The sequence below is a fragment of the Streptomyces griseoruber genome (assembly GCF_001514205.1).
Lineage (GTDB): Bacteria > Actinomycetota > Actinomycetes > Streptomycetales > Streptomycetaceae > Streptomyces > Streptomyces griseoruber.
In genome coordinates this window covers 270,167-327,837 of record NZ_KQ948774.1, presented here as the reverse complement: position 1 = coordinate 327,837, position 57,671 = coordinate 270,167, and the positions used below count along the sequence as shown (strand labels likewise).

The window sequence follows — 57,671 nt, the reverse complement described above, 5'->3', positions numbered from 1 at the left end:
CCTTCCCATCACATCTGCGGTTCGCGCCCACTCTACGGGGCGCCCGGGACCGTACCCGGTCTGGTTGTTTTCCTCGTGTTTTCTGCAAGAAGGGCACCTTTTGCGCTCCTCGTGCGTCTGTACTGACGGAAACCATCCGTACGACGCTTCGAAGGACGCGGTAGCCCTGTTCAGCAGCAATGTCACTCCCCCACCCCGTGAGCGGGCCTCGCTCGGGCAGACGGCCGGGCGCTGGCTGCTGGGGCTCACGATCGTGGCCGCGCTCGTGGGGTCGGTGGTCGTCGGGAGACCGGCGCTGACCGTGGACCACTCCTCTCCGACACAGCAGTCACAGCCGTCACAGCAGCCGCAGGCCTCCCAGGGGCACTGACGCGATAGCCTCACCGGGCACAGCCCACGCACGAACGAGTGAGGACCAGTCGTGCCCCTGCCCTTCCTGACGGCCGACCGCCCGTTCGAGACAGCGGACGATGTCGCGCTGCCCTTCGAGGACCGTGAGCGCTGGCGGCGCCCCTACCGACCCGGCCCCTGGCGCGTCGCTGCCGCCGCGCTGGCGCTGCTCCTCGCCTCGTACGTGCTGCTCGCGGCAGTCGCCATCGCACTGACCGGGAAGGTCTCCGACGCCGGCGTGGTCCTCGGGATCTCGCTGCTGGTGATCGCCGCCGCGCTGCGGCTGCTGCGCGTGGGCGTGTGGGTGAGCGCGCGCGGGCTGCGGCAGGTGCGGTTCCTGCTCACGCGGACGGTGCCGTGGGACCGGGTCGCGGTCGTACGGACGGTGCAGCAGCCGGTGCGCTGGCTGGGCCTGCCGCGCACCGTCCAGGGGCAGGCGCTGCTCCTCGTACGACGGGACCGGCCGGCGGAGGAGACGGCGATGCTGCTGACCACGCACGGGGCGGACTTCCTGGGGCGCTCCGAGGCCTTCGACCGGGCCTCCGACCTCGTCGAGGCGTGGGCGTCGGAGAACGGGCGCGGCTGACCGCACGGCACGACATCGACCCGGCATGCCGAAGGGGCCGGTCCGCACGTGACGCGGGCCGGCCCCGTCGCTGTACGGCGGCTGTGCGGTCAGGCCGGTTCGGCGCTCCTGCCGTCGTGGAGGCTGATCGCGCGTTGCATCGCCTTGCGGGCGCGCGGGGTGTCGCGGGCGTCGTGGTAGGCCACGGCCAGCCGGAACCAGGTGCGCCAGTCGTCGGGGGCCGCCTCGGTCTCGGCCTTGCGCCGGGCGAAGACCTCGTCGGCCGAGTCGCGGTCGATCCGGCCGCCCGGGGTGCGCCTGAGCTCGTCGACGGGGAGGCCGCCCTCGGCGTCGAGCGCGGCGGCGAGGGCGTTGGCCCGGCGGACGAACTGGGTGTTCTTCCACAGGAACCAGACGCCGATGACCGGCAGGATCAGCACCGCGATCCCGAAGGTGACGGTGATGACCGTGCCGGACTGGATGAGCATGACGCCGCGGCTGCCGACCAGGACGAAGTAGAAGACCAGGACGGCGGCCGTGACCGCGTAGGAGAGCTTGGCGCGCATGTCGGAAGGGATCTCTGGTTCAGGTCTGGTTCAGGTCTGGTTCAGGTCCAGGAAGTGCTCCAGGCCGAAGGTGAGGCCCGGAGTCGTCACCACCCGGCGGACGCCCAGCAGGATGCCCGGCATGAAGCTGCTGTGGTGGAGGGAGTCGTGGCGGACGGTCAGGGTCTCGCCCTCACCGCCCAGCAGGACCTCCTGGTGGGCCAGCAGGCCCCTCAGACGGACGGCGTGCACGGGGACGCCGTCCACGTCCGCGCCGCGCGCGCCGTCCAGGCCCGTCGCCGTGGCGTCCGGGGCCGGGGCGGTGCCGGCCGCCCGGCGGGCCTCGGCGATGAGCTGGGCGGTGCGGGTGGCGGTGCCGGAGGGGGCGTCCACCTTGTTGGGGTGGTGCAGCTCGACGACCTCGACGGACTCGAAGTACGGCGCCGCGATCTGCGCGAACTTCATGGTGAGGACCGCGCCGATGGAGAAGTTCGGCGCGATGAGCACACCGGTCTCCGGAGCGGCGGCCAGCCAGCCGTTCAGCTGCGCGAGGCGCTCCTCGGTCCAGCCCGTCGTCCCGACGACGGCGTGGATGCCGTGGCCGACGCAGTACTCGAGGTTCTCCATCACGGAGGCGGGCGTGGTGAGTTCCACGGCGACCTGGGCGCCGGTCTCGGCCAGCGTCTCCAGCTTGTCGCCGCGGCCCAGCGCGGCCACCAGCTCCATGTCCTCGGCGGCTTCGACGGCCCGTACCGCCTCGGAACCGATCCGGCCCCTGGCTCCGAGGACCGCCACACGCAGCTTGCTCATCTGTTGTGCTTCCTTACGGGAGTGGATTAGGCGACCGCGTCGTGCAGCCGGGCGGCCTGCTTGTCCTTGAGCGGGCCGATGACCGACAGCGACGGGCGCTGTCCCAGGATGTCGCGGGCGACCGCGCGGACCTCGTCCGGGGTCACGGCCGCTATCCGGGTCAGCATGTCGTCGACGGACATCTGCTCGCCCCAGCACAGCTCGCTCTTGCCGATGCGGTTCATGAGCGCACCGGTGTCCTCCAGGCCGAGCACCGTGGAGCCCCTGAGCTGGCCGATGGCACGCCCGATCTCGTCGTCGGACAGGCCGTTATCGGCGACGTGGTCGAGCTCGTCGCGGCAGATCTTGAGCACGTCGTGGACCTGCGAGGGGCGGCAGCCGGCGTAGACGCCGAAGAGGCCGCAGTCGGCGAAGCCTGAGGTGTACGAGTACACGCTGTAGGCCAGGCCGCGCTTCTCGCGGACCTCCTGGAAGAGCCTTGAGGACATGCCGCCGCCGAGGGCGGTGTTGAGGACGCCGAGCGCCCAGCGGCGGTCGTCGGTGCGGGCGAGGCCGGGCATGCCGAGGACGACATGGGCCTGCTCGGTCTTGCGGCCGAGGAGTTCGACGCGGCCCGAGGTGCGGATGGTGCGCCGGCCGTCGCGCGGGGCGATGGGGGCGGCGTCCTGGTTCCCGAGGGCGCCCGCCTTCTCGAAGGCCGCGCGGACCTGTCGTACGACCTTCTGGTGGTCGATGTTGCCGGCGGCGGCCACGACCAGGTGCGTCGGGTCGTAGTGCTTCTTGTAGAAGCGGCGGATGCGGTCGGCGGTGAGGGCGTTGACCGTGTCGACGGTGCCGAGGACCGGGCGGCCGAGGGCGTTGTCGCCGAACATGGTGTGCGCGAACAGGTCGTGCACACAGTCGCCGGGGTCGTCCTCGGTCATGGCGATCTCTTCGAGGATCGCGCCGCGTTCGACGTTGACGTCGTCCTCGAGGATGAGCGAGCCGGTCAGCATGTCGCAGACGACGTCGATGGCGAGCGGCAGGTCGGTGTCGAGCACGCGCGCGTAGTAGCACGTGTACTCCTTGGCGGTAAACGCGTTCATCTCGCCGCCGACCGCGTCGATCGCGGAGGAGATGTCCAGCGCCGACCTGCGGGTGGTGCCCTTGAAGAGCAGGTGTTCCAGGTAGTGCGTGGCGCCGTTCAGCGCGGGGGTCTCGTCGCGGGAGCCGACATGGGCCCAGATGCCGAAGGTCGCGGAGCGGACCGAGGGGAGGGTTTCGGTGACGATGCGCAGGCCGCCCGGGAGGGTGGTCTTGCGGACCGTGCCGATGCCGTTCTCGCCCTTGATCAGGGTTTGGGTACGGGCGACGGCCCGCGCCTCCGAGGAGGTGCGGGCCGTCGTCCTGGAGCTACTCGACGTCACTTGTCGGAGTCGTCCTTCTTGTCTTCGGCGGACTCGTCCTCGCCCTCGATCACGGGGATGAGGGAGAGCTTGCCGCGGGAGTCGATCTCGGCGATCTCGACCTGGACCTTCTGGCCCACACCGACGACGTCCTCGACGTTCTCCACGCGCTTGCCGCCGGCCAGCTTGCGGATCTGCGAGATGTGCAGCAGGCCGTCCTTGCCGGGGAGCAGGGAGACGAACGCACCGAAGGTGGTGGTCTTGACGACCGTACCCAGGTAGCGCTCGCCGACCTCCGGCATGGTCGGGTTGGCGATGCCGTTGATCGTGGCGCGGGCGGCCTCGGCGGCCGGGCCGTCGGCGGCACCGATGTAGATGGTGCCGTCGTCCTCGATCGTGATCTCGGCGCCGGTGTCCTCCTGGATCTGGTTGATCATCTTGCCCTTCGGGCCGATGACCTCGCCGATCTTGTCGACCGGGATCTTCACGGTGATGATCCGCGGCGCGTTGGGGGACATCTCGTCCGGCGTGTCGATCGCTTCCATCATCACGTCGAGGATGTGGAGGCGGGCGTCACGGGCCTGCTTGAGGGCGGCGGCCAGGACGGAGGCCGGGATGCCGTCCAGCTTGGTGTCGAGCTGGAGGGCGGTGACGAACTCCTTGGTGCCGGCGACCTTGAAGTCCATGTCGCCGAAGGCGTCCTCCGCACCGAGGATGTCGGTGAGGGCGACGTAGTGCGTCTCGCCGTTGATCTCCTGGGAGATCAGACCCATGGCGATACCGGCGACCGGGGCCTTGAGGGGCACACCGGCGTTCAGCAGCGACATGGTGGAGGCGCAGACCGAGCCCATGGACGTCGAGCCGTTGGAGCCGAGGGCCTCGGACACCTGACGGATCGCGTAGGGGAACTCCTCGCGGGTCGGCAGGACCGGCACGATGGCGCGCTCGGCGAGGGCGCCGTGGCCGATCTCGCGGCGCTTCGGGGAGCCGACGCGGCCGGTCTCGCCGACGGAGTACGGCGGGAAGTTGTAGTTGTGCATGTAGCGCTTGCGGGTCACCGGGGAGAGGGTGTCCAGCTGCTGCTCCATCCGGAGCATGTTGAGGGTGGTGACGCCCAGGATCTGGGTCTCGCCACGCTCGAACAGCGCGGAGCCGTGCACCCGCGGGATCGCCTCGACCTCGGCGGCGAGCGTACGGATGTCCGTGACGCCGCGGCCGTCGATGCGCTTCTTCTCCTTGATGACGCGCTCACGGACCAGGGCCTTGGTCAGCGAGCGGTACGCGGCGGAGATCTCCTTCTCGCGGCCCTCGAACTCCGGGAGCAGCTTCTCGGCGGCCAGACCCTTGACGCGGTCCAGCTCGGCCTCGCGCTCCTGCTTGCCCGCGATGGTCAGCGCGGAGGCCAGCTCCGGCTTGACGGCGGCGGTCAGCGCCTCCAGGACGTCGTCCTGGTAGTCGAGGAAGATCGGGAACTCGCCGGTCGGCTTGGCGGCCTTCGACGCGAGGTCGGCCTGGGCCTTGCACAGCACCTTGATGAAGGGCTTCGCGGCGTCCAGACCGGCCGCGACGACCTCCTCGGTGGGGGCCTCGGCGCCGCCCTTGACCAGCTGGATCGTCTTCTCGGTGGCCTCGGCCTCGACCATCATGATCGCGACGTCGCCGTCCTCCAGGACGCGGCCGGCGACGACCATGTCGAAGACGGCGTCCTCGAGCTCGGTGTGCGTCGGGAACGCGACCCACTGGCCGTTGATCAGCGCGACGCGGACGCCGCCGACCGGGCCGGAGAAGGGCAGACCGGCCAGCTGCGTGGACGCGGAGGCGGCGTTGATCGCCACGACGTCGTACAGGTGGTCGGGGTTGAGCGCCATGATCGTGGCGACGACCTGGATCTCGTTGCGCAGGCCCTTCTTGAAGGACGGGCGCAGCGGGCGGTCGATCAGGCGGCAGGTGAGGATGGCGTCCTCGGAGGGGCGGCCCTCACGGCGGAAGAAGCTGCCGGGGATCTTGCCGGCGGCGTACATCCGCTCCTCGACGTCCACCGTCAGGGGGAAGAAGTCGAGCTGGTCCTTGGGGTTCTTGGAGGCGGTGGTGGCCGACAGCACCATGGTGTCGTCGTCCAGGTAGGCCACGGCCGAGCCGGCGGCCTGGCGGGCCAGGCGGCCCGTCTCGAAGCGGATGGTGCGGGTGCCGAAGGCGCCGTTGTCGATGACGGCCTCGGCGTAGTGGGTCTCGTTCTCCACTAGCGTTTTCTCCGTTACTTGTCGTCTTTTCGTCCCGTGCTGCCCGTGTGGCGGAGGGACGGTGGCGGAGATGCGCGCCGTGCGGTGCGGGCCGGTCTTCGATCGAAGCCCCCGGGCTCGCTTCCCCCGGGGGCCACTACCGAGGACCGGCGGCGGCTAGGTGCGCTTCTCCTCGTTCGGTGTGTGATGCGTCGGGTGTGACGCGTTGGGTGTGACGCGTTGGGTGTCATCACCCTGTGTCGTGCGTCATGCGTTGTGCTACCACACTACAAAGGGGCGGTCACACTCCGCACGTTTCCGTACGTACAGCAAAAGGGAGCGGCCCCCAAGAACGGGAACCGCTCCCTCCATGGCGTCTTACTTGGCGCCGGCCGCACCGCGGCGGATGCCGAGGCGGTCGACCAGCGCACGGAAGCGCTGGATGTCCTTCTTGGCCAGGTACTGCAGCAGGCGACGACGCTGGCCGACCAGGATCAGCAGACCCCGGCGGGAGTGGTGGTCGTGCTTGTGGGTCTTGAGGTGCTCGGTCAGGTCGGAGATCCGACGCGAGAGCATGGCGACCTGGACCTCGGGGGAGCCGGTGTCGCCCTCCTTCTGGCCGAACTCGGCGATGATCTGCTTCTTCGTAGCGGCGTCGAGCGACACGCGTACTCCTCATGGTCTGTGTGTGGCCACCGAGTGCCCCCGGTCTGCTTCTCGGGGTGGCTTCCGTAACTCGGGAGGCGGAGATCCGCTGGGCGCGGCCTCCAGTGCCTCGATACGGAGGGCTCCGGGGGCGCGTACACAAACGGCCGACAGCCAGGGTACCAGGAGGTGGCGGGCACCTTCGCCCGGGTATCCGAACCACCTCGGCGACGGGCAGGGGGCCACTAGGGTGACGCTCGGATCGTAGACAGGTGATCGTAGACGGAGCGAAGCCGGGAAGCCGGCACGTGGGGAAGGGGACGCTGCGCCATGGCGGAGACGGAAGCGGAGATGAAGGCGCGCAAGGAGCGCGAGCGGGACGAGCTGTACGCGCTCGACATCTCCGGCGTCGAGTGGAAGTGCGCGCCGGGCACCGAGGAGCACGAGGAACGCGTCGAGATCGCGGACCTGCCCGGCGGCGCGGTGGCGATGCGGTCCTCACTGGATCCGGACACGGTGCTGCGCTACACGGAGGGGGAATGGCGGGCGTTCGTGCTGGGGGCACGGGACGGGGAGTTCGATCTGGAGCGGGGGGAGCGGGCGGGGGGGTAGGGCAGGAGCGCTGGGGTGGGGTGGCGCTGGGCCGGGCGGGTGGTGCCGGGCGGAGTGGAGTGGAGGCTGGGACGGGGCGCGGGGCCGAGGCGTGGTGGGGGCGGAGCGTGGTGGGGGCCGAGGCGTGGTGGGGGCGGGGCCGGGCGTGCGGGCGCGGGCGGAGCCGGGCAGGGCCAGGAGTCGGGGGTGGGAGGCGACGGAATGGGACCAGGTCCTGGGAGGCGGGAAAATGGGACCAGGTCCTGGGAGGCGGGAAACGAGGGCAGGGGCCCGGTCCCGAGGGTGGTGAGGCCATGGCCCGGGGGGTGCTGAGGCCAAGGCCCGGGGTGGTGGGGCCGGGGCCCGGGGGCACGGGGTGGTGGGGCCGGGGCCCGGGGCGGTGGAGCCGGGCCCCAGGCGGTGGAGCCGGGCCCCAGGCGGTGGAGCCGGGCCCCAGGCGGTGGAGCCGGGCCCCAGGCGGTGGAGCCGGGCCCCAGGGGCACGGGGTGGCGGAGGCAAGGAGCCGAGGGCGAAGCCGACGGAATGGGACCGTGCGCTGGGAGACGGGGGCGGAAGCCGACCGCGAGGGACTCGGGGCGGGAGCTCCCGGCTCCCGGCTCCCACGCCCGTATCCGCGGCGGCGAGCGGGATGCCGTAGAGGCGCCCGATCCGGCCGGCCGTCCAGTCGAGGACCGGGCGCAGCAGCGACACCAGACCTCCGGGCAGGCACAGTGCCACGACGAGGACGCCGGTCGTGGTGGCGGTGCTCGCCAGGCCGGAGGACGGCAGAAGCAGGGGGTCCTGCCTCCTTGCCGTCGATTTCCGCCCCGGCTCCCGCTCCTGGGGCCAGGCGCCCGGTGGCGGTGGGGTGGCGGTCGGTGGGGGGGGTGGTTGCCGTTCGTTCGTGGTTGGGATGTCTTCCGGCCGTGCCTGTTCAGGAGTTCTTCAGCGTGCTGCTCCCGATGCCGAGCACCGCGTAGACCCAGCGCGGCTGGCCCTTGGCGGGGCCGGTGACGGACTTGGCGCCGAAGTAGAGGCGGCCGTCCTCGACGAGGACGTCGGTGAAGTCGATCGAGGTGAAGTTCTCCGCCTCGGGCGGCAGGCCGAAGGAGAAGAAGGGCTTCTCCTCGCCCGTCCTCGGGTCGAGCGCGACGAGCGCGTTGGGTGAGATGCGGTCCTGGCTCTCCCGCAGGGCGAGCAGCCGGTCGCCGCTCACCTCGACGGGGATCAGCAGGGAGTCGGGGCCGGACTCGAACTTCTGGGTGGTGTTCCCGGTGGCCAGGTCGAAGCCGATGACCCAGTTGGTGGTGTGCTTCGCGAGGTCGTCCTTGCTGCGCAGGAAGACCTGGCCGGCGCCGACCGCGACGGTCGGGCAGTAGTCCAGGACGGTGTAGTCGTCCTGGAGCGCGCATTCGCCGACGTAGGTGCCGTTCCGGAGACGGATCGTGGCGCGGTTCTTGCCGTGGTCGTCGAGGGAGAGCAGTTCGGTGATGCCGGTGTCGCCGGCCGAGACGGCGAGGACGGTGGGGTCGGTGGAGGGGACATCGACCGCGCGGATGCCCTTGGCGGCGGAGTACGTCCACCGGGTGCGGCCGGTCTGCGGGTCCACCTTGCGGATCTTGTAGGTGAGGAGGTCCCAGCTGTCGACCGGAAGGTTCTTGTCGCCGCTCCAGCACCGCTGGCGGACGAGCAGCGCGCCCCCGCCGGCGGCACCGTCGTCGTGGCAGGTGCCGGTCGCCTTCGTGCTCCACCGCTGCTTGCCGTGGTCCATGTCGTAGGCGAGCGTGCCGCCGCCCCAGGTGACGGCCACCGTGTCGTGGGTGAGGGTCACGCTCGGGGTGTCCTGGAGGGCGTCGGTCGTCGGCTTCTCCGCGCCGGCGCCGATGCCGTGGACGGGGAACTCGTGCGACCAGACCTGCTTGCCGTCGTCGAGGTCGAAGAAGACCACGTGGTCGCAGAGGGCGTGCTCCTCGTCCTTGCCGGCGTAGAGCACGGCGGTGCGGTTGTCGCCGGTGACATGGCGGGTGTAGCCGCAGATCGGGCCGTCGAGGGGGAGCTTCCACTTCTCGTCGCCGGGGGCGGCGTCGGTGCCCAGGGCGAAACCGACCAGGGTCTTGTTGATGCCCTTGGCGAGGATCTTGTCGGTGGCCCACATACCGGGCAGCTGGTAGGACTCGCCGGGGCTCAGGTCGTCCACGGAGAAACGGAAGGCCATGGCGCCGACCGTGCTCGCGGGTTGTTTCTCGACGGTCTCGCGGATGTCCAGGGGGCCTTGGGCGGGAGCGGGTTCCTTCGCCCTCGTACCGGTGTCGTCACCGCCCCAAAGAAGCAAGCCGCCGGTTCCGAGCGCGGCGAGGAGCACGAGTGCGAGCAGGCCCAGCAGCCAGGTTTTGCGGCGGTTGCGCTCGCGGGTCTCCGCCGCGAGGGCGGACTGGGTGTACATGGAGGGAGGCGGGCCGAAGCTCACGCGGGGTCCTTTGACTGGGTTCTCGGGCCGACGACCGGTTCCCGGGGGCTGCGGCCGGCCCGGCAGGGCTCGCGGCGGTCTAACCGGCGAGGGATCGCGCGGCGGTCAGCGCGCCGACTGTGGCGAGGCAGAGCGGGACGAGGCTGAGCAGGACGGTCCCCTCCGCGAGGTCGAGGAAGCGGCCCCAGAACGGCGACAGACCCTTCTTCGGGACGATCAGCCCGACCGAAGTGATCAGTGCGGCCCCGGCGGCGATCGCCGCCGTGAGCCACGCGGTGCGCAGGTCGAGCGCGCCGCTGTCGCCGTGCAGGACGAACTCCGTCACCGCGTCGGCGGGAGGCTTGAGCGCAAGGCCGAGCAGCAACAGCGCGACAGCGGCGATACCGGCACCGAGGACGCACACGACCTGCGAGGTGTAGCGGAAGAGACGGGCGCGGATGAGCATGGCCAGGCCCGTGGTCAGAGCCAGCAGCCGGCCCCAGACGTTGTCCGAGAAGCCGAGTACGGCGGCCGCGCCGACGACGACCGCGGCCGTACCGCCCACCAGACCCAGCAACATCTCGTGGCCGCGCCTGGCCTGGGCGGCGACGCGCTCGGCGTCCAGCGCCTCGGTGTCCGCCGGCTGAGCCGTGTCGGGGTCGAAGTCGTCCTGGGTGGCGGAGCGAGGCGACGCGTACCCGATGGGCAGGCGGGCGAACCGTGCGGAGAGTCCCGGCAGGAAGGCGACGAGGCCGATCGACACCGGCGCGCACACGGCCGCGGCGGAGGTCGCCGACGTCTCGGTCACGATCATCACGAACGTGGCCAGAGCACCCACCGCCGACAGGAAGGTCGTCGCCACGAAGGGAGCGTCCCCGCTGGGCGTGAGCGCGACCAGAACGACCGAGGTGACCAGGACGGTCACGCAACCGAGCAGGAACTGGAGCCGTCCCGGCCCCTGGCCCTGGTCGGGCGACACGATCCCGGAGCCGGCGAGCAGGAGCAGCGGCAGCGCGCCGAGCCCCAGGGCGACGGCCGAGCCGCGGTCGTCGTAGACACGGGCGCGTACGCTCGCGAAGGCGGCCAGCAGCACTCCGAAGCCGCCCGCGATGACTCCGGCGAGTCCGCTCATGTCATGGTGCACGGGGTCGGCGTACCAGAGGACGAACCCCAGCATGAGCAGGAGCAGCGACCCCCCGGTGAGGCCGGCGGTGCGCAGCAGGTCGTCGCTCCACAGGTGGCGGTCACGGGCCACGGCGGAGGCGACCGCGTCCGACACGTCGTCATAGACCGCCGGAGGCAGGGATTCCGCGAACGGGCGCAGGGCGAGCACGTCACCGTCGAGGATCCGCTCGTCCGCGAGGGTCCGGGCGCCGTCCAGAACGCGACCGTCGCGGCGCACCAGGTGGTAGCCGGTCGGGGCCCCGACCGGCTGGGTCTGCCCGGTGAGCCGCAGGATCTCCGGATAGACGTCGGCGACGGGGATGTCCACCGGAAGCGCCACGTCGATACGGCTGTCCGGCGCCACGACAGTGACTCGGCAGAACCCTGTCGCCGCGGTCGTACTCACCTTCACTGACCCCCTGCTTCGCGGATGCGTACGCTGCGGGCGTCACCCTACCGGCCGTGATGTCAGAGCTGACAAGTAGCATCGGGCCACAGCGGACGGCGGCCGTCACCACGGGGGTGCCGGTGGGCAACGAGTCGTCCGTACAGGGGGATTGAGCTCCGGTGAGCCAGATCGTCGTCAAGCGCCCGCCGCGTACCCTGCCGCCCGAAGTGCCCGTGGACGAGCTGCATCTGGAGACTCCTCCCGAACTACCGCGAGGGCAGCAGGAGGGCGTGCTCATGCAGGTCCTGCCGACGCTCGGCATGGGCTCGTCCGTCGTGTTCTACTTCGCGTCGCCGAACGCCCACCCGTTCATGCGGATCATGGGGGTGCTGATGCTGGTCTCGACCGCGGCGATGGTCGTCTCGCAGATTGTCCGCTATCGCCGAGGTACGCAGGGGCAAATGGCCGATGTCCGCCGCGACTACCTCCGCTATCTCGCGCAGACACGCCGTACGGTCCGCAGGACCGCGCTCAAGCAGCGTGACGCCCAGCTGTACCTGCACCCGTCGCCGGAACAGCTGTGGGCGCTGGTGGCCGAGGGCGGCCGGGTATGGGAACGCCGTGTCGGGGACGGCGACTTCGGACAGGTCCGGATCGGTCTGGGGCCGCAGCAGCTGGCCACCCCGCTGATCGCGCCGCACACCGCGCCGGTCGACGAGTTGGAGCCGCTCTCCGCCGGCGCCATGCAGCGCTTCCTGGCTGTGCACGGCCAACTCGACAGTCTGCCTGTGGCGTTGTCGCTGCGCGCCTTCTATCACATGACTCTTTCGGGTGAGGCCGGCTGCACGCAGTCGACGGCTCGCGCCCTGGTGGCCCAGGCGGCCTCCCTGCACTCCCCCGACGATCTGGTGATCGCCGTCGTGGCCTCACCCGGCGCTGTGGCGCGTTGGGACTGGACCAAGTGGCTTCCGCACTGTCAGGTACCGGGCCAGTTCGACGGCTCCGGCACCCGTCGGCTCTTCGGTGACGACCTCGGTGAGCTGGAACAGCTGCTGACGTCCCGGCTCGACGGTCGCCCCCGGTTCAGCCGAGACGGTCGGCCCGTCCTGGACCAGCCCCATGTGCTCGTGGTCCTGGACGGCGGCATCGTGCCTCCGACCTCGGCCTTCGCGACTTCCGAGGGGCTGCAGGGCGTGACGATCGTCGAGATCGTCCCCGGTGACCTCGACCAACCGCGCGGGGACCTCTCCATCGTCGTACGGCCCGAGCGGCTCTGGCTGGACTCCGGAAGCGGAACGATCTACGAAGGCGAGCCCGACGCGCTGTCGGTGCCCGCTGCCGAAGCGCTGGCCCGGCAGTTGGCGCCCCTGCGCATGGGCAGCGGTGGGGACGACGACGAACCGCTCCTGGCCAACCTCGACTTCACCGACCTGCTGGGCCTGGGCGACGCCGCGTCCGTCGACGTCGCGCGTACCTGGCGGCCGCGCTCGACCCCGGAGCGGTTGCGGGTGCCGATCGGTGTCGGCGAGGACGGCCAGCCCGTGATGCTGGATCTGAAGGAGGCCGCGCAGGACGGCATGGGTCCGCACGGCCTGTGCGTGGGTGCCACCGGTTCCGGTAAGTCGGAGCTGCTGCGCACACTGGTGCTGGGTCTGGCGGTCACGCACTCCTCCGAGACGCTGAACTTCGTCCTCGCGGACTTCAAGGGCGGCGCGACCTTCGCCGGAATGTCGCAGATGCCGCACGTCGCGGCCGTCATCACCAACCTCTCCGACGATCTGACGCTCGTCGATCGCATGGGTGACGCGATCCGTGGCGAACTGCAGCGGCGGCAGGAGCTGCTGCGGGCGGCCGGCAACTACGCCAACATCCACGACTACGAGAAGGCGCGGGCCGCCGGCGCGCCGCTGGAGGCTCTGGCCTCGCTCGTCCTCGTGATCGACGAGTTCAGCGAACTCCTCACGGCGAAGCCGGACTTCATCGACATGTTCATCCAGATCGGCCGCATCGGCCGCTCGCTGGGTGTCCACCTGCTGCTGGCCTCCCAGCGCCTGGAGGAAGGGCGGCTGCGGGGCCTGGACACCTATCTGTCGTACCGGATCGGTCTGCGGACGTTCTCGGCCGCCGAGTCGCGGGCGGCCCTCGGCGTACCGGACGCGTATCACCTGCCGTCCGTGCCGGGCTCGGGGTATCTGAAGTTCGGTACGGACGAAATGGTCCGCTTCAAGGCGGCCTATGTGTCGGGGGCGTACCGGCCGGGCGCCCCCGAAACCACCCAGGGAAGGATGCCGATCGAGCGCCGTCCGGCGCTGTTCACGGCGACGCCGGTGCCCATGGTCCACGTGGAGCCCGATCCGGCCCAGGCCCAGGCAGCCGCGCGCAGGGACGACGACGCCCTCGCGGACACCGTGCTCGATGTCGTCGTCCAGCGCCTGGAGGGCCAGGGTGTGCCGGCCCACCAGGTCTGGCTGCCCCCTCTGGACCAGGCGCCCACCCTGGACCAGCTGTTGCCGTCGCTGACGGTCTCGGCGCAACGCGGTCTCCATGCGGCGGAGTTCACGCGTCTGGGCGGACTGACGGTCCCGCTCGGCCTCGTCGACAAGCCCTTCGAGCAGAAGCGCGAGCTGCTGTACGCGGACTTCTCGGGCGCGGCCGGCCACATGCTGATCGTCGGCGGACCGCAGTCCGGCAAGTCGACGCTGCTGCGCACGCTCGTCGCGTCCTTCGCCCTCACCCACACCCCTCACGAAGTGCAGCTCTACTGCCTGGACTTCGGCGGTGGCGGGTTGGCCGCGATCGCGGACCTGCCCCATGTCGGCGGAGTGGCCTCACGGCTGGATCCGGAGCGTGTGCGGCGCACGGTCGCGGAGGTGGCGGGCATCCTCAACCGCCGCGAGCAGTTCTTCCGCGCGAACGGCGTCGATTCCATGGGTAGCTATCGGCGGCGCCGCGCGGCGGGTGAGTTCGCCGGCGAAGCCTGGGGGGACGTCTTCCTCGTCATCGACGGCTGGGGAAGCTTCAAGAACGACTACGAGGGCCTGGACGGCGTCGTGACCGACCTCGCGGCCCGTGGCCTCGGTTACGGCGTCCATGTGGTGCTCTCCGCGTCGCGGTACATGGAGGTGCGGGCGGTCCTGAAGGACCAGGTTCTCGGCCGGCTCGAGCTGCGCCTCGGCGACGCGATGGACTCGGAGTTCGACCGCAAGGTCGCGCAGAGCGTACCGAGGGGAGTGCCCGGCCGTGGCCAGGTGCCCGAGAAGTTGCACTTCATGACGGCGATGCCGCGTATCGACTCGTCGGCGGCGAACGAGGACCTCACGGACGCCACGGCACAGCTCGTGCAGGCCGTGAAGGGGAACTGGCACGGGCCGGCGGCCCCCACCGTACGTCTCCTGCCGCGCAAGCTGGCTGCCGACCAGCTGCCCAAGGGCTTCGAGTTCCCGCAGCACGGCATCGCGATCGGTATCGACGAGGCGAACCTGGAGCCGGTCTTCATCGACCTCGACGCCGATCCGTTCTTCCTGGTCTTCGGTGAGAGCGAGTCGGGCAAGACGAACCTGTTGCGTCTGATCGCGAAGCAGATCGCCGCGCGCTACACACCCGCGGAGGCACGGATCGTGGTGGGCGACTACCGGCGCACCATGCTGGAGACCGTGTCGGAGGAACACCTCCTGGAGTACGCGCCGATGGCGTCGGCGATGCAGGTCCACATGGACGCCATCCGGCAGTTCATGGAGATGCGCACTCCCAAGCCGGACATCACGCCGCAGCAGCTTCGCGACCGCAGCTGGTGGAGCGGCCCGCAGCTGTTCGTCATCATCGACGACTACGAACTGGTCGCCACCCACTCGGGCAATCCGCTGTCGCAGCTGGTGGACCATCTGCCGTTCGCACGGGACGTCGGGGTCAAGTTCATCGTCGCGCGCAGCGCGGCCGGTGCCTCGCGTGCCATGTACGAGTCCTTCATGCAGCGGGTCAAGGAACTCGGGGCGCAGGGCGTGGTGCTGTCCGGCGATCCCGGCGAGGGCGACATCCTCGGCAATGTCCGGGGCAGGCCGATGCCCGCGGGCCGCGGCGTGTTCGTGTCGCGCAAGCGCGGTACATCTCTTATCCAGGTGGGCTTGCTTCCGCAACGCCACTAAAGTGATTGCTCGAGCCTGGTCCGATCCCGACCGAACGGGCTCATCTTGATTTAACGGGGACAACGGGGAGGCTGCTGCGGTGAGCGGGAACGGGGGCGGCGCCGAGAACAGGGATGCGCCGGACACGGGCAAGTCGTTCGACACGCTGTACGGCGTCAACCCTCAGATGGCGCTGGACATCCAGCACACAGCCATGGCGAGCTTCAAGAAACGCGTGGACGAGCTCCTGATCGAGCTCGACAAGTCGGAGGCGGCGCCCGGCAAGGTCGGCGAGGACCGCCTGTCCCGCGCGCAGCTCGGCTCCGCCGACTTCAAGGAAGCACAGTTCCTCTACGACTCCTACACCGTCGTGCACGACGAGTTGGAGAACCTGTCGAAGGCCCTCAGCGCCCAGATCGAGGGCATGGGGCTGGCGGTGCATGCGTCGCGTGTGGGGTACGAGAACTTGGATGCGGACATTCGGGCGCGGATGAAGGCGGTCAACACGCAGGCGGAGAAGTACTACGTGGCTGAGCGGGATCCGTACGCCGAGCGCGACGCAGACGGTGCGGCCCCGTCGGGCGCCGAGAGCGAGGAGAGCTTCTGATGGCCGAGAAGCCTCAGGGCAAGGAGCCAAAACTGGTGCGCACGGACTTCGAGTCCCTGACGCATGAACAACTCGCTGCCCTGCTCGACTCCGCCACTTCGGAGGGTGCTTCCCATCTCGCCGGAAAACTCGGCAAGGCGGCCTCGACCATTGCCAAGATCGGCGACGACCTCATGACACATGTCAAGGGGCTCGAGTGGCAGGGCGAAGGCGGTGACGCTTTCCGCGACTGGGGCGGCCAGACCGCCAGCGCCACGCTCCGTCTCGGCCAGTACGCCGAGGTGGCGTCACGGTGGATGGAAACCGTGGCCCAGGCCGTCGCCGAGGCCAAGGCTGCGATGCCGAAGGTGTCGGAGACCACTCAAGCCCAGGCAGACCTCTCCGACGCGAAGAGCACGATCGCCGCGGCGAAGCAGCCCGGCGCGAGGAACGATCCCGACGCCCGTGCGCTCGCCCAGACCGCCCAGTCCGACGCCACGGCGGCACAGGACCGCATCGACGCCGCCCGGGCCGAGGCGATCCAACAGATGCAGAAGCTGGCTCAGACGTACGAATACTCGGCTCAGCAGGTGAACAGCGTGGAGCCGCCTACGTTCTCGCCGCCGGCGGGGAACACCGGCAGTTCGGGATGGTGGGTCGAGCCTGGGAGTGAGTACGTACCGACCGGTTCTCAGTACGCCCAGTCCGGCAGCGGCGTCTCCGTCGCCTCCTCGCACTCCGGCAGCGTCAGCACCGCATCTCACCTTTCCGGGGGCTCCGCATCACGGGCCGACGTCGGCCTTGGCGCGGCAGGGCCTGGTCAACAGCCAGCGCGAACCGTGCCTACGGCGGGTATGGAGATCGACGGCGTGGGAACGCTGCCCGACTCCTCCCTCCCGGTGAGCCCCACGACTTCGTCCGGACCGCATACAGGACTTCCCCGCCCAGAGGCCGCACCGACCGTCCAGCCGGGTGTCCTCCCGCCTGCTTTCGGTGGTGGCGGAAGTGGGACGAATCCCAGCCCGCCCGGGCGCCTGCCGACAGCGTCACGCCCGTCCCTGCTACCCGGGCAGGGGATCGCCAATGGTGCGGCATCACGCCTGCCGCGCGAGAGCGGAATCCTCGGGGGGCGGCCGGTGACTCCTGGTGCCGGCCGGTCCACCGGAATTCCGCGGGGAACCGTCATCGGCAACGGCGGTACAGCGCAGGGGCGCGCCCCCATGACCCGCGGCATGACTCCCGGCATGCCGAGCGCAGGGGGCACCAGCCCTGGGGCGGGTCTGACCGGTGGGCGTCGGCTCGCGTCGGAATCCGGCGGCATCGTGGGCAGCCGCGCACAGCCAGGCCGCACGAACGCGCGCCCCTTCACACCTGGCGGAGCTGGGTTGGTACGTTCCCCCTCAGGTTCCTCCGCCCCGGAGCAGGGTCCGAATCCGGCTCGAGGCGGCAGCGGGGCGAACACGCATCCGTCGAACCCGACAGGACCTCGGCGGGATCAGCAGCATGGCCAGCGACCGGACTACCTCGTCGAGGACGAGGAGACATGGGCAGCCCATGACCGTCGAGCCGTTCCACCGGTCGTCGACTGAGTTGACGCGACTCCCCAACCAGGAAGACAGATGCGTACCAGCAGTAAGCGAACACTGCGGCCCGTCTCGGTGGCGTCGGCTGCTCTCGGCCTGCTGCTGGTAGGCATTGCCGCGACTCCGGCCCACGCCCAGTCCGTGAGAGCCCGCCAGTGGTATCTCGATGCCATGCAGGCCGACGAGATGTGGGAGACCAGCACCGGCAAGGGAATCACCGTCGCCGTCATCGATTCCGGCGTCGACACGTCTCTGGCCGACCTCGAGGGTCAGGTACTGGACGGCAAGGACTACTCGGACCAACGAGGAGACGCACACACCGACTTGGCCGGCCATGGCACGAACATGGCCGCACTCATTGCTGCCACGGGCGCGCGAGGTTCGCTCGATGGTTCCTATGGCCTCGCGCCCGGATCCAAGATCCTCCCCATCCGCATGCGCTACTCCACCGAGGACTTCGGAAAGGTGGACACGGGCTCGGAATATTCCCGCGTGATGTCCGAGGCCATCAGGTACGCAGCGGACTCGAAGGCGCAGATCATCAACATCTCCATGGCTGCCGCCAACGCTTCGGGAAGAAAGAACGTCGGCACGCCGGAGTTGGCCTCGGCAGTCAGATACGCCATCGACCAGGGGAAGCTGATCTTCGCCGGTGTCGGCAACAGCGGAGACACGTCCAACCTTCCGCAGTATCCGGCTTCCACGCCCGGTGTCGTGGGCGTGGGCGCGGTCACGGAATCCGTGCAGCGGGCTTCGTTCTCCCAGCATGGTTCCGAGGTCGACGTCACTGCGCCGGGCGACAATATGATCCACGCATGCCTCGGTGGCACTCAGGTCTGCAGAACCGAGGGAACAAGTGACGCTACGGCGATCGCCTCGGCGTCTGCCGCCCTCATCTGGTCCAAGCATCCGTCCTGGACAAACAATCAGGTGCTCCGCGTCCTCATCAACACGATGAAGGGCAATGAGAAGAGCTGGACCCGCAACGACGACTTCGGGTACGGCATCGTCCGCCCCCGCGCCGCGCTCGAGGATCCGGGCGACCCGGGCCCTGCCGACACATACCCGCTTCCGGACCTGGCGGCAGCGACGTCCGCTTCCCCGGCCCCGAAGCCCTCTCAGGCCACCAACTCTGCGTCGGACGACAAGACCGGCGACTCGACAGCGTCTGAGGCCGACGACAGCAACGCGCCCCTGCGGATCGCCCTGGGCTTCGGTGTCGCCGCGCTCCTCGGCACTGCCGTCGCCGTCCCGGTGATTCGGGCCCGCCGACGCCGCGTCGCCCGGTCGGCCGCCGTGCCAGTACCGCCAGCCTACTCGCCGTACGTCTCTCACCAGCCGTACCCGCCCTTCGGTCAGCCACAGGGCCAAGTCCCTGGCTCACCCACCGACGGATCGTCCGGCACCGACCGGCCCTCGGCTCGCTGAGCCACGACCAGCCAATCGCCGCTGACAAAGCGAAGGAAACGACGTGTCGTTCGATGAGATGTGGGGCCAGGCACGCAGCTCCGCCGTGGCTCGCCAGGAAAGCAGCATGCAGCTCAACCAGCTTCCTGCGGACGGAGGCGGAGGCGCATCGCAGCCGACCTTGGACGTGGATTCAGGTGTACTCGAAGAACGCGCCACGAAGGCGGACACGGTTCGCTCCAACTTCAAGGACGCCGATGACAAAACGATGTCGGCGACAGGCAAGGTAGAACTCAAGGGCTTCAAGTCGGAAGCTGCGATCGCCACCTTCCAGAAGCGATGGCGCTCTCAGATGCAGTACATGGATGGACTGCTCGACAAGGGTGTGGCCGGAAACCTGCGCACTTCAGCCGCCGAGTTCCGATCAGAAGAGGACAAGCGACACCAGAAGGCCAAGAGCCTCAGGGACGGGAAGGAGAAGCACTGACATGGGCATCAGCTATCAACAGCTTCGCGCTGTGGACCTGTCATCATTGTCGGACGCAGTCGACAAATGGCGCAACCTTCCCGGCCAATTTGACGCAATAGCGCGTTCTTTCGGTACGACGGTGACGAAGGGCCTCACCGAGTCGAATTGGAAGGGTGAGGCCGCGGCCGAGGCTCTCGGTAAATTCGACGTCGTCGAGAAGCAGATGAAGGCGGCCGCCGACGAAGCTCAGGATATTCACGATCTGCTGAAGAGCGCACTTGATTCCTTCCAGAGCGCCAAGGACGAGCTCAAGAAGATCGAGGGATACGTCCATGACGACAAGTACCTCGAAATAACCGCAGAGGGTCACGTCTACTGTGACACCTCGAAGGCGGAGAACGGCCAGCAGGCAGCCCTCCAAAAGGGCTACCTCGACACTGTCCACGACTGCAATAACAGGATCGAAGCGGCGCTCAAGGACGCTGACGACGCGGATATCGCGCTGAGTTGGGCCCTCACGATGGATGCAAACGGGCGCAAGGAGGGCTTCAACACGGAGACGGCGTCCAGCATCAGTGAGGCTTCCCGTGAGCGCAAGGAGTCACTCAAGGAAGCCCGTGCGATGGTCAAGCTGGCTCAGCTGGGCAACGAAATGACGACCGCGCAGATTCAGCAGATGAACAAGGTGTTCGCCACATACGAAGGCGACCCTCTCTTCAACGAGAAGTTCGCGACAGGTCTCGGCGGCAAAGGCACGCTCCAATTCTGGGCAGCTATGGCCGACCCAAAGGTTGAGGCGTACTCAAGGGATCCCAAGCCGAGCGAGGAGCGCCTGAAGCAGCTCAAGGCGCTGCAGGACAACCTTGGCCGCTCGTTGGCATCAGCCACGCACTCCGACACCAAAGCCATGCGCGCCTGGGAGAAAGAAGTCATCGACCTGGGGGGCCGCCGCATCGACAGCGAGGACGCGGCAAACCCTTACGGGTTCCAGGTGATGAGCAATCTCATGCGCGAGGGAAATTTCGACACAAAGTTCCTCCATGACTACGGCGACGCGCTGATGAAGGAAGACAAGCGCTGGGACGGCCCTCTCTCGCCTGCGGACTACTGGACACGAAATTCGGAGACAGATCTGAATTTCGGAGCCAAGGACGATCATGGCCAGGATCCGATGACGGGGTTCATGCAGGCACTGGGGCACAATCCCGATGCGTCCATCGGCTTCTTCTCCAGTGACAAGAACTTCGATTACCTGACCTCTGATCGCGAGTGGCCCTCGGACGGTACTGGCGACAATGACACGGGAGCATCTGCCGGCTACCGCTCGCTCTCCCACGCCCTGGAGTCAGCCACAACCGGGCACCCGTTCGACGAAGGCCCGACTGCAGGCATGCCCGGCCACACAAAGGATCAGGCCGATCTCATGACGAAGATCGTCCACGGGATCTCGGACCCGAAGGACGATTTCAAGCTGCACAAGGGTATGGAAACAAGTCTCGGGCAGATGACGGCGGAGTACATGCCGGACATCCATCGGGCGCTTTCCGGGGGCGAGGCGGGAGGTACCACACTCGCAGACCTCTATCCCCTCAGCGGAACTCAGGCCAAGTTCACCGAGCAGGACATAACCCGCTTCATGTACGACATAGGCCAAACCCCTGACGGCTATAAGGCCCTCAATATCGGCGAGTCGCTCTACACCAGCGATCTCATGGGTTACCACTTGGCCAACCCCGACGCCTACGGTGAAACCACTCGGCAGACCATCCAGGAAATCTCGGCGAGAAACTCAGAGGTTCAAGGAATTCTGGGCCTGGCGCGACAGGACTCAGACATCCAGAATTCCGCGGAGGGCGACGCCCAGTTCAACAAGGACATGGACAAATGGAAAGCCTGGGCTAATACAGCCGCAAGTATCGGCATCGGCGTCGGAGTCAGCACGGCGGCTTCCCCTGTCGCCGGCGCATTTGCCGTGGCAGCAACGGAGGACCTGACAGGACAGATGATCGACGGACTCTTCCCGGACCCCCGGGACAGGTCCGACGAGGCACTCTTCAAGTCTGGGAAGGACTGGGAAGTACACAAGGCCTCGACGCTGCAAGCAGCGCAGTTGGCGGCCTCGGCAGCGAACGGCGCGTTCCCCTCGGGGCTGGATCAGGCCGAAATCGAGTCGGCAGTACGCGAAGGCCATCTCTCGGGTAACGACCATGCTCATTCGGTCCTGGACGAGTACCGACGACAGCGTGGAAAAGCATAGGACCGAGTCCACAACAACTGGAGATCCAAGTGAGCATTATTACCGGGCGAGGCCGGGTGATCAGCATCACGGTCGGCGCCCTGATAGTTGTCGGTATCGGGGGGACGCTCTGGGCCGTCGCAACGCAGAACAATGGGAAGGAGCTCAAGGCTTCCGACACCTGCAACGAAGGCGTTTTCTCTGCGAACGTCGAGCCTCTCGAGAGGATCCTCTCTCCAGATTCCTCGTTCAAGTCCAACTGGTCACGCACGGCTACCGAGAGTTCGCTCAAGCTCACCTGCCTCAACTCCACCAGCGATGGAGCCGTCAAGATGACCGCCGTAATGCAGGACGGCTCTGAAAGTGATTGGCACTCACAATTGGGCGTCAATAGCGCGTCCACCGTTGCACACTTCAGTGTGGGGACCGAGGCACTCGTCTGGGACCGGACAGCGGCCATCTACGTCGAATGCAAGCCTTCGTCCGAAGGATCAAGTCACACTGCGGATATGAGCCATCCCTATCTTTCGATCGTGGCCGCAGCCACGGGTTCCGCCGGCAAGGGTGACGACCGCGCTCAACAAGACCTGGCTCAACTGGCCGGCAGGATGTTCTTCGAAGCCCAACTGCAGACGGGGTGCCAGGAGGACTTCACCGCGCCCTCCGGTGCACCGACCCTCACCTCCGGATCATGATTGTGGACTCACCAGCCGGACAGCCCTCGGCTGTCATGCCAGGGCCCCTCTCCCTCTCCGAAGGCCACCGGCCCCCTGAGCAGCCAGAGTTGATGCCTGTATGACCGGAGTAGCCGTCTTCTTCTTCCTCGTCGCTGCCCTCTTTATCGCCCTGGGCGTCGTCGACCAGCGCAAGCTGTACTGGCGTTTCGCGGCATGGCGGTATCGGAATCCGGAGGCCAACGAGCCGTCGGACCGGGCTTTTGCATGGCAGCGAGGGGTGTTGTTCGTTGCGGCGGGAGTGATGGCCTTTCAGGGGTGCAGTGTCGTCAGAGCCGTCGACAAGGGCTCGTGGAGCAGGGACGAGCTCCGGCAGGCGGTTGAGCAGGCTGCTTCCGATCTTGAGGAAGAGCCGCACCTCGACGACGCATACGGTGACTACGCGGACCTGATCGAGAGCAAGGTCGGTGACGCCGGCGACGGGTCGGGGCCGAGTTACGCCGTGGAGGTCGAAGCCTCCGGTGAGGAGTCGAACGACTACACCGTTTCGGCGGACGGTGTGGACGGGGTGTTCTGCATGCGGATCTCCCAGACGGAGTCCGACCAAGGCGCACTCATCGTTCCAGGGGGTGATGGCCGGTCGACCACGTCCGTCCCCGAGTACGACCTCAAGGCCACGGTGGACGAGGGCGGTTGCTGATCTCCGCGCTCCGCGGACATACGGGACGGGGAGGCGGTGTCGACACCGTCTCCCCGTCTCCGCGTCACGAGCTGCGGCTCAGCCCATCAGCATCCGGAAGCGTGCCGCGTTGCCGTGGTCCGTGTCGGAATAGCCGATGACCGACTCGTCCAGGAGCTTGGCGATACGGGCCAGCTTCTGGGTCATCTGGTCCATCTCCTCCGCGCTGGAGCGCTGGATCGTGCCGTAGGCGGTCTTGGCCTCGCCCTCCCAGGTCTCGGCGACGGCGCGGACCCTGCTCATCAGGGTCTCCAGTCCCTCGGCCAAGTCGCCGGCCGTCTTGCGGACGTCGCTCGCTGCCTGGGTGACGGTGTCGTAATTTACTGCGGTGCGTCCGGCGTCGCTCATGTTCAGGGTCCTCCTCAGTGGCGTGTGCGCTGCGACTCAGGCGAGGTCGGTGATGCGGCTCTTGACCTCGTACGAGTTGTCGACCTTGCGGATGTCGGAGATGCGCTCCTGCTCCTGGGCGGTGAAGCCCTTGACGCTCATCCGCATGACTTCCTCGAGGTCGACCAGGTTGTCCTGAAGCTTCTTCAGGTGCTGGTTCACGCTTTGCTGAACGGAGTCGAACTCCTTGCCGGCCGCGCCCTTCCAGCCCCCCTGGATCATGTCCACGACCCTGTTGAGGGACGTCACGCGGTCGCTGACGTTGTGGTGGAACTCGCGGATCTTGTCAGCAAGGTCCGTGAGCTCCGCGTCGCTGAAATTGACGCTCATGGTGTCCTGCCCTCCTCCTGATGCGACGATGGCGTCTCGCCACCGTGCCCGGTCGCCATGGATGGATATCCAGGCCCTCCTGGCGGGCAAGATGCTGCAACTGCCGCGCGCCGCGCGGTCGCAGCGTCGCACCGCCCCCGTACATATCACTCAGGTGATACGCACGGACACTCTAGTCACTCGCCTGGGTGCTTCCAACTGCAAAGGAATCTGAGGGGAGTTCTCTCGGAAGGTCACACCGGGGCGCCCTTCCCGCGTCGACGCCGCAGGTCCCGTGCCGCGACGGCGGTGCCGGCGATGACCGCGATGAGGGTGACGGTGACGCCGAGGGCGTAGGTGGCGTACCGCTCGTCGCGCTCCTGGGGTGTCTCCGCGAGGGAGAAGGCGGCAACGTCCGGAGCCTGCGCCTTGGCCGGCCCCGGGTCGGGCGTCGGCGAGGACGCGGGATCGGCCACGTCGGACTCCTGGACGGCACGCACCGGGTCCACCACGCCCCAGCCCACGTAGTCGTCGTGGCCGTTGACGGAGCGTTCGGCCGTCTGCTCGATCCGGGTGACGATCTGGGCCGTGGTCCAGTCGCGATGCTTCTCCTTCAGCAGGGCCGCCACTCCCGCGACGAACGGTGCCGAGAAACTGGTGCCGTTGTCCGTGCACTGGCCGCCGCCGGGAACCGTGGAGACGATGTCGACGCCGGGAGCGGCCACGCCCACGAAGGTGCCCGACTGGGAGAAGGAGGCACGCTCGTTGTTGCGGTCCGAGGAGGCGACGGCGAGAACACCCGGGAAGGCCGCCGGGTAGGTGTCCTTCGCCTCGCCGTCCAGGCCGTCGTTGCCGGCCGACGCGACGATCACGACCTTCTCGGCGACGGCCTTGCGCACCGCCTCGGCCAGCGCGGAGGTGGCCGACAGGGGTTTCGTCGTGTCCTGGGAGATGTTGATGACGTCGGCGCCCCTGTCGACGGCATGGGTGATGGCGGCGGCCATCGTGTCGGAGTCCCCGCTGTTGTCCGCGTCGTTCTGCCGGATCGGGATGATCGTCGCGTTCGGTGCGAGGCCCACGAAACCGGTGCCGTCGTCGGGTCTGGCCGCGATGATGCCGGCCACCTTGGTGCCATGACCGACCTCGTCGTTCGTGGGGTCGGCACCCTTGCCCTCGGTGAGGTAGTCACGACCGGCCGCTTTGTCGACCGCCGAGGTGAGCTGGGGATTCTCGTCGTCCACGCCCGTGTCGATGACCGCCACCCGGACGCCCTTGCCCTTGTCGGTGCCCTGCCAGAGCTGGTCCAGCAGGACCCGCTGGAGCGACCACGGGCGGCCCTTGATCGGCTCAGCGGGGAAGGTACAGGTGCCGCTGCCGTCGAGCCGTGTGCGCGCGGACGAATCCTGCGGCGAAGAGATCGCGGGCATGGCAGGGGGGCGGACGGCCAGCGTGGTCAGCACCGTGGCGGCGGCCCACAGGGCCGTCTTCGAAGGCGACACCGGTACGTCGCTCCTGTCCTTGTCCGTGGGTCAGAGGGTCAGAGGGTCTGCGGGAGCGCCAGGCCGGGTCACGAACCCTGCGGCTGACGGGCGCTGTTGGTGTCCAGACGCGGCCCCTTCGCCAGGAACTCCGACCAGACGAGAGGCACTCTCGCGGGCCGGACGTTCTCATAGCCGAGCTTGACCTGGGCCTCGCTGGGTTCGGGGCTCCCGTCGGGCGTCTTGCTGCCGTCGGCTCCGATGTCCGACTTGCCGCTGTCGCTGTCGCCGTTGGCCTGCACGGCGTAGCGAAGACCAGTGTCGGTGACGAGGAACAGGGAACCCGCGTCGGACTCGGTGCCCTGCGACTGCGTGTACAGCAGACCGGTTCCGGGCGTGACGTACGTGCTGGTGCCATCGGCCGTGATCTCTGCGGGATAGGCGGTGCCCGCCCAGGTACTGAGGGTCGTCGTGTTGCCGTCCCCGACGTCCCGCAGGACGCTGCACACGGTGTCCCGCCCTGAGCCGGTGGCCGCAGAGTTCACCTGGTCGGCCCGCTGGGAGGGCCAACGAGCGGGCTGACCGTCGAAGGCCTCGCTGTCGGCGGTGAAATCCTGCAGGCCGACGGTGCGGGCCTCGCCGTTCATGTTGAGCGCCGCCGTCTGGGGCGAGTTGATGAGGAGCCAGGCGGTGAAGTCGGTGATCGGCTCGACCGCTCCCGGGACCACGACGAAGTACCTGGTGCCCTCACCCGTCTCGGTCCTGAGGACCATGCCGACCCTGTTCTCGTCCGCCGAGAGGTTCCCGGGCACGCCTGCCGCCCGGCCCACGCTCGCGGGAAGCCGGGGAAAGCTGATGGGCGCGCCCGGGTGGAGGGTCGCGAGCCACTCCTTGGTGACCAACTGCGGCTTGCGGGAGCCGACCAGTGCCGTGGTCAGAGCATCGGACTCGGTGCCTGTGACGGCGTACGACGTGCCCTTCGCGTCGACCAGATGACGCTCGCCGGTGCGGGTCTTCACGTACAGGACGTCGCCGCCGGACAGCCGCTGCGATCCCTCGGTCCTGTCGGCGTCGCGCTCCGCGAGGACGAAGGCCGCCTCCTGCACGGTGTCGCCCTTGCCGCCCGGCTGTTCGCAGACGGCCCAGCGCTTGGCCTTTCCGGCCTCGTCGGCCGACGGCAGCCGATCCGGCGCGTACGGGATGCCCAGGATCGGGCCGCGCGGCAGTTCACCGGAGTCCAGGATCGAGTCGGCGACCTGTACGACCTGGTAGTTGGCGTCCTTCATCAGCAGCCGGGCCGAGGCAAGGTTCAGGACGGGGTGCAGCCGTACCGTCTTGCCGGTCTTGAGCACGACGTACCGCGTCGTCGACTGCTTGCCCACGATCACGCGTGTCCCGGGCTCGTCCCAGCCCTGGGGAGCCGTGGGCCGGAACATGCCCCAGGCGCCGAACGCCGCGAGCGTCAGCGCGCCGGCGATCATGCTGGGCACGACGGCTCGCAACGGTTTGGGCGCGCCCTCCTCCGATCCCCAAGGTGAAGGCTGGAGGAAAGCGGCCAGGGTGCGCCGCTTCGCGAACGTATAGGCGTTGAGTTCGTCCCGCCGTGATGCCATGAGTGCCTGTGTCTCCCCGTAGCACACCCGGCGGGCCCGAGTCCCCCGCCGCCCGATGTCAGACCGGCCCCCTACTATGCCTGGTATCCAGGAGGACTTGTGGAGCGGGTAGGGTACGTGGGCTTCAAAAGCCCTGTGGGGTGGCGGATTTCGCTGAAGTCGTGAGCAAAACGGGGGGATGGCGTGATGGCTTCCGCAATGCGTGCCCGATCGCGCGGCCGGGTGCAGCCACGGGCCTTCTCGGCGCCCGAGGGAGACCCGGCACCGGGACGGCCGACTCCTGACGCGTCGGTTCGGGAGGGGGACGCGCTCCGCCTCAGAACGCGTCGCGGCCGGAGTGGTTCGTTCCAGCTGCAACGTCTTGTACTGCTGGAGCTCGCCGGTGCCGTGATGCTGATCGGCTGGGTGATCGACCCGATCGCGCTGATTCCGTCGGGCGTGACCGCGGCCCTGTTGGTGGCGCTCGCGTTCGTCCGCCGCCGGGGTCGCTCCCTGCCGGAGTGGCTCGCCACCGCGCGTGCGCTGAAGGCACGGCAGCGGCGGGCCGCACGGCTCATCCTGCCGGAGGGCACCGAGCCCGGCCTGGCACCGGCCGCGGAGTGCGACCCGAGTCTGCGTACGCACGCGTACGGCCACCGGGACCGCAAGCCGGTCGGGCTGGTCGGAGACGGGACGTTCGTCACGGTCGTGCTCCAGGTCGAAGCCGACGCCACTGCGCTGCGGGCCCCTCGCGACAGACAGCCGCTGCCGCTGGGCCTGGTGCGGGACGCCCTCGAAGTGGACGGAATCCGCCTGGAGTCCGCGCAGATCGTGCAGCACACGCAGCCCGCACCCGCGTTGCACCTGCCCAGGCAGTCCGTCGCTGTCACCAACTACGCGCCCCTGCAGGAACAGACGGGTGCTCCGGCCGTACGGATCACCTGGATCGCCCTGAAGCTCGACCCCGAACTGTGCCCCGAGGCGGTCCAGGCGCGAGGCGGCGGGCTGATCGGTGCGCAGAAGTGCGTCGTCCGGGTCGCCGACCACCTGGCGAGTCGGCTCACCGGCGCAGGATTCCGGGCGAACGTGCTCGACGAGGAGGAGCTGGTCTCCGCCATCGCCACCTCGGCCTGCGCCAACCCCCTGGTGACGGCAGAGGCCGGCCGGTCCGGCGCACAGGAGCGGCGCACCGAGGAGTCGAGCCGCAGCTGGCGCTGCGACAACCGACGCCACACCGTGTACTGGGTTCGCCGCTGGCCCGAGCTGGGCGGCACCAGAGCGCCTTCACTGCCTCAGTTCCTCGCCCTGGTCACCGCCACGCCGGCGCTCGCCACCACCTTCAGCCTCACCCTGTCGCGCGGGGAGCGCAACGCGGTCGGGCTCAGCGGCCATCTGCGCGTGACCGGCCGCAGTGCGGACGAACTGACTTCGGCCCGACGCGCGTTGGAGGGCGCCGCCCGGCACGCGGGGGCCGGACTCGCCCGCCTGGACCGTGAGCAGCTGCCCGGAGTGCTCGCCACCCTGCCTCTGGGAGGAACCCGGTGACGTCCATGACCCCGCAGCCGGCAACCGGGCCCGGTGCGCCGAGCCGGTCCGACGGGGCACAGGCCGCCGTTCCGCGACGCGGACGCGGCCTGCTCCCGCACGGCTTCGGCCTGCTGGGCCCGCGCAACGCACGGCATGTGCTGTCCGCGGAGCAGGTGGCCACCCTCGCGCTGCCCATCGGGGACGACGGTGTCGTCATCGGTGTGGACACCGAGGGCCGGCCTGCCGTGCTCGGTCTCAACCGGCCCACGCCGTACGACATCGTCCTCATCGGAGGTCTGTGGACCGCGCAGGTCCTCGCGCTCAGAGCGGCGGCGACCGGAGCCCGGGTGGCTGTGGAGACGGGGCGTCCGCAGGCCTGGGCGCAGATGGTGCACGCGATGGGCGGCGGACAGAACGGGCTCGCGGTGTATGAGGTCGGCCGGGTACCCCCGCAGGGCGCCTCGGCGGGTACGCCGGTGCTGGTGGTCCGGGACTGCGGGATGCGCCCGCCACGCGGACGGGTGGCGTCCGGCCCCTGGCAGGCCGTGCTGACCCTGCTGCCCTACCTCAGCCCGGTCGCCCCGCGGCTGATACGACAGGCGCGGCTGGTCGGTGTGCAGCGGATCTCGCCCGACGAAGCCCTGGAGGTGGGCCGCGCGTTGACGCTGTCCCGGGAGAACGTGGAGGCCCTGCCCACGCTCGTCGACGGCTTCACCCTGTGGTGCGCCGATCGTGACCGGCAGTACGTGATGACGCAGCCGACGGACGCGGAGATCGGGCTGCTGGGCACGCCCCGGCGCATGGACTGAGCCTTTCTGGGCCTTCCGGGCCTTCTGAGGGTGGGCGGGCCTGCCGGGTCGGGGCATCTGATGATTAGGCTGGTACGGGGCGCCAAGCCGGAGACCCGGAGGGGTGGGTGTCGGCGTCCTCGGGGAGGGCCGGTGCGTCGGACGACCTCGGACGGCCTCGAAACCACTGCGTACGACGAGAAATGGTCGCGCCCCGGCATGGCAGGAGCGTGCTTGAGGGTGCTCGACCACACCAGGAGGAATTGTGAGCAGCGATCGGGACGGGACGCGCGGGGGCTGGGCCACACCCGGCGATGACCAGCCCGACGCGGAATCCGCCATCGAGATGACGGGCGAGTTCACCATCGACTACGCGCCGCCCGCCTGGTACACGCAGAACGCGGGCGGGGGTTCGGCCGCGGGGGCCGGAGGTAACACGGGGGCGGCTCCTCCGCCGGGGCCGCCGACGCCCGCTCCCGGACCACCGGCTACTCCTGTCTCCGGGCCCGTTCAGGGGCAGGGCCAGGGCCAGGGGCCGGGTTCCGGTCAGGGGGCGGTGTCGGGACAGGGGGCGGCTTCTGCTGCTCCGGCGCCGGCTCCGTTCCAGCCTCCGGTTCCGGGCTTGGCTCCGTTCCAGCCTCCGGCGCCGTTCCTGCCGCCGGGGCAGGTTCCCCCGCCGCCGCCGGGGGTGCCCGGTGCGGCTACGGCGCCGTATGCCCCGCCGGTCGCACCTCCTGTCGCTGCTCCCGCGCCCTTCGCTCCACCGCCCGTGCCGCCGGCGCCGGTCGCCGTGCCCGGGCTTCCGGTCGACGGAGGGTTCCAGCCGCAGGTGCCGGCCGCCGTTCCGGGCCCGCCCGTCGAGCCGAGCGGGCCTGAGAACGGGGACCTGGAGAGCGGCGCCACCATGCGGATCTCCCCCGTGGCCCTCAAGCAGCAGATCGGGGAGCAGGCCGTGGAGGAGGGCGACGGCGTCGTCCAGGCCTCGCCCTCCGGTGCGGAGGCGGACGCGGAGGCGGAAGCAGGCGGCGAGACCAGCACTGCTGTTTCCGGCGAGGTCGAGGCAGAGGCGGAGGTCGAGGCAGAGGCAGAGGCCGAAGTGGTCGGCTCCGAGAGTGCCCCTTCGCACGACGATGACGCCGGCTCCGACGGAGGGGCCGGTCCCGAGGTCGAGGCCAAGGCCGAGGGTGCGGCAACCGGTGAGGACTCCGGCCACGCTCCCGATTCCGCCGAGGCCACCGAGGCCACCGAGGCCACCGAGGCCACCGCAGCCTTCGACGCCCCTGAGGCCTCGGAGGCATCCGACGGTGCCGAGGAGCAGGACGAGGCCTCGCAGCAGGCCGGCCCCGCTGCTCCGCCTGCCTGGGCTCCCCCGCCCGTTCCGCAGAGCGGGGTGCCGCCGTTGCCGCCGTCGTACGAGCCTGCGGCTCCCGCGTCGGCGGCCCAGTGGCCTGCCCAGCCGCAGCCGCAGCCGCAGGGCGATCCTGCGGTGGCGCAGCAGCCGCCGGCCCAGCCCGAGGCGGCACCGCCCGCGCCGGCTCCCGAAGCTCCCCCGGTCGCGCCGCAGCCCGCCCCGCCGGCTCCGGCTCCGGCCCTGCAGCAGCCTGGCTACGGCTTCCCGCAGCCTCCTGCCCCCAGCACTGCGGGCGGGTACGGGTTCCCGCAACCGCCCGCACCCGACACCGCCGGTGGCTACGGCTTCCCTCAGCCCCCCGTGCCCCACACCCCTGCCGCCTACGGCTTCCCCCAGGCACCGCCCGCTCCGCAGCCGCAGCCCGGTATCCCCCATCAGACCGACGGTCGTCTCCCGGCGCCCGAGGCCCAGGGAGCCCCGCAGGGCTTCCCCGGGCAGCCTCCGTACGAGCCCCAGCACCCCGCCCACGCCCACGCCCCCGGCCCCGCCCCCGTCCCCGACGCGCAGCCCGGGCACCCGCCGCAGCTTCCGCCGCAGCCCGTCGACCCCCGGATCGGTGCCGCCTGGCCGCAGGCCGTCCAGCACGATCAGCGGCAGCCGGTCAACCCGGGTGCCGCGCCGCTGGGTTACACCGCGGCCGTGGAACTTTCCTCGGACCGCCTGCTCAACAACAAGAAGCAGAAGGCGAAGAGCGGCCGTCCGACCGCCTCGGCCTCCCGTTTCAAGCTCGGCGGGAAGAAGGAGGAGGCGGAGCGGCAGCGCAAGCTGGAGCTGATCCGTACGCCGGTGCTCTCCTGCTACCGCATCGCCGTCATCAGCCTCAAGGGCGGGGTCGGCAAGACGACCACGACCACCGCGCTCGGCTCCACCCTCGCCATCGAGCGCCAGGACAAGATCCTCGCGATCGACGCGAACCCGGACGCCGGTACGCTCGGCCGGCGGGTGCGGCGGGAGACCGGGGCCACCATCCGCGACCTGGTCCAGGCGATCCCGTACCTCAACTCGTACATGGACATCCGGCGGTTCACCTCCCAGGCCCCCTCCGGTCTGGAGATCATCGCCAACGACGTCGACCCGGCCGTCTCCACGACCTTCAACGACGAGGACTACCGGCGCGCGATCGACGTGCTCGGCAAGCAGTACCCGGTCATCCTCACCGACTCGGGCACCGGCCTGCTCTACAGCGCGATGCGCGGGGTGCTCGACCTCGCCGACCAGCTCATCATCGTCTCGACCCCGTCGGTCGACGGTGCGAGCAGCGCCAGTACGACCCTGGACTGGCTGTCCGCGCACGGGTACGCGGAGCTGGTCTCCCGGTCCCTCACCGTGATCTCGGGCGTACGGGAGACCGGCAAGATGATCAAGGTCGAGGACATCGTGTCGCACTTCGAGACGCGCTGCCGCGGTGTGGTCGTCGTCCCGTTCGACGAGCATCTCGCCGCCGGTGCCGAGGTCGACCTCGACATGATGCGGCCGAAGGTGCGGGAGGCGTACTTCAACCTCTCGGCGATGGTCGCGGAGGACTTCGTACGGCATCAGCAGATGCACGGCCTGTGGACGAACGACGGCAACCCGCCGCCGATCGCCGCCCCGCCGATGCCGGGCCAGCAGTACCCGGGCCCGGGCCAGCAGTACCCGGGCCAGCAGCAGCCGTATCCGGGCCGGCCGGGAGGGTTCCCCGGCCAGGCCGGGCCCGGGCAGCCCTACCCCGGTCAGCCGTACCCGGCCCAGCCCTTCCCCGGCCAGCCGTATCCGCCCCAGGCGGCCCAGCCGCCGTACGCGGCCCAGCCGCCGCACCCGGGGCAGCCCCACCCCCCGCAGGGTCCTCCCGGTCAGCCGCCTTACCCGCCGCAGGCCCAGCAGCCGCCCGGTCAGCCGTACCCGCCGCAGCCGGGTCAGCCCCAGCCCGGCCAGCCGCAGCCCCCGGCCGGTTACGGCTACCCCCAGCCGCCCCAGCCCCCGGCGGGCTACGGCTACCCCCAGCCGCCCCAGCCCCCGGCGGGCTACGGCTACCCGCAGCCGCCCCAGCCGGACGGCGGCGGCCAGACCCCTCCCCCGCCTCCGCCCCCGCAGCAGTGACGCACGAAGAAGGGCGGCCGGTGTCCGACGACACCGGCCGCCCTTCGGCCGTACGGAGCGGGAAAGGCTACTCGGCCGCCACCAGTTCCCGACAGCGCTTCACGTCCTCGGCCATCTGCTCCAACAGGCCCTCGAGCGAGTCGAACTTCGCCTGGCCGCGCACGAAGGCGAGGAAGTCGACGGCGACATGCAGGCCGTACAGGTCGAGGCCGACGCGGCCGATGGCGTACGCCTCCACCGTGCGCTCGGTGCCGTCGAACTGCGGGTTGGTGCCCACGGAGATCGCGGCCGGCATCGCCTCGCCGCCCGCGTGCAGCCAGCCCGCGTAGACGCCGTCGGCCGGGATCGCGGTGTGCGGGAGGGTCTCGACGTTGGCGGTGGGGAAGCCCAGCTCCCGGCCGCGCTGGGCGCCGCGCACGACGATGCCCTCCACGCGGTGCGGGCGGCCGAGGATCTCCGCGGCGCCCGCGACGTCGCCCTCGCCGACCAGGCGGCGGGTCAGGGTCGAGGAGAACGGCTCGCCGCCGCCCGCCTCGCCGCACAGCACCAGGTCGACGACCTCGACCTCGAAGTCGTACACCTTGCCCTGCTCGGCGAGGAACTCGACGTTGCCCGCGGCCTTGTGGCCGAAGCGGAAGTTCGGGCCCTCGACGACGGCCCGGGCGTGCAGCTTGTCGACGAGGACCTTCACCACGAACTCGGCCGGCGACAGCTTCGAGAACTCGGTGGTGAAGGGGAGGATCAGCAGCGCGTCGACGCCCAGCTCCGCCATCAGCTCGGCGCGGCGGTGGTGCGGGGCGAGCAGCGGCGGATGGCTGCCGGGGCGGACGACCTCGCTGGGGTGCGGGTCGAAGGTGACGACGACGGAGGGGACGCCCAGTTCGCGGGCGCGGTCCACGGCGTGCTCGATGATCAGCTGGTGTCCGCGGTGGACCCCGTCGTAGGAGCCGATGGTGACGACGCTGCGTCCCCAGTCCTCGGGGATGTCCTCCAAGCCACGCCAGCGCTGCACTGTGACCGCTCCTCGAACCCGTGTCCGTATCAACCGTTGCTCTTACGCAGGTCTAAGGGTGCCATGCCGGGTGCTTCCTCCCCGCATCGGCATGGGGGTGTGACTCGATCCACGTGCGCCGGCGGCTCCGGTCAGGCGGGTACCCGCACCCCCGCCAGGTCTTCCAGGGTGCGCCGCGCACCCGGACCGACCAGGACCGCCCAGTCCCCCGGGGCGTCGGCGAACCAGCCCGTCGCCCGCGCGGCGAAACCCGGGAGGTGGCGGGCCAGCTCGACCAGGCCCCGGTCGAAGCGGGTCGCGCCGTCCGGGGTGCGGGCCAGGAGCAGGCCGGTGCGGTGGACGAGGGTGCGCAGCTCCTCGCCGCCGCGCTGCGGGGCCGCGTGCAGGACGGCGTCCAGAACGGCCGGTGAGTGCTCGTGGGCCAGCAGGAACTCCAGCAGCTCACGCCGCAGCGGACGGGAGTCGGGGGTGCCGGGGGCGAGCAGGACACCGGCCAGCGCGGCCCGCACCTGCTCGGGGCCGCCGGTCTCCAGCAGGCCGGTGACCAGGGGGAAGAGTACGGCCCGGGCGGCCGGCCCCTGGTCCAGGCGGTGGTCGACGTAGGCGGCGACGTCCCCGGCGGTGTCCGGCCGCCGCCGTACCGCCTCCCGTACGACGGCGGCGACCCGGTGGGCGAGCGAGGGCGGGGTCGCGTCGGCGAGGGCCCGCAGGGTGCCGCTCGCACCGGGGCTGTCCAGGCGGGCCCGGACGGCGTCCAGGACCGGCTCGGGATGGGTGCCGAGCGCGGTCAGCAGGGCGCTCGGCGGAAGCTGTGGATCGCCCGCCGCGAAGCGCTCCAGCGCCCGGGGCAGATGGCGGTCGCGGGTCTCGGGGTCGCGGACGAGGAGGGCGAGCGCGCCGCCGTGCAGGGTGGTGTCGTCGGGGCGGGCGAGCAGGGCGAGCGCCGCGTGGCGCAGCAGGCCCCGGTCGGCGTCGGTGGTCGTGTGCGCGGCGGTGCGCCGGGCGTAGGTCAGCGCCGCGGTCCGGCGGGCGGGCCGCTCGTCGTGGGCCCAGCGGTCGACGGCCCGGCAGAGCGCGGACGGCTCGTCCTCCGCGAGCACGGTGAGCAGTTCGTCGGCCCGGTGGTGCCCGCAGCCGACGAGGATCTCGGTGAGGTCGTCCGGCGACCGGTGCCGGTGCGTGTGCAGCAGCGCCTGCGCGGCCGTCGCCACGGTGGCGTGCGGGGTCGCGGGCAGCGGCCGCTCGTCGTCGAACCAGCGCGTGAGACACGGCTGTACGGCGGTGGAGTCGTCGGCGAGGAGACGGGCGACGGCGTCGAGGTACCGAGGGGCGCCGACGCGCTCCGGGGCGGCGTCGGCGAGGACGAGCCGGCGCAGCAGGTCCAGGCGCAGTTCGGGCGGCAGGGCGAGCCGCGTCCAGAACCCGGGTCCGAACTCGGGGCACCGGCCCGTCCGTCCGTCCCCGGCGCCACCCCGCCGCGGCTGCTCGCCCCTCGCCGCGCCCCGGCCCGCCTCCTCGCCTCCCGCCGCGCCCCGCCGCGGCTGCTCGCCCCTCGCCGCGCCCCGGCCCGCCTCCTCGCCTCCCGCCGCGCCCCGGCCCGCCTGTTCGCCTCCCGCCGCGCCCCTGTCCGGCGCCTCGCCCCCCGCCACGACCCGGTCGGCGAGCTGGCGGAGGACTCCGGTGTACGGGGTGGCGTCCGGGACGCGCAGCAGGGTCTCGGCGAGCAGTCGGGCGGCCCACCAGGACGCGCCCTCGGCGCCCAGCGCGCGCAGCAACTCCTCCAGGCGGGCGCGGAGTTGCCTCGTGCCCTGCTGGCGGCCGAGGAGGAGCAGGGCCTGGACGACGGGGCCGATGCGGTGGTGCGGGACGGGGAGCGGATGGCCGCCCTCGGGGGTGCGGCGGCGGTGGACGAGGGCGCGCAGGGCCTCGTCGAGGTCGAGGTGGACGCCCTGGATCCAGTCGGCGAGTTCCTCGTGGGCGAAGCGGTAGCCGCCGTCGGCGGGCACCAGCAGGCCCTCGGTGAGGACGGCGGAGGCCCAGCCGGTGCCGCCGCCGAGCCGGGCGGGTGCCGGTCCCCAGGGGAACACGGCCTCGAAGGACGCCCGGTCCAGCTCGCCCTGGCCCGGCCCGAGGCTGCGCCGGGCGGCCTCGTGGACCTGGCCGGAGACCTTCGCCGCGAGCCGGCGTACGGCGGTGCCGCGCAGGCCGTTCTCGGCGGCCAGGCGGACGGCGACGCGCAGGCACATCAGGTCGAGGTAGGCGGAGAGGACCTCGTCGCGGTCGACGGGGTGGGCGGGCGGGGGGTCGGGCAGGGCGGCGCGGACCTCGGAGAGGAGCCGGATCGTGAGCGGGTGCCGGGCGTCGGGGCCGGTGAGCGCGGTGCCGGGGACGGCGTACCGGGCGCGGGCGGCGCGGGCCTCGTCCGGGGTGAGGTCGCCGAGCGGGACGCAGGGCGGGAGCGCCCCGGCCGTCTCCTCCCGGGGGTCCGTGCCGTCGTGCAGCATCTCGGGCGGGAACCGGGTCCCGGCCCGCTCCCAGTACTCGGCCCGGCAGGCCACCATCAGGCGGGCGCCCGTGCGCCGCAGCCACTGCGCGGTGCCCTCGGTCCAGTCGGCGAGCCGGTGGGCGAGGACGGGCGGCATCTCCTCGGGGCCGTCGAGCAGCAGGAGCAGCGGGCGTCCGGCGGCGTGGGCGAGGCGGGCCAGGCGGTCGGGGCGGATGTCGCCGAGGTCGGCGGGTTCGGTGCCGGCGGACACCCCCGACGGGTCCGGCGCCGGGGCCGTCGGGTGTCCCGCGTGGGAGGCGGCCACGATACGGGCGGCGCGGGTCAGTGCCCTGCGGGCCGCGTCGGCGAGCGAGTCGTCGTCCTCCTTGAGGTCGGCGCCGCGCAGCCACAGGGTGGGGGCGGGTTCCGGGCCCCCGGTGCGGCGGGCGGCGAGGGCCGCGAGTTCCGTCGTACGGCCGCTGCCCGGTGCTCCGACGAGCCCGAGGACGGCCGCCGGGCCGGTGGCGAAGGCGGCGAACTCCCGTGCCGTCGCGGCGCGTTCGACGGTGGCCACGGTGGTGCCGCGGGGGCCGCCCGGGTGACCGGAGAAGGCACCGGGCGGACCGTCGGAGGCCACCGAGGTGGCGGTGAGCTCCAGGACGCCCGCGAGATTGAGGTCGGCGCCGTACGCGGGCACGGTGGCCGCGTTGCGGGCGAGCAGGTCGGCCAGCGGGCCGGGGGCGGCGGGGCGCAGGGGTACGGCGAAGCCGGCCTCGCGGTCGCCGGAGCGCAGGGCGGTGCCCAGGACCGCGACGACCGCCCCCGTCCCCGCGTCCAGCACCGGTCCCCCGCTCGCGCCTCCGCCGAGCCGCAGCGCGTCCCGGCCCGCCGTGCCGATGGCCAGTTCCAGGGCGCCGTCGATCCGGTGGACGCGGTCCCCGGCCGGGTACGTCACCTGCGTCGCGCCCAGCACGCGTGCCTCGCGCCAGCAGCCCGCGGCCAGCCGGACGTACGTCCCGGTGCCGACGGGTTCCCGGACGGTCACCGGGAGCGGGTCCGTGCCGAGGCCCTCGGTGCGGACCAGGGCGAGGTCCAGCTCCGGGAGCGGGGTGACCGCCGCGGCGGTCACGGCGCAGACACGGCCGCCGGCGCCGTGCAGGGTGAGGCCGGGCAGGCCGTCCACGGCCTCGTGGCTGGTGACGACCGTGCCGAGGTGGTCGGCGACGAAGCCGGTGCCGCGCGGGCGGCCGGCGAGGTCGCGGAGGAGGACGAGGGGGGCGGCGGGGTGGGTGTCGCCGGGTGGCGCGTCCCGGGGTGTGCCGGTGGAGGCGGTGTGCACGCCGTGGTCGTCGTCCGTCCACGGGCCCCGTCCCGCCATCGCTCTACCTCCCCGCAGCGCCCTTGTGCCCTCGGTCCGACGGTAGGCATGCGGTGATCAAGAAAACAGCTGCCGCGACGAAAGCGCCCCCCTGCACTCCCTCGGTTCACTCCGAGCGCCTGCCCGGACGGGTGAATGAACCCGGGCGGTCGGACGCACGCTAGGGGTGGGGGAACCGAGGGGGGACCGTGGAGCGGCGGGGCAGTGGATCACCCCGTGTCCGCCGCTCCACGGGCAGAGCGGCATGCGGGCCGGCCGGCGACCGGGTCGGAGGGGTCAGCTCAGCACGGCGAGGCTCTTGGCCTTGCCCTTCTGCTCCTCCACCAGGGCCAGGAAGCGGCCCTCGGGGTCGAAGACGGCGACCGGGCCGGCGTCCGCGTACTCCTCGGGCATCTCCAGGCGGACGCCGTTGGTGAGCAGCCGGGCCCGCCTGGCGTCCACGTCCCAGCGGGGGAACGCGGCCGCGGCGGCCTCGGCGATCGGCATCACGGTCAGCTCCTTCTGGAGCTGGTCGAGCGTCTTGGCCGAGTCCAGCTTGTACGGGCCGACCCGGGTGCGGCGCAGGGCGGTGAGATGTCCGCCGACGCCGAGGTCGGCGCCCAGGTCGCGGGCGAGGGCGCGGATGTAGGTGCCGGAGGAGCAGACGACCGAGACGACCAGGTCCAGGACGGGGGTGCCGTTCTCGGCGACGGCGTCGCGGACGTCGTACACGGCGAAGGAGGAGATGGTCACCGGGCGGGCCGGGATCTCGAACTCCTCGCCCTCGCGGGCCCTCTTGTACGACCGTACGCCGTCGATCTTGATGGCGCTGACCTTGGACGGCACCTGCATGATGGCGCCGCTGAGCTTGGCGATGCCGGCGTCGATCGCGTCCCGGGTGACCTGGGAGGCGTCGGCGGAGGCGGTGATCTCGCCCTCGGCGTCGTCGGTCAGGGTCGTCTGGCCGAGGCGGATCGTGCCGAGGTACTCCTTCTCGGTGAGGGCGAGGTGACCGAGGAGCTTGGTCGCCTTCTCCACACCGAGGACGAGCACGCCGGTCGCCATCGGGTCGAGCGTGCCGGCGTGGCCGACGCGGCGGGTCTTGGCGATGCCGCGCATCTTGGCCACGACGTCGTGGGAGGTGAAACCCGACGGCTTGTCGACGATGACGAGGCCGTCGGGCGCGGTGGACTTGCGGTTCATTCGGCGGTGTCGTCCGTCTCGTCGTCACCGGGCTTGCGGTACGGGTCGGCCTCGCCGGCGTACCCGGCGCCCGCGGACGCCTCGCGGACCTTCTCGTCGGCGGCGCGCGCCTTGTCGAGGAGATCGTCGATGGTGCGGGCGTTGTCCGGGAGGGCGTCGGCGACGAAGGCCAGCGTCGGCGTGAACTTCACACCGGCCGCGCGGCCGACCTCGGAGCGCAGGATGCCCTTGGCGCTCTCCAGGCCGGCGGCCGCGGCCGCCCGCTCCTCGTCGTCGCCGTACACGGTGTAGAAGACGGTCGCCTCCCGGAGGTCACCTGTGACCCTGGTGTCCGTGATGGTGACGTGGGAACCGAGCCGCGGGTCCTTGATCCCGCGCTGCAGCTTCTGCGCCACCACCTCTCGGATGAGGTCCGCCAGCCTCTTGGCGCGCGCGTTGTCGGCCACTGGTCCGTCTCCCGTTCTTTCTTGCGTGTCGTGTCTGTGTGCTGTTCTGTGGTCAGTCGTCGTCTTCGCCGTGGAAACGGCGTCTGACCGACAGCAGTTCCACCTCCGGGCGGGCGGCGACGAGCCGTTCGCACCGGTCCAGTACGTCGGTCAGGTGCTCCGCGTCACCGGAGACCACGGCGAGGCCTATGCGGGCCCTGCGGTGGAGGTCCTGGTGGTCGACCTCGGCCGCGCTCACCGCGTATTTACGCTGGAGCTCGGCGACGATGGGGCGGACGACGGAGCGCTTCTCCTTCAGCGAGTGGACGTCGCCGAGGAGCAGGTCGAAGGACAGAGTCCCCACGTACATGTGCAGCCGGTTCACCCGCCGGTACGGGATCGATGGCCCTGTCGGCCGTGTGGGACAGGGGCATCATGAACGGTACCGCGTTCCTGGCGGCGCCTCGACGGGGTTTTCTCTCCCACCCGCCCACCCGCCCACCCGACTCGGTCGGACGAGAGGTGCCCCCCAGGGCAGGACACGGCGGTGTGCCGGCCCGCGGGGACGAGCCCCACGGACCGGCACACGAACCGGGGGTTACACCCGCGGCTTCTCGCGCATCTCGTACGTCGCGATGACGTCGTCGATCTTGATGTCGTTGAAGTTGCCGAGGTTGATACCGCCCTCGAACCCTTCGCGGATCTCGGTGACGTCGTCCTTGAAGCGCCGCAGACCCTCGATGTTGAGGTTCTCCGCGATGACCTTGCCGTCGCGGACGAGGCGTGCCTTGGTGTTGCGCTTGACCTCGCCCGAGCGGATGAGGACACCGGCGATGTTGCCCAGCTTGGACGACTTGAAGACCTCGCGGATCTCCGCCGTACCGAGCTCGACCTCTTCGTACTCCGGCTTGAGGAGACCCTTCAGGGCCGCCTCGATCTCCTCGATCGCCTGGTAGATGACCGAGTAGTAGCGCACGTCGACGCCCTCGCGCTCCGCCATCTGCTGCGCACGGCCGGCTGCCCGGACGTTGAAGCCGATGACGATCGCGTCGGAGCCCATGGCCAGGTCGATGTCCGACTCCGTGACCGCACCGACGCCGCGGTGCAGGACGCGGATGTCGACCTCTTCGCCGACGTCCAGCTGGAGCAGCGAGGACTCGAGGGCCTCGACCGAACCGGAAGCGTCACCCTTGATGATCAGGTTCAGCTGCTGGACCTCGCCGGCCTTCAGCGCCGCGTCCAGGTTCTCCAGGGAGAACCTGCGCGTGCGCTTGGCGAAGGCCGCGTTGCGCTCGCGGGCCGCACGCTTCTCGGCGATCTGGCGGGCCGTACGGTCCTCCTCGACCACGAGGAAGTTGTCGCCGGCGCCCGGGACGTTGGTCAGACCCAGGACCTGGACCGGCGTCGACGGGCCGGCCTCGGCCACGTTGTTGCCGTTGTCGTCGAGCATGGCGCGCACGCGGCCGTAGGCGTCGCCCACCACCATCGTGTCGCCGACCCGAAGGGTGCCTCGCTGGACGAGGACCGTCGCCACGGCACCGCGGCCGCGGTCGAGGCGGGACTCGATCGAGATGCCCTGCGCGTCCTGGTTCGGGTTGGCCCGCAGGTCGAGCGAGGCGTCGGCCGTGAGGATCACGGCCTCCAGCAGCGAGTCGATGTGCAGACCCTGCTTGGCGGAGATGTCGACGAACATGGTGTCGCCGCCGTACTCCTCGGCCACCAGGCCGTACTCGGTCAGCTGACCGCGCACCTTGGTCGGGTCGGCGCCCTCGACGTCGATCTTGTTGACCGCGACGACGATCGGGACGTCGGCCGCCTTGGCGTGGTTGAGCGCCTCGACCGTCTGCGGCATGACGCCGTCGTTGGCCGCGACGACCAGGATCGCGATGTCCGTCGACCGGGCACCACGGGCACGCATGGCGGTGAACGCCTCGTGACCCGGGGTGTCGATGAAGGTGATCGCGCGGTCCTCGTCGTTGACCTGGGTCGAGACCTGGTAGGCACCGATGTGCTGGGTGATGCCGCCGGCCTCGCCCGCGATGACGTTCGTCTTGCGGATGGCGTCGAGCAGTCGGGTCTTGCCGTGGTCGACGTGACCCATGACGGTGACGACCGGGGGACGGACCACCAGGTCGTCCTCGTCGCCCTCGTCCTCGCCGAACTCGATGTCGAAGGACTCGAGCAGCTCGCGGTCCTCCTCCTCCGGGCTGACGATCTGAACCTCGTAGTTCATCTCGCCCGCGAGGAGCTGGAGGGTCTCGTCGGAGACGGACTGGGTCGCGGTGACCATCTCGCCGAGGTTCATCATGACCGCGACGAGCGACGCCGGGTTGGCGTTGATCTTCTCCGCGAAGTCGGTGAGCGACGCGCCGCGGGAGAGACGGATCGTCTCGCCGTTGCCGCGCGGCAGCATCACACCGCCGACCGACGGGGCCTGCATGGCCTCGTACTCCTGGCGACGCTGACGCTTCGACTTGCGGCCACGACGCGCGGGACCACCGGGACGACCGAAGGCGCCCTGCGTGCCACCGCGGCCACCGGGACCGCCGGGACGGCCGCCGAAGCCGGGACGGCCACCGCCGCCACCGAAGCCGCCGCCACCGCCGCCGGGGCCACCGCCACCGGGGCGGCCGGCGAAACCGCCGCCGCCACCCGGACGGGCGCCGCCGCCGGGACCGGCCGGACGGCCGGCGAAGCCGCCGCCACCGGGACGACCGCCGCCACCGCCGGGCCTACCGGCTCCGGCCGGGCCACGACCGCCGCCGGGGCCACCGCCGGGACGCGGGCCGGCAGCGGGACGCTGCGGCATCATGCCGGGGTTCGGACGCGGACCGCCGGGACGCGGGCCACCGGGGCCTGCACCCTGCGGACGCGGCATGCCCGCCGGCGACGGACGGGAACCGCCCGGAGCCTGCGGACGGGGACCGCCGCCCTGGGCGCCGGGCGCCTGCGGACGGGGACCGCCGCCACCGGGGGCACCACCCGGGCCGCCGGGGCGCGGGGCGCCCTGCGGACGGGGGGCCTGGGGGCGGGCCATACCGGCGTTGCCGCCGGACGTGAAGGGGTTGTTGCCCGGACGCGGACCGGACGGACGGGCACCGCCCGGACGGGGAGCGCCGGCGCCACCGGGGCGCTGGCCCTGGCCGGCGGCCGGACGCTGGCCGCGGTCCTGCTGTCCCTGGCCGGGACCGCCCGGACGGGCGCCGGGCCGGGGGGCGCCGGGGCGCGGTCCCTGACCCTGGGCGGCGGCCGGACGGGGAGCCTGCGGGGCGGCCGGGGCCGACGGCGGAGCGGTGAACTCCGGGGCGGCGGGAGCCGGGCGCGGCGCGGGCTTGGGACCGGGCACGGGGCGCGGGCCCGGGGTCGCCGGCGCGGGGGCCGACGAGGCCGCGGGGGCGGCCGGAGTGGTGGGCGCCTGAGGCGCGGCGGGCCTGGGGGCGGCCGGCCGCGGGGCAGCCGGACGGGCCGACTGCGCCGGGGAGGGCGCACCAGGCTTGGGGGCGGCCTTGCGCGGGGCGGACTTGCCGCCGCCCTGGAAGGCGTCAGTCAGTTTGCGGACTACGGGCGCTTCGATGGTCGAAGACGCCGAACGGACGAATTCACCGAGTTCTTGGAGCTTGGCCATGACGACCTTGCTCTCCACGCCGAACTCCTTGGCGAGTTCGTATACCCGGACCTTAGCCACTTCGCTCCTTTTAGGTCCGGGTTGCCGCCGGACCGTCGCTACTTCATGGGCGTACTCATCGCGTGCTCATCGAGTGCTCATCGCAATCTCGACCTACTTCCAACTCGCGGGGTACCTGACCGCGCGGACGTTCCGCGCGACGTGCTTTCTTACGGTGTTGCCTGATCGGCAACTGTCGTCTGCTCGACGAACTGGCGCAACGCCTTTGTGTCGAGCGCTCCCGGGGCTCGCAACGCCCTCGTGAACGCCCGGCGGCGCACCGCCTGGTCGAGACAGACCAGTGCGGGGTGTACATACGCACCCCGGCCGGGCAGCGTACCGCGAGGATCGGGGACGCAAGCGTCCTCGATCGCCACGATGCGCAGCAGCTCCGTCTTGGCCGCTCGCTCCCGGCACCCCACACAGGTGCGTTCAGGGCATGCTCCGGTGTGCGTCCGGCCAGACACAGTTAAGTCTACCTCCCCGCGGCCACCTCACCCCTTCGGGGCAGGAGTCGAACGGTTGCCGCGATACATATGACGTGATCTAAGCGGGCCCCGGCTGGGATCTATTCCCTCGAACGGCCCAACCCCTGGTGGGACATCTAGTCGGACGGCTGCTCGGTGTCCGGCCGGATGTCGATCCGCCAGCCGGTGAGGCGGGCGGCGAGGCGGGCGTTCTGGCCCTCCTTGCCGATCGCCAGGGAGAGCTGGTAGTCCGGCACGGTCACGCGCGCGGAGCGAGCCGCGAGGTCCACCACGTCGACCTTGGAGACCCGGGCCGGGGAGAGCGCGTTCGCCACCATCTCGGCCGGGTCGTCCGACCAGTCGACGATGTCGATCTTCTCGCCGTTCAGCTCGCCCATCACACTGCGCACCCGGCCGCCCATGGGGCCGATGCAGGCACCCTTGGCGTTCAGGCCCGAACGGGTGGACCGTACGGCGATCTTGGTGCGGTGACCGGCCTCGCGGGCGATGGCGGCGATCTCGACGGACCCGTCGGCGATCTCCGGCACCTCCAGCGCGAACAGCTTCTTCACCAGATTGGGGTGGGTACGCGAAAGCGTGACCGAGGGACCGCGCACCCCCTTCGCCACCCGAACGACGTACGAGCGCAGGCGCATGCCGTGCGGGTACGTCTCTCCGGGGACCTGCTCCTGGACCGGGAGGATGGCCTCCAGCTTGCCGATGTCCACGAGCACGTTCTTGGGGTCGCGGCCCTGCTGGACCACCCCGGTGACGATGTCGCCCTCGCGGCCGGCGTACTCGCCGAGCGTCGCGTCGTCCTCGGCGTCGCGCAGCCGCTGCAGGATGACCTGCTTGGCGGTGGTGGCGGCGATACGGCCGAAGCCGGACGGGGTGTCGTCGAACTCGCGGGGCTCCTGGCCCTCTTCGAGGTCCTCGGGGTCCTCCTTCGCCCACACGGTCACATGCCCGGTCTCCCGGTTGAGCTCCACGCGCGCGTGTCGGCGGCTTCCCTCGGTGCGGTGGTAGGCGATGAGGAGGGCCGACTCGATCGCCTCGACCAGCAGGTCGAAGGAGATCTCCTTCTCCCGTACCAAGCCCCGCAGGGCGCTCATGTCGATGTCCACGGCTACGCCTCCTCTTCCTTCTCGTCCTTGACGTCCTGGTCCTTGCGGTTGAACTCGACCTGCACGCGCGCCTTCTCGATGTCCGGGAAGCCGAGTCTGCGGGTCGTGGCCTTGCGGCCCTTCACGCCGGGCACTTCGAGGTCGAGGCCGTCGTCGTCGGCCTCGAGGATCCGGGCGACGAGTTCACCGCCCTCCGCGAGCTGGAACCGCACCAGCCGGCCGGTGGCGCGCACGTAGTGGCGGTGCTCGGTGAGGGAGCGCTCCGCGCCCGGGGTGCCGACCTCGAGGGTGTACTCGCCCGCGCCCATCGCGTCCGTCTCGTCGAGCTTCGCCGAGAGCGCGCGGCTCACATCGGCGATCTGGTCCAGGTCCGCCCCGGTGTCGGAGTCGACGACGACACGCAGCACACGCTTGCGACCGACGGAGTCCACGGCGATCTCTTCGAGATCCAGGCCCTGGGAGGTGACGAGCGGTTCCAGGAGCTCTCGCAGCCTCTCGCTCTGGGTGGTGCTCATCCGGGTGACTCCTCGGCCGCGTGTGCTGTTGTGGGATGGGTCGCGTGTCTGGTCAAAGGGTATCCGGTCGCGGGGAGTGTTGCCGTCCACCCGTGCACGGAGGGTGGCGACGGTGGGTGGCGGAGGACTCGGTCCGGCGAGTGCGCAGGTACGGTGATCACGGACCTGTCTCCTGCTCGTACGGATTTCCCGAGGACGTCTGCCGTGCCGTTCCCGCTCCCTCCGCGCACCCCGTCCGGGCCGCGCAGAAGAACCCTGCTCGCGTCGGCCGCCGGGGCGGCGCTGCTCGTGGGCTGCTCGTCCGGTTCCGAGAGCTCCGAGGAGGTCGCGAGCGGCAGCCCGTCGGTCACCGAGCGGGCACGCGCGCGTGCGGCCGAGGACAGCGGCGGGCTGCTGGCGCGGTACGACACCGTCCTCGCCGCCCATCCCACGCTGGCGAGGCGGCTCGCACCGCTGCGGGCGGAGGTCGTGCGGCATGTGGAGGCGTTCGGGGGCGCCGGGTCGACGCCGACCGCGTCCCCGTCCGCCTCACCCACGTCTGCCGCCTCACCCCCGCCTTCCGGGTCTTCCGTGCCTTCCGGGTCTTCCGTGCCGTCCGCGTCTTCTCCTGCCGCCGCGAGTCCGGCAGCCGCTCCGGCGACCGAGAAGGACGCGCTCGCGGGGCTCGCAGCCGCCGAGCGGGAGCTGGCGGACCGCAGGACGAGCGCGCTGATCGACGTCCCGGGCGAGCTGGCGCGGCTGCTGGCCTCGGTGGCGGCGGCCGGCGCGGCCCACGCGTATCTGCTGACGGAGGGGACCCGATGACGCAGGCGACCGAGCAGAGCGGGAAGCGCGGGGAGAGCGGAGAGAGCGGGGAGCTCACGGCGCTCCAGGCGGCGCTGGCCGCCGAGCACGCCGCCGTGTACGGATACGGCGTGGTCGGCGGACGGATCGGCGCCGACCGGCGTACCGAGGCGCGGGCCGCGTACGACGCCCACCGGGCGCGGCGGGACGCGCTGGTGCGCGAGGTGCGCGACCTGGGCGCCGAGCCGGTCGCCGCGAGCGCCGCGTACGCGCTGCCGTTCCCGGTGCCGGACGCGGCGACGGCGGTCCGGCTGGCCGCGGAACTGGAGGAGCGGGTGGCCGGGGTGTATTCGGACCTGGTGCGGGCAGCCGCGGACCAGCGGCGCCGGGAGGCGGCCGGGGCGCTGCGGGAGGCGGCGGTGCGCGCGGTGCGCTGGCGCGGCGGCAGCGTAGCCTTCCCTGGGCTCGCCGAGCGGGCGGGCACGGATGCGGCGACCTCCGGAGTGCCGGCGACGCCGACGGCGTGACCCCGCAGAGGGAAGGGAACGACTCGCGCATGGCTTTCGAACCGCCGCAGCGGCTGGTGCGGGCGCTCGGGGAGACGGCACCGAGCGGTGACGACTGGTTGGAGAAGCTGCCGGAGGCGGCCGGACAGGCCGTCGTTCTACGCGAGTTGACCGTCGAGCGGGTGCAGGTGCCGGGTGGCCGGAGCAGCCTGGTGGTGCTGGTGCGCCGGGCGGACGGGACGCCCGCCGTGCTCAAGCTGGCCCCGCCCCGGTTCCGGCCGGAGGCGGAGCGGGCGGCGCTGGCGCACTGGGGCGGGCTGGGCGCCGTACAGCTGCTGGACGGGCCGGTGACGGAGGGGGTGCTGCTGCTCGAACGGCTGCACCCGGATGTCTCGGTCCGGTCGCTGCCGGAGGCGAAGGCGCTGCTGGAGGCGGCGGGGACTTTGCGGCGGCTGTGGGTGGAGCCGCCGGCCGACGGCGGGGTCGCGGGCGGCTTCGAGACCGTGGCCGGGCGGACCGGGCGGCAGGCGGAGGCGATGCGGGCGAGTGCCGGCGGGGAGGTCGTGGCCCTGGTGGACGCCGCGCTCACGGCCCGGGCGGAGCTGTTGGCCGCGCCGCCCGAACACCGGCTGCTGCACGGGACGTTCCGGCAGAGCAAGGTGCTGGCGGCCGAGCGGACGCCGTGGCTGGCGGTGGGACCGGATCCGGTGGTCGGCGAGTGTGCGTTCGATCTGGCGCGGCTGGTGCGGGACCGGGTGGAGGATCTGATCGCCTCGCCGTCGGGGGCGGCGACCACGCGGCGGCGGGTGAGGAAGCTGGCGGAGTCGCTGGAGCTGGATCAGGAGCGGCTGCGGGGGTGGACGCTGTTCCGGGCGGTCGAGTCGGGGGTGCGGGCCCTCCGGGTGGGGCGGCGGAGGGATGCGGAGCTGTTGCTTGAATTCGCTGGGTGGCTCTAGGGCGGTAGGGGGTGTCGTGGCTGGTCGCGCCCGCGTGGCGGAGCCGCACATGGAGGGAGCCCCGGGCCCCTTCTTGCGGGCAGCGCCCCCCGCCGGGTGAGGGGGCAGGGGGCGCTGCGGTCCGGTCGGCTTGCCTCCCGAGCCTGCCGGCCGGAGTCTCGGGTGTCAGGGGTCGGGGGGTGTGGTGAACAGGGCTTCCTCCAGGGCCAGCAGACGGGTGTGGCGGCGGATGTGGGTGGCCTGGTCGGGGATGCGGGGGCCCTCGCGTCGCGGGGGTACGACGGTGGGTTCGGCGTAGCGGACGTGGGCGAACAGCGGGAGGTCGGCGGGCGGCAGGCGCCAGGACAGCAGGCGTTCGCCGGCCATGAGCCGCAGCAGGTGTGTGCCGCCGGGCCCCGTGTCGGTGGCCGGGGTGACGACCGCGCTCGACGGGTGCAGTGCCGCCAGCCAGGCGAGGAGGTCTGCGCGTTCGCGGGAGATCCGGGTCAGTTCCCGTTCGTAGGAGTCGGCGTGCCGCTGCCAGCGGGCCAGTTCCTGCCGGCAGTCGTCCAGGTCGAGGGCGAGGCGGTGGCGTGATCCGGTGCCGCGTGCGCGCAGCAGACGCAGCAGACACAGCAGGGCGGGGGGCACTCAGGGACGCCCCGAGGGCCGCACCGGTGACAGCGGCCCCAGTTGGGCCTGCACCTGGGCGAGCGTGCAGCGCTCGGGGCGGCCGTCGAGGGACAGCAGGGGCATGCCGTCGGGGGTGCGGCAGCCCTGGAAGTACCAGAGGTCCCCGTTCGTGTCGCGCTGCGGCAGGGCCAGGTCGAAACGGGTCCCGTCGAGCCGGAACGGGCGCCGCTCGGGGCCGCCGGCCCTGCTCGGCGGTGCCGTGCCGCTGCCGCGTGCCACGACCGTCACCGGGACGCCGTCGCGTTCCCCCTGGGCGGTCACCGTGTGCGGGCGGGACCGCTCGTCGGCGCCGGTGAGGCCCAGGTACGCGCGCCAGCGGGCCCACTGGGCGGGGTCGTCCACCCGGAGCAGGACCCGCACCCGGTCGCCGTCCACGCGGATGCCGTGCGGGCCGGGGTGTCCGTGCATCTGCCGCTCGACGGCGCGGGCGACCTGCCGGGCGCGGGCACAGGAGTCGTCCCAGGCCAGCGCCTGCCGTTCCAGCTCGGTGACCGGCCGCACCGGTTCCGGTTCCGGTTCCGGCGCGGCCGGTCCCTCCGGTTGCGACGGGGCGGCGCGCCGCCCCGGTTCGTCGGACCGGCGCGGGGTGCGGGACCAGTCGCCGTCCGGTGCCCGGTGCAGCAGGACGCCGAAGGAGCGTTCGGGGTCGGTGAGGAGGCGGGCCGAGTCCAGGGCGCGGGCGGCGGCCGTGGCCTGGTCGGGGGGTACGGAGCGCAGTGCCGCGTGGATCACCCGGGCGGCCCGGGGGAGATTGCTGTTCACACGGACACCGCCCCGGTCGTCCAGCGCAGGTTCCGCAGCGCGCGATACGTCAGCGTCTTGACGGCGCCGACGCTGCGGCCCATCTCGCGGGCCGTCTCCTCCGGGGTCAGCTCGTCGAGGAACCGCAGTTGCACGCAGTGCCGTTGGTGCGCGTTGAGCGAGTGCAGTGCGGTACGGACCGTCTCATGGGCCTCGACGGCCTCCAGTTCGCGCAGGGCGAGCGACTCCGGGCACCGGCCCGGCGCCTGGGGGTCGTGGAACTCGGCGACCGGGGTCTCCCACCGGGTGCGGCCGCGGGCGAGTTCGTCGAAGTAGAGGTTCTTGGCGATGGTGGTGAGCCAGGCGGCGAAGGCCCGGCCCTGCCAGGTGTACGAGTCGATGCGGCGCAGGGCGCGGGTGAACACCTCCTGGGTGAGGTCCTCCGCCAGGTGTCTGTTGCGGGTGCGGATGAGCAGGAAGCCGTACACGAGGCGGTAGTGCTCGTCGTACAGGGCGGCGAACGCCTCCCGGTCGCCCGTGCGGGCCCGGGCGACCAGCTCGGGTTCCGGGGCGACCGGAACGGTCGTGGCGCTGTCGGTGGGGAACACGAAGACCTCCGCATCTTCAATATTCATGTAGATGTAGATTTCCTGAAGGGACGTCACCCGGAGTGGGTGCGTATCGGGGATGTCGGCAGTCTTCACGCAGATGCATACAGTGTCAAGCCGCTCACACAGCGCGAGGGGGAAACGGGTCCGGGAGCACGGGGGCGCACGGAAGCGCCTTCTCCGCCACAACGCTCCGGCGTGCACCAGAAGCCCCGTCCGGCGGTCTGCGATCTACTTGCGCCTGTAGATATCGATGACGGATCCTCTGAGGCGTGACGAACCAGCGGAGCGACTCAGGAGACCCGGAACCCGGCGACGATCCCGCACCGCGGGACGAGGATCTGGCGGCTCTGCTCGAACGCCTCCTGGCACAGGCCCCCGGACGCACCCAGAAGGATCTGGCGTCCGAGGCCGGCATCGCGTACCCGACGCTGAACGCCTGGATGAACCGCACCCGCGGCACCTCCCGCATCGACCCGGAGAAGCTGCGCGCCATGGTCGAGGTGTTCCGGCGCTGGGGCGTCACCACCACACCGCGGGAGTTCTTCGAGTCGGTCGGCCGTCCCGTGCCCGGACCCAGCGGGGACGAACGGGAGGCCCGGCTCCTGATGCTGTACCGGCAATTGCCGGAGTCACGCCAACGCGCGCTGCTCAAGGACGCCGAGGCGATGCTTCAGGTCAGCCGTATCACCTGAGGCGACAGGCGAGTTGCGGATGAATATGACGAAACCCCCCACGGTCCCGTCGGCCATCGGTACCATCAGTGCGCCGCTGGCCTCCCGGAGCGGATCACTGCGTGTCGTTGTGCATCCCTGGGGAGACAGTTGTGTGCGTCCACATTTGCATGGCAGACGATCTGCCGAGAATCGCGGTCTGGGATCCTGACGAGGTCAGCATCCAGGTGGCCAGGGGCTTCCAGGTACGCGACGCGCTCCGGGAAGTCCGGGACATCCTGATGATCGATCTGGGTGCCCCCGCGTCGCGCGGCGGTCTGCTCGTGTGTTTCTGCGGCATGCGCGTGCATCTTCCACGCGAACTCACCCCTTACGCCTCCTCCCCCTGCACCGTCGGCTGATCCTCCGTCAGCCCGCCTGCGCGGGGGCGAGTCTGAGGGCGAGCACGGGGCAGTCGGCGGCGGCCCGGCGGGCCCGCTTCACCGTCCGCGCGGGGACAGGGGTGCCGTCGAGGAGCGGGTAGCCCCATTCGTCGAGCGTGATGTGCTCCGGGAGGAGCTCCGCGCACAGGCCGTGGCCCTGGCAGGACGTCCAGTCGATGTCCAGGTTCATCCGCCGGTCCGGGTTCGTCTGCCGGTCCATGTCAGGCCTCCTGGGGTACGGGCAGCAGCGCAGTGCGGTCGGTGGCCGTGCAGTGGCCGTGGGCGTGCGCGTCGGCCTCGGCGGCGAAGGTCGTCAGCGCGCTGCGGACCAGCCGGACCGTGCCGTCCGGGTGGTGGCAGGCGCCCCGGCCCTCCACCAGGCCGGACCAGCGGGCGAGATCGGTGCGCACGGTGCCCTGCGGGCCGGGTGCGGCGAGGGCGGCGAAGGCGGTGGCGATCCGGGGCAGGCCGTTGAGGCACGGGCCGCACTGGCCGGCCGACTGGAGGGCGAGATAGCGCAGCACCCGGGCGGTCTCGGCGAGGCCGCAGCGGCCGACGGGCAGCGCGGCCAGCACGCCCGCACCCAAGTAGCCGGCGTCCACGGTGAGTTCGGCGGCCTCACGGGCCGGGATCCAGGTGCCGTGGTAACCGCCGACGAGCACCGCCGAGGCGTCCTCCAGGGGCAGCAGCCGGGTCAGCGGCAGACCGTAGGGCGCCTCGGTCACCCGGGGTTCGTGTCCCGCGACATGGACCGTGCACAGGGCGCTGCCCGGCTGGGCGGGGGTACCGGCGCTGCGGTACCAGTCGGCGCCGTAGCGGGCGACGAGCGCGAGATGGGCGAGGGTCTCCACGTTCTGGACCAGCGTCGGCGCCCGGTGCACGCCCCGCTCGCGGACCGGCGGGCTCGGGTGAGCGGGCAGCGCGGCACCGCCGGAGACGTACCGGGCGAGGGCCGAGGCCTGTCCGGAGAGGAAGGACTTGGGCAGCCGTACGACCGTGACGGGCAGCGGGTCGCCGGAGCGCTGCGCGAGCGCGGACTCCAGCCAGGTCGCACCGTCCTCCACGCCCAGGTACGCCTCCCCCGCTCCGACCGCGTGCGCCGCGATCTGCAGACCGTCCAGGACCAGGTGCGGGGACAGGCGCAGCAGCGTCTTGTCCTTGCGGCTGGCGGGCTCGCCCTCCGCGCCGTTGGCGACGACCACCGGTGCCCGGCCGCTGCGGCGGCCCGCCTCGGCGACCGAGACCAGCTTGCGGTACGTCGGGAAGGCGGCTCCGCCGCGCCCCGTGAGACCGGACTCGGCCACCGTCCGCAGCACGCCCTCGGGGTCGCCGTGGGAGAGCGGGCCGTAACGCTGGTGGTGGGTGGGCAGGTCGGCCGGGGCGGCGCCGGGGGCGAGCAGGCGCGGGGACATGTAGAGATCGGGGAAGGTCGCGGTCACGGGCGGGCTCCATCGGCGGTGCGCAGCAGGGCGGCGGGGGTGCGGCGGGCGGCACGGGCCGCGTGGGCGAGGCGGGTGCCTCCGGCGGTGACGACCGTGGCCACGCAGGCGACGGTGAGCCAGGTCATCCAGTCGGCGCCGGTGTCCGTACCGATGCCGATGCCGTGGATCAGGGCGACCGGCCAGGAGGCGTACGCCAGCCAGTGGACGGCCCGCCAGGTGCGGTGCCCGAGACGCTCGCGCAGCAGGCTCGTGACGAGGACCGCGAGCATCAGGTCGAAGGCGACCGTGCCGAGGCCGAGCCACAGGGGCTGGTAGTCGGAGACGAAGGGGATCAGGGCGTCGACGACGGTGATGTTCACATAGCCGTCGGCGATCGCGGTGGTGAGGTGCAGGGCCAGGAAGGCGGTGGCGGAGAGGGAGAGCGTGCGGTGCAGGGTCATCGTGCCGAAGCGGGGCAGACCCGGGACGCGGGCCCTCAGGTGGACTGCGATGCCGAGGAGTACGACGACCGTGAAGAGGACCAGGCAGACGGCACCCGTGGCTCGGTTGGCGTACCAGAGGGTTTCGCTCGTCACGCGGCCGCCTCCAGCACGTCGGTCGGCCAGCCCGGTGTGGTGACGACCAGGCCGTGCCGCGTGACCAGGCGGGCCGGGAGGCGCAGGCGGGTCAGCCACGTCTCCGCGCCCTCGCCCTTCACCAGCGCCGCGGTGCTCGCCGCGTTCGCGTCGGCACAGGTGGCCGCGGCGACGGAGACCGTGCGCCAGGGGGAGCGGACCGGCAGGCCGGTGCGCGGGTCCACGATGTGGTGCAGGTCGTGGCCGCCGCGCTGCCAGCGCCGGGCGGTGGTGCCGGAGGTCGCCAGACCGCCGCCGCGCAGGCCGACGGTGGCGTACGAGCCCTGCGCGGGCGTCTCGTCGACCGGACCGGTGATGTCCTGGACGCGGATCTGCCAGCCGCCCGCCGGGGCCTCGCCGGCGACGGCCGTGTCGCCGCCCAGGCTGACCAGGACCCCGCAGCCGGCCGTGTCGGCCAGCATCCGCGCGGCCCGGTCGGCGGCCCACGCCTTGGCGGTGGCGCCGAGGTCGAGGCGGACGCCCCGGGGGACGGTGACCGTGCCGGTGGCGCGGTCGAGGGTGACGGTGCGCCAGCCGGGGGTGCGGCGGAGCGTGAGGCGGACCGGGCGGTCGTCCTCCCGGACGAGGGTGAAGTCGCGGTCGTAACCGATCGCGTCCATGGCGGAGCCGACGGTCGGGTCCACGGCGCCGTCGGTCGTGGCGGCGGCCCGCAGGGCCACGTCGAGGGCCTCGGCGAGCAGCGGGCTCACCCGGACCGGGCGGCCGGCGGTGGCGTCGAGGGCGGTCAGTTCGGAGTCGGGGCGGAAGCGGCTGCACGCCGCGTCGACCTCGGCGAGGTGCCGGGCGAGGAGCAGGTTGCAGGACTCCAGCAGGGCCGGGTCGGTGACGACCAGGCGGACGGTGGTGCCGAGGGCTCGCCATTCGGTGGCGGCCGTGGTGCGGGACCCCGGCGGCGTGGTCGTCACGACGCCCCCGAGGTGGAGTCGGCGGAACCGCCGGAGGAGGAGGTCAGGCCGCCGGAGCCGTCCGAGGAGGAACTGCTCGACGAGTCGTCCGAGCCGGAGGAGTCCGTGGAGCCGGACGAGCCGGACGAGCCGGAGGAGTCCGTCGAGCCGGACGAGCTGCTCGAGCTGTCCGAGCTGTCCGAGTCGCTGCTCGTGCTCGAGCTGGAGCTCGTTCCGCTGCTCGCCGACGTGGTGGCGTCCGCCTGCAGGGTGCCGATCAGGGCGAACACCCCGGCCGCCCCCGCCAGCGTGACCGCGGCGGCGAAGGCCGCGGTCCGCCGTGCGCCTCTGCGGACCGCTGCCGCGGCCCCGCGTTCTTCTTCCCTGGTCGCCATGACCGTTCCCCTCCGCAGTGACGTTCTGTCACGCACTACGGTCGGGGAACGGCCTGAGAGAAGTCTGTGAGGATCCCATAGACCCCGACAGAACTCTCTGAGAGCTTTCTTTAAGCGGTGAGCCGCGCGATCGCCTCGTCCACCGTGAGCTCCTCGCGCTCGCCGGTCCTGCGGTCCTTCAGCTCCAGCACGCCCTCGCCCGAGCGACGGCCCGCGACCAGGATCTTCGGTACGCCGATCAGCTCGGAGTCGGTGAACTTCACGCCCGGGGAGACCCCGGCCCGGTCGTCGACCAGGACGCGCAGGCCGGCCGCCCGCAGCTTCTCGGAGACCTCGAGCGCCAGCTCGGTCTGGAGGGCCTTGCCGGCCGCGACCACGTGGACGTCGGCCGGGGCGACCTCGGCCGGCCAGCACAGCCCCTTGTCGTCGGCGGTCTGCTCGGCGAGGGCCGCGACCGCGCGGGAGACGCCGATGCCGTAGGAGCCCATGGTGACGCGGACCGGCTTGCCGTTCTGGCCGAGGACGTCGAGCTTGAGGGCGTCGGCGTACTTGCGGCCGAGCTGGAAGATGTGGCCGATCTCGATGGCGCGGTCCAGCTTGAGGCCGGTGCCGCAGTTCGGGCAGGGGTCGCCCTCCTGGACGACCACGACGTCGACGTAGGTGTCGACCTCGAAGTCACGGCCCGCGACGACGTTCTTCGCGTGCGTGCCGTCCTTGTTGGCGCCCGTGATCCAGGAGGTGCCGGGGGCCACGCGCGGGTCGGCGATGTAGGTGACCTTCTCGCCCAGGCCCTGCGGGCCGACGTAGCCGCGCACCAGGTCGGGGCGGCCGACGAAGTCCTCGGCGGTGACCAGCTCGACCGTCGCCGGGGCGAAGTGCGCCTCGACCTTGCCGAGGTCGACCTCACGGTCGCCGGGCACACCCACGGCCACGATCTCGCCGTCGACCTTCACGAGGAGGTTCTTCAGCGTGTCGGAGGCCTGGACGCCGAGGTGGGCGGCGAGGGTCTCGATGGTGGGGGTGTCCGGGGTCGGGATCTCCTCCAGCGCGGGCACGCCCTCGGCGGCCACCGGCTTCAGCTCGTACGAGATCGCCTCGGTGTTGGCCGCGAAGTCGCAGTTCGGGCAGTCGGCGAAGGTGTCCTCGCCGGCGCCGGCCGGGGCGAGGAACTCCTCCGACTTGGAGCCGCCCATCGCACCGGCGGTGGCGGCGCAGATGCGGTAGTCGAGGCCGAGGCGCGCGAACACCCGCTGGTAGGCCTCGCGGTGCAGGGCGTAGGAGTGGGCGAGGCCCTCGTCCTCGGTGTCGAAGGAGTAGGAGTCCTTCATCAGGAACTCACGGCCGCGCAGGATGCCGGCCCGCGGACGGGCCTCGTCACGGTACTTGTGCTGGATCTGGTACAGGATGACCGGCAGGTCCTTGTACGAGGACGCCTGGTCCTTGACCAGCAGGGTGAAGATCTCCTCGTGGGTCGGGCCGAGGAGGTAGTCGCCGCCCTTGCGGTCCTTCAGCCGGAACAGCTCGGCGCCGTACTCGTCCCAGCGGCCCGTGGCGTCGTACGGCTCACGGGGCAGGAGGGCCGGGAGCAGCACCTCCTGGGCGCCGATCGCGTCCATCTCCTCACGGACGATCCGCTCGACGTTGGCCAGGACCTTCTTGCCGAGCGGGAGCCAGGACCAGATGCCGGCGGCCGTGCGGCGGACGTAGCCGGCGCGGACGAGGAGCTTGTGGCTGAGGACCTCGGCGTCCGCCGGGTCGTCGCGCAAGGTCTTCGCCATCAACTGGGACATGCGCTGGACCGGTGCGTTCGCCATGGTTCTCGTACTCCTGCCGGGTAAGGGTGATGGCAAGGAGGTTAGCCGGGAGCGCGGTGTCGCCGGAAATCCGTTACTTCCTGAGCAGCGGGAGCGGGGCGCCCATGACGGCGTACGGGCGCGGGGCGCTGGGGAACAGGACGCGGCGGGCGAGGTCGTCGTAGCCGAGGGAGCGGTAGAGGGCGCGGGCGGGGCTGTCGAAGTCGATCGCGGAGAGAATCGAGCGGGGCTGGCTCGCGCTGTCGGTGATCGCGGTGATCAGGGCCCGGCCCGCGCCGCGGTTCTGGTACCCGGGGTGGACGTGGAGTTCGGTGATGACGAAGGAGTCGTCGAGCCAGAAGTCGGTGCCCTGGGCGCGGAGGTAGGGCTCGACGACGGTGGACCACCAGTGGGTGCGGTCGTTCGGCATGCCGTAGACGAAGCCGGCGAGGCGGCCCTCGGGGGTGGTGGCGCCGAGGGCCCGGGCGCCCGGGTACGTCATGTGGCGCAGGACGATCTGGCGGCGGACCGCGACCTCGTCGGGGCCGAGGCCGAAGGCGACGGCCTGCACCGCGAGGGCCTCGTCCACATGGGCGGGGAGGTCCAGGGGGCCGATGACGAGATCCATGGCGGGGAGCCTACAGGTGCCTCAGAACAGCACGCTCATGAATGCGCCGACCTCCTGGAAGCCGACCTTCCGGTACGTCCTTCTCGCGGGTGTGTTGAAGTCGTTGACGTAGAGGCTGACCACCGGGGCCACGTCCGCGAGGGCGTAGCGCAGGACCGCGGCCATGCCCGGGGCGGCGAAGCCCCTCCCCCGGTACTCCGGGGCCACCCAGACGCCCTGGATCTGGCAGGCCTGCGGGGTGGCCGCGCCGATCTCCGCCTTGAAGACGACCCTGCCGTGTTCGTCGAGGCGGGCGAAGGAGCGGCCGGAGCCGACGAGTTCGGCGACGCGGGCCTGGTAGAGCAGGCCTCCGTCGCCGGTCATCGGGGAGACGCCCACCTCCTCGGTGAACATCGCCACGCAGGCCGGCATGATCGTCTCCATCTCGTCCTTGCGGATGCGGCGGACGTAGGGGTCGGGGGCCATGTCGGCGGGCATGCGGTCGGTGACCATGAGGGGCTGGTGGGCGCGGACCTCGCGGGCGGGGCCCCAGTGGGGTTCGAGGAGGCGCCAGAGCTGGGTGGTGGGCTCGGCGGGGCCGACGATGGAGGAGCAGCGGCGGCCTGCTCTGCGGGCGCGGTCGGCGAAGGCGCGGACGGCGCGGGGGGTGGCGCAGATGGGGACGAGGTTGGCGCCCGCGTAGCACAGGGACGTCAGCATGCCGTCCTCGTACCAGCCCCACATCTCGCCGCCCAGCCGCCAGGGGTCGAGGCCCGCGACCTGGACACGGGAGGTGACGAAAGCGTTGGTCACCGGCTCGCGGTCGAGGACGGCGAGCGCGGCGTCCAGGTCGCTCGGTTCGAGGACCCGGGAGGTGGTCTGGGTCAACAACTACGGGGCCTCACACTCAGGGCTGCTGATCCCCGCACTGTACCTTCGGAAGCTGAGCCGTGCCGCCCCCGGTGTCGTGCGGTGACCGTCGGCCGCGGTCCCGCCGTGGGGGCTGCCGGCCCCGGCTGCGCCGCTGGGGCCGGGCGCCTGCGCACTCGGGAAGGTGCGCCGAGTTCGCGACGTGCGGGTTGTGCGGGGCTGATCGCGCAGTTCCCCGCGCCCCTTCGGGGCCTGCGGCCCCTCAAGGACGCAGGCCCACTCCCGTCAGCCCGCGACCGCCACCGAGGGCTCGCCCGAGGCGACTCCCTCCGCCTCCATCTGTTCGGCCAGCTTCATGGCCTCCTCGATGAGGGTTTCGACGATCTTGGACTCCGGGACGGTCTTGATGACCTCGCCCTTGACGAAGATCTGGCCCTTGCCGTTGCCCGAGGCGACCCCGAGGTCTGCCTCCCGGGCCTCGCCGGGGCCGTTCACCACACAGCCCATGACGGCGACCCGGAGGGGGACCTCCATGCCGGTGAGGCCTGCCGTGACCTCCTCCGCGAGCTTGTAGACGTCCACCTGGGCACGGCCGCAGGACGGGCAGGAGACGATCTCCAGGCCGCGCTGCTTGAGGTTCAGGGACTCCAGGATCTGGTTGCCGACCTTGACCTCCTCGACCGGCGGGGCCGAGAGGGAGACGCGGATCGTGTCGCCGATGCCCTGGGAGAGGAGGGCGCCGAAGGCCACCGCCGACTTGATCGTGCCCTGGAAGGCGGGGCCCGCCTCGGTGACGCCGAGGTGGAGGGGGTAGTCGCACTGGGCGGCGAGCTGGCGGTACGCCTCGATCATCACGACCGGGTCGTTGTGCTTGACCGAGATCTTGATGTCGCGAAA

At 71.3% G+C, this 57,671-nt stretch carries 51 protein-coding genes; 20 read left to right on the top strand and 31 right to left on the bottom strand.

The features are described 5' to 3' along the window. Positions 1-166: 166 nt before the first annotated feature. Both AQJ64_RS51160 and AQJ64_RS28985 read left to right on the top strand, forming a co-directional pair. A complete protein-coding gene (locus tag AQJ64_RS51160) occupies positions 167-370 on the top strand; it encodes a hypothetical protein (protein ID WP_099053881.1) in 204 nt (67 codons plus the stop codon). Between the two features lie 51 nt (positions 371-421). Further along, a complete protein-coding gene (locus tag AQJ64_RS28985; protein ID WP_055632169.1) occupies positions 422-976 on the top strand; it encodes a hypothetical protein in 555 nt (184 codons plus the stop codon). 89 nt (positions 977-1,065) lie between these two features. Here the strand turns inward: AQJ64_RS28985 and AQJ64_RS28980 are convergent, their stop codons facing one another. The 5 genes from AQJ64_RS28980 to rpsO all read right to left on the bottom strand — a co-directional run bounded on the left by AQJ64_RS28980 (position 1,066) and on the right by rpsO (position 6,580). Further along, positions 1,066-1,521, bottom strand: coding sequence for a tetratricopeptide repeat protein (locus AQJ64_RS28980; RefSeq protein WP_055632170.1), 456 nt, complete (start codon positions 1,519-1,521; stop codon positions 1,066-1,068). Between the two features lie 30 nt (positions 1,522-1,551). Continuing rightward, positions 1,552-2,310: a 4-hydroxy-tetrahydrodipicolinate reductase gene (gene dapB, locus AQJ64_RS28975; protein WP_055632171.1), complete on the bottom strand. Its 759-nt coding sequence runs from the start codon at positions 2,308-2,310 to the stop codon at positions 1,552-1,554. Positions 2,311-2,336: 26 nt separating this feature from the next. Then, entirely contained in the window at positions 2,337-3,716 is a 1,380-nt protein-coding gene (locus tag AQJ64_RS28970) for a M16 family metallopeptidase (RefSeq protein WP_055632172.1), read from the bottom strand. Further along, a complete protein-coding gene (locus AQJ64_RS28965; RefSeq protein ID WP_055632173.1) occupies positions 3,713-5,935 on the bottom strand; it encodes a polyribonucleotide nucleotidyltransferase in 2,223 nt (740 codons plus the stop codon). Before AQJ64_RS28965 ends, AQJ64_RS28970 begins: the two co-directional genes overlap by 4 nt. A 357-nt stretch (positions 5,936-6,292) precedes the next feature. Next, the gene (gene rpsO / locus AQJ64_RS28960; protein ID WP_055632174.1) at positions 6,293-6,580 is read right to left on the bottom strand and encodes a 30S ribosomal protein S15; all 288 of its coding nucleotides are present in this window, start codon (positions 6,578-6,580) and stop codon (positions 6,293-6,295) included. A gap of 309 nt (positions 6,581-6,889) precedes the next feature. Between rpsO and AQJ64_RS28955 the strand changes: the two genes are divergently transcribed. Then, positions 6,890-7,171, top strand: a complete 282-nt coding sequence (locus AQJ64_RS28955) for a DUF397 domain-containing protein (RefSeq protein WP_059203122.1) — start codon at positions 6,890-6,892, stop codon at positions 7,169-7,171. A gap of 913 nt (positions 7,172-8,084) precedes the next feature. Here the strand turns inward: AQJ64_RS28955 and AQJ64_RS28950 are convergent. Further along, positions 8,085-9,617 carry an outer membrane protein assembly factor BamB family protein gene (locus AQJ64_RS28950; protein ID WP_055635796.1) on the bottom strand — a complete coding sequence of 511 codons (1,533 nt, stop codon included), beginning with the start codon at positions 9,615-9,617 and terminating at the stop codon, positions 8,085-8,087. 79 nt (positions 9,618-9,696) lie between these two features. Then, positions 9,697-11,166: a type VII secretion integral membrane protein EccD gene (eccD, locus tag AQJ64_RS28945; protein WP_055635797.1), complete on the bottom strand. Its 1,470-nt coding sequence runs from the start codon at positions 11,164-11,166 to the stop codon at positions 9,697-9,699. Between the two features lie 161 nt (positions 11,167-11,327). On the opposite strand from eccD, the gene eccCa reads away from it, so the two are divergent. The 8 genes from eccCa to AQJ64_RS28910 all read left to right on the top strand — a co-directional run bounded on the left by eccCa (position 11,328) and on the right by AQJ64_RS28910 (position 22,924). Continuing rightward, positions 11,328-15,290 (top strand): type VII secretion protein EccCa, encoded by a 3,963-nt coding sequence (eccCa, locus tag AQJ64_RS28940; protein ID WP_055635795.1) that lies wholly within the window; start codon positions 11,328-11,330, stop codon positions 15,288-15,290. A gap of 79 nt (positions 15,291-15,369) precedes the next feature. Next, a complete protein-coding gene (locus AQJ64_RS28935) occupies positions 15,370-15,876 on the top strand; it encodes a hypothetical protein (protein WP_055635794.1) in 507 nt (168 codons plus the stop codon). Next, positions 15,876-17,444, top strand: a complete 1,569-nt coding sequence (locus AQJ64_RS46540) for a DUF4398 domain-containing protein (RefSeq protein WP_079062002.1) — start codon at positions 15,876-15,878, stop codon at positions 17,442-17,444. Before AQJ64_RS28935 ends, AQJ64_RS46540 begins: the two co-directional genes overlap by 1 nt. 30 nt (positions 17,445-17,474) lie before the next feature. After that, positions 17,475-18,866 carry a type VII secretion-associated serine protease mycosin gene (gene mycP, locus AQJ64_RS28930; protein WP_055635793.1) on the top strand — a complete coding sequence of 464 codons (1,392 nt, stop codon included), beginning with the start codon at positions 17,475-17,477 and terminating at the stop codon, positions 18,864-18,866. A gap of 43 nt (positions 18,867-18,909) precedes the next feature. Continuing rightward, complete coding sequence (locus AQJ64_RS28925) at positions 18,910-19,332, top strand: hypothetical protein (RefSeq protein ID WP_055635792.1); 423 nt, start codon at positions 18,910-18,912, stop codon at positions 19,330-19,332. Position 19,333: 1 nt separating this feature from the next. Then, positions 19,334-21,571 carry a DUF6571 family protein gene (locus tag AQJ64_RS28920; RefSeq protein ID WP_055635791.1) on the top strand — a complete coding sequence of 746 codons (2,238 nt, stop codon included), beginning with the start codon at positions 19,334-19,336 and terminating at the stop codon, positions 21,569-21,571. Between the two features lie 29 nt (positions 21,572-21,600). After that, positions 21,601-22,245: a hypothetical protein gene (locus AQJ64_RS28915; protein WP_055635790.1), complete on the top strand. Its 645-nt coding sequence runs from the start codon at positions 21,601-21,603 to the stop codon at positions 22,243-22,245. Positions 22,246-22,345: 100 nt separating this feature from the next. After that, a complete protein-coding gene (locus tag AQJ64_RS28910) occupies positions 22,346-22,924 on the top strand; it encodes a DUF6199 family natural product biosynthesis protein (RefSeq protein ID WP_055635789.1) in 579 nt (192 codons plus the stop codon). 78 nt (positions 22,925-23,002) lie between these two features. On the opposite strand, the gene AQJ64_RS28905 is transcribed toward AQJ64_RS28910, so the two are convergent. From AQJ64_RS28905 to eccB, 4 genes are all read right to left on the bottom strand, one after another. Beyond that, complete coding sequence (locus AQJ64_RS28905) at positions 23,003-23,311, bottom strand: WXG100 family type VII secretion target (protein ID WP_055635788.1); 309 nt, start codon at positions 23,309-23,311, stop codon at positions 23,003-23,005. A 36-nt stretch (positions 23,312-23,347) separates the two neighbouring features. Beyond that, a complete protein-coding gene (locus tag AQJ64_RS28900; protein ID WP_055635787.1) occupies positions 23,348-23,680 on the bottom strand; it encodes a WXG100 family type VII secretion target in 333 nt (110 codons plus the stop codon). Between the two features lie 233 nt (positions 23,681-23,913). Beyond that, a complete protein-coding gene (mycP, locus tag AQJ64_RS28895) occupies positions 23,914-25,158 on the bottom strand; it encodes a type VII secretion-associated serine protease mycosin (protein WP_055635786.1) in 1,245 nt (414 codons plus the stop codon). Positions 25,159-25,226: 68 nt separating this feature from the next. Continuing rightward, a complete protein-coding gene (gene eccB, locus AQJ64_RS28890) occupies positions 25,227-26,750 on the bottom strand; it encodes a type VII secretion protein EccB (protein ID WP_055635785.1) in 1,524 nt (507 codons plus the stop codon). Positions 26,751-26,936: 186 nt separating this feature from the next. On the opposite strand from eccB, the gene eccE reads away from it, so the two are divergent. The 3 genes from eccE to AQJ64_RS28875 all read left to right on the top strand — a co-directional run bounded on the left by eccE (position 26,937) and on the right by AQJ64_RS28875 (position 32,534). Continuing rightward, on the top strand, positions 26,937-28,274 hold the full coding sequence (eccE, locus tag AQJ64_RS28885; RefSeq protein ID WP_079062001.1) for a type VII secretion protein EccE: 1,338 nt from the start codon (positions 26,937-26,939) through the stop codon (positions 28,272-28,274). 5 nt (positions 28,275-28,279) lie between these two features. Further along, positions 28,280-29,065: a hypothetical protein gene (locus AQJ64_RS28880; RefSeq protein WP_162252522.1), complete on the top strand. Its 786-nt coding sequence runs from the start codon at positions 28,280-28,282 to the stop codon at positions 29,063-29,065. Between the two features lie 244 nt (positions 29,066-29,309). Further along, entirely contained in the window at positions 29,310-32,534 is a 3,225-nt protein-coding gene (locus AQJ64_RS28875) for an SCO5717 family growth-regulating ATPase (protein WP_079062000.1), read from the top strand. A gap of 67 nt (positions 32,535-32,601) precedes the next feature. Here AQJ64_RS28875 and AQJ64_RS28870 read toward each other — a convergent pair whose 3' ends face one another. From AQJ64_RS28870 to rimP, 9 genes are all read right to left on the bottom strand, one after another. Next, positions 32,602-33,546, bottom strand: coding sequence for a bifunctional riboflavin kinase/FAD synthetase (locus AQJ64_RS28870; protein ID WP_059203121.1), 945 nt, complete (start codon positions 33,544-33,546; stop codon positions 32,602-32,604). A gap of 131 nt (positions 33,547-33,677) precedes the next feature. After that, complete coding sequence (locus tag AQJ64_RS46535) at positions 33,678-37,409, bottom strand: S1 family peptidase (RefSeq protein ID WP_059203120.1); 3,732 nt, start codon at positions 37,407-37,409, stop codon at positions 33,678-33,680. A 276-nt stretch (positions 37,410-37,685) separates the two neighbouring features. Next, on the bottom strand, positions 37,686-38,591 hold the full coding sequence (gene truB, locus AQJ64_RS28860; protein ID WP_055633098.1) for a tRNA pseudouridine(55) synthase TruB: 906 nt from the start codon (positions 38,589-38,591) through the stop codon (positions 37,686-37,688). Then, complete coding sequence (gene rbfA / locus AQJ64_RS28855; protein ID WP_059203119.1) at positions 38,588-39,037, bottom strand: 30S ribosome-binding factor RbfA; 450 nt, start codon at positions 39,035-39,037, stop codon at positions 38,588-38,590. The genes truB and rbfA overlap by 4 nt, the downstream gene beginning before the upstream one ends. Before the next feature lie 52 nt (positions 39,038-39,089). Continuing rightward, entirely contained in the window at positions 39,090-39,386 is a 297-nt protein-coding gene (locus tag AQJ64_RS28850) for a DUF503 domain-containing protein (RefSeq protein ID WP_059203129.1), read from the bottom strand. Positions 39,387-39,614: 228 nt separating this feature from the next. Then, the gene (gene infB, locus AQJ64_RS46530; protein ID WP_079061999.1) at positions 39,615-42,701 is read right to left on the bottom strand and encodes a translation initiation factor IF-2; all 3,087 of its coding nucleotides are present in this window, start codon (positions 42,699-42,701) and stop codon (positions 39,615-39,617) included. Positions 42,702-42,850: 149 nt separating this feature from the next. Continuing rightward, the gene (locus AQJ64_RS28840; RefSeq protein ID WP_079061998.1) at positions 42,851-43,147 is read right to left on the bottom strand and encodes a YlxR family protein; all 297 of its coding nucleotides are present in this window, start codon (positions 43,145-43,147) and stop codon (positions 42,851-42,853) included. Positions 43,148-43,284: 137 nt separating this feature from the next. Next, positions 43,285-44,271 carry a transcription termination factor NusA gene (gene nusA, locus AQJ64_RS28835; protein WP_059203116.1) on the bottom strand — a complete coding sequence of 329 codons (987 nt, stop codon included), beginning with the start codon at positions 44,269-44,271 and terminating at the stop codon, positions 43,285-43,287. A gap of 2 nt (positions 44,272-44,273) precedes the next feature. Continuing rightward, positions 44,274-44,786, bottom strand: a complete 513-nt coding sequence (gene rimP / locus AQJ64_RS28830; RefSeq protein ID WP_059203115.1) for a ribosome maturation factor RimP — start codon at positions 44,784-44,786, stop codon at positions 44,274-44,276. A 204-nt stretch (positions 44,787-44,990) separates the two neighbouring features. On the opposite strand from rimP, the gene AQJ64_RS28825 reads away from it, so the two are divergent. The 3 genes from AQJ64_RS28825 to AQJ64_RS28815 are packed head-to-tail and all read left to right on the top strand — an operon-like array spanning position 44,991 to position 47,031. Beyond that, entirely contained in the window at positions 44,991-45,590 is a 600-nt protein-coding gene (locus AQJ64_RS28825) for a hypothetical protein (RefSeq protein WP_059203114.1), read from the top strand. Further along, positions 45,587-46,096 carry a ferritin-like domain-containing protein gene (locus AQJ64_RS28820; RefSeq protein WP_059203113.1) on the top strand — a complete coding sequence of 170 codons (510 nt, stop codon included), beginning with the start codon at positions 45,587-45,589 and terminating at the stop codon, positions 46,094-46,096. The genes AQJ64_RS28825 and AQJ64_RS28820 overlap by 4 nt, the downstream gene beginning before the upstream one ends. 29 nt (positions 46,097-46,125) lie before the next feature. Continuing rightward, positions 46,126-47,031, top strand: coding sequence for an aminoglycoside phosphotransferase family protein (locus AQJ64_RS28815; RefSeq protein ID WP_059203112.1), 906 nt, complete (start codon positions 46,126-46,128; stop codon positions 47,029-47,031). Between the two features lie 165 nt (positions 47,032-47,196). On the opposite strand, the gene AQJ64_RS28810 is transcribed toward AQJ64_RS28815, so the two are convergent. From AQJ64_RS28810 to AQJ64_RS28800, 3 genes are read right to left on the bottom strand one after another with little or no spacing between them, the layout of a single operon-like run. Continuing rightward, a complete protein-coding gene (locus AQJ64_RS28810) occupies positions 47,197-47,661 on the bottom strand; it encodes a hypothetical protein (RefSeq protein WP_055633241.1) in 465 nt (154 codons plus the stop codon). Continuing rightward, positions 47,662-48,465, bottom strand: coding sequence for a BN159_2729 family protein (locus tag AQJ64_RS28805; protein WP_055633242.1), 804 nt, complete (start codon positions 48,463-48,465; stop codon positions 47,662-47,664). Further along, positions 48,462-49,109, bottom strand: a complete 648-nt coding sequence (locus AQJ64_RS28800; RefSeq protein ID WP_240512569.1) for an RNA polymerase sigma factor — start codon at positions 49,107-49,109, stop codon at positions 48,462-48,464. Before AQJ64_RS28800 ends, AQJ64_RS28805 begins: the two co-directional genes overlap by 4 nt. Before the next feature lie 215 nt (positions 49,110-49,324). Between AQJ64_RS28800 and AQJ64_RS28795 the strand changes: the two genes are divergently transcribed. Next, positions 49,325-49,747: a helix-turn-helix domain-containing protein gene (locus AQJ64_RS28795; RefSeq protein ID WP_055633244.1), complete on the top strand. Its 423-nt coding sequence runs from the start codon at positions 49,325-49,327 to the stop codon at positions 49,745-49,747. A 149-nt stretch (positions 49,748-49,896) separates the two neighbouring features. Continuing rightward, a complete protein-coding gene (locus AQJ64_RS28790) occupies positions 49,897-50,127 on the top strand; it encodes a hypothetical protein (protein ID WP_240512570.1) in 231 nt (76 codons plus the stop codon). Positions 50,128-50,134: 7 nt separating this feature from the next. Here the strand turns inward: AQJ64_RS28790 and AQJ64_RS28785 are convergent, their stop codons facing one another. From AQJ64_RS28785 to AQJ64_RS28770, 4 genes are read right to left on the bottom strand one after another with little or no spacing between them, the layout of a single operon-like run. Then, positions 50,135-50,368 carry a ferredoxin gene (locus AQJ64_RS28785; RefSeq protein ID WP_240512571.1) on the bottom strand — a complete coding sequence of 78 codons (234 nt, stop codon included), beginning with the start codon at positions 50,366-50,368 and terminating at the stop codon, positions 50,135-50,137. 1 nt (position 50,369) lies between these two features. Next, positions 50,370-51,587, bottom strand: a complete 1,218-nt coding sequence (locus tag AQJ64_RS28780; RefSeq protein ID WP_055633246.1) for an NADH-ubiquinone oxidoreductase-F iron-sulfur binding region domain-containing protein — start codon at positions 51,585-51,587, stop codon at positions 50,370-50,372. Beyond that, on the bottom strand, positions 51,584-52,165 hold the full coding sequence (locus tag AQJ64_RS28775; protein WP_055633247.1) for a ferric reductase-like transmembrane domain-containing protein: 582 nt from the start codon (positions 52,163-52,165) through the stop codon (positions 51,584-51,586). The genes AQJ64_RS28780 and AQJ64_RS28775 overlap by 4 nt, the downstream gene beginning before the upstream one ends. Then, positions 52,162-53,130 carry an FAD:protein FMN transferase gene (locus AQJ64_RS28770; RefSeq protein ID WP_055633248.1) on the bottom strand — a complete coding sequence of 323 codons (969 nt, stop codon included), beginning with the start codon at positions 53,128-53,130 and terminating at the stop codon, positions 52,162-52,164. Before AQJ64_RS28770 ends, AQJ64_RS28775 begins: the two co-directional genes overlap by 4 nt. Before the next feature lie 12 nt (positions 53,131-53,142). Between AQJ64_RS28770 and AQJ64_RS50220 the strand changes: the two genes are divergently transcribed. Continuing rightward, positions 53,143-53,574: a hypothetical protein gene (locus AQJ64_RS50220; RefSeq protein WP_055633249.1), complete on the top strand. Its 432-nt coding sequence runs from the start codon at positions 53,143-53,145 to the stop codon at positions 53,572-53,574. Positions 53,575-53,614: 40 nt separating this feature from the next. On the opposite strand, the gene AQJ64_RS28760 is transcribed toward AQJ64_RS50220, so the two are convergent. The 4 genes from AQJ64_RS28760 to AQJ64_RS28745 all read right to left on the bottom strand — a co-directional run. After that, entirely contained in the window at positions 53,615-55,318 is a 1,704-nt protein-coding gene (locus AQJ64_RS28760; protein ID WP_055633250.1) for a proline--tRNA ligase, read from the bottom strand. A 73-nt stretch (positions 55,319-55,391) separates the two neighbouring features. Further along, the gene (locus AQJ64_RS28755) at positions 55,392-55,925 is read right to left on the bottom strand and encodes a GNAT family N-acetyltransferase (protein WP_055633251.1); all 534 of its coding nucleotides are present in this window, start codon (positions 55,923-55,925) and stop codon (positions 55,392-55,394) included. A gap of 21 nt (positions 55,926-55,946) precedes the next feature. Further along, the gene (locus tag AQJ64_RS28750) at positions 55,947-56,795 is read right to left on the bottom strand and encodes a GNAT family N-acetyltransferase (RefSeq protein WP_055633252.1); all 849 of its coding nucleotides are present in this window, start codon (positions 56,793-56,795) and stop codon (positions 55,947-55,949) included. 264 nt (positions 56,796-57,059) lie between these two features. Continuing rightward, a partial coding sequence (locus tag AQJ64_RS28745; protein ID WP_159060312.1) for a flavodoxin-dependent (E)-4-hydroxy-3-methylbut-2-enyl-diphosphate synthase occupies positions 57,060-57,671 on the bottom strand: 612 nt, incomplete at its 5' end.

What these genes read in the sequence shown, in the direction of transcription:
- AQJ64_RS28815 (WP_059203112.1), top strand. Translation starts at nt 46,126, where the DNA reads ATGGCTTTCGAACCGCCGCAGCGGCTGGTGCGGGCGCTCGGGGAGACG.
- AQJ64_RS28905 (WP_055635788.1), bottom strand. Translation starts at nt 23,311, where the DNA reads ATGAGCGACGCCGGACGCACCGCAGTAAATTACGACACCGTCACCCAG.
- AQJ64_RS28820 (WP_059203113.1), top strand. Translation starts at nt 45,587, where the DNA reads ATGACGCAGGCGACCGAGCAGAGCGGGAAGCGCGGGGAGAGCGGAGAG.
- AQJ64_RS28920 (WP_055635791.1), top strand. Translation starts at nt 19,334, where the DNA reads ATGGGCATCAGCTATCAACAGCTTCGCGCTGTGGACCTGTCATCATTG.
- AQJ64_RS28880 (WP_162252522.1), top strand. Translation starts at nt 28,280, where the DNA reads ATGACCCCGCAGCCGGCAACCGGGCCCGGTGCGCCGAGCCGGTCCGAC.
- AQJ64_RS28755 (WP_055633251.1), bottom strand. Translation starts at nt 55,925, where the DNA reads ATGGATCTCGTCATCGGCCCCCTGGACCTCCCCGCCCATGTGGACGAG.
- AQJ64_RS28910 (WP_055635789.1), top strand. Translation starts at nt 22,346, where the DNA reads ATGACCGGAGTAGCCGTCTTCTTCTTCCTCGTCGCTGCCCTCTTTATC.
- dapB (WP_055632171.1), bottom strand. Translation starts at nt 2,310, where the DNA reads ATGAGCAAGCTGCGTGTGGCGGTCCTCGGAGCCAGGGGCCGGATCGGT.
- AQJ64_RS46535 (WP_059203120.1), bottom strand. Translation starts at nt 37,409, where the DNA reads ATGGCGGGACGGGGCCCGTGGACGGACGACGACCACGGCGTGCACACC.
- AQJ64_RS28760 (WP_055633250.1), bottom strand. Translation starts at nt 55,318, where the DNA reads ATGGCGAACGCACCGGTCCAGCGCATGTCCCAGTTGATGGCGAAGACC.
- AQJ64_RS28785 (WP_240512571.1), bottom strand. Translation starts at nt 50,368, where the DNA reads ATGGACCGGCAGACGAACCCGGACCGGCGGATGAACCTGGACATCGAC.
- AQJ64_RS28900 (WP_055635787.1), bottom strand. Translation starts at nt 23,680, where the DNA reads ATGAGCGTCAATTTCAGCGACGCGGAGCTCACGGACCTTGCTGACAAG.
- AQJ64_RS28850 (WP_059203129.1), bottom strand. Translation starts at nt 39,386, where the DNA reads ATGTACGTGGGGACTCTGTCCTTCGACCTGCTCCTCGGCGACGTCCAC.
- AQJ64_RS28980 (WP_055632170.1), bottom strand. Translation starts at nt 1,521, where the DNA reads ATGCGCGCCAAGCTCTCCTACGCGGTCACGGCCGCCGTCCTGGTCTTC.
- AQJ64_RS28955 (WP_059203122.1), top strand. Translation starts at nt 6,890, where the DNA reads ATGGCGGAGACGGAAGCGGAGATGAAGGCGCGCAAGGAGCGCGAGCGG.
- AQJ64_RS28790 (WP_240512570.1), top strand. Translation starts at nt 49,897, where the DNA reads ATGGCAGACGATCTGCCGAGAATCGCGGTCTGGGATCCTGACGAGGTC.
- eccE (WP_079062001.1), top strand. Translation starts at nt 26,937, where the DNA reads ATGGCTTCCGCAATGCGTGCCCGATCGCGCGGCCGGGTGCAGCCACGG.
- mycP (WP_055635793.1), top strand. Translation starts at nt 17,475, where the DNA reads ATGCGTACCAGCAGTAAGCGAACACTGCGGCCCGTCTCGGTGGCGTCG.
- truB (WP_055633098.1), bottom strand. Translation starts at nt 38,591, where the DNA reads ATGAACCGCAAGTCCACCGCGCCCGACGGCCTCGTCATCGTCGACAAG.
- eccB (WP_055635785.1), bottom strand. Translation starts at nt 26,750, where the DNA reads ATGGCATCACGGCGGGACGAACTCAACGCCTATACGTTCGCGAAGCGG.
- AQJ64_RS46540 (WP_079062002.1), top strand. Translation starts at nt 15,876, where the DNA reads ATGGCCGAGAAGCCTCAGGGCAAGGAGCCAAAACTGGTGCGCACGGAC.
- rimP (WP_059203115.1), bottom strand. Translation starts at nt 44,786, where the DNA reads ATGAGCACCACCCAGAGCGAGAGGCTGCGAGAGCTCCTGGAACCGCTC.